Source organism: Nonomuraea sp. B208, assembly GCF_057536035.1.
The window spans coordinates 389,551-445,958 of the sequence record NZ_BAAJOU010000023.1 but is presented as its reverse complement, the minus strand read 5'-3'; the positions used below and the strand labels follow the sequence as shown (position 1 = coordinate 445,958).

The 56,408-nt window shown below is 72.9% G+C and carries 54 protein-coding genes and 1 riboswitch (2 of these 55 only partly in view); of the genes, 9 read left to right on the top strand and 45 right to left on the bottom strand.

The window, feature by feature from the left end; all coding sequences use genetic code 11:
• Nucleotides 1-2,040 carry the 3' portion of a transglutaminase TgpA family protein gene (locus tag AC27IY_RS25995; protein ID WP_487179422.1) on the top strand. It extends 429 nt beyond the left edge of the window, so the window shows 2,040 of its 2,469 coding nt (coding positions 430-2,469); its start codon lies beyond the left edge, outside the window; its stop codon occupies nt 2,038-2,040.
• Between the two features lie 94 nt (nt 2,041-2,134).
• Here AC27IY_RS25995 and AC27IY_RS25990 read toward each other — a convergent pair whose 3' ends face one another.
• The 9 genes from AC27IY_RS25990 to AC27IY_RS25950 all read right to left on the bottom strand — a co-directional run bounded on the left by AC27IY_RS25990 (nt 2,135) and on the right by AC27IY_RS25950 (nt 11,522).
• Nucleotides 2,135-2,542: a DUF3040 domain-containing protein gene (locus tag AC27IY_RS25990; RefSeq protein ID WP_487179421.1), complete on the bottom strand. Its 408-nt coding sequence runs from the start codon at nt 2,540-2,542 to the stop codon at nt 2,135-2,137.
• A gap of 228 nt (nt 2,543-2,770) precedes the next feature.
• Nucleotides 2,771-4,012 (bottom strand): DNA polymerase IV, encoded by a 1,242-nt coding sequence (gene dinB / locus AC27IY_RS25985; RefSeq protein ID WP_487179420.1) that lies wholly within the window; start codon nt 4,010-4,012, stop codon nt 2,771-2,773.
• Between the two features lie 54 nt (nt 4,013-4,066).
• Nucleotides 4,067-4,819, bottom strand: coding sequence for a methyltransferase domain-containing protein (locus AC27IY_RS25980; protein ID WP_423472358.1), 753 nt, complete (start codon nt 4,817-4,819; stop codon nt 4,067-4,069).
• A 275-nt stretch (nt 4,820-5,094) separates the two neighbouring features.
• Nucleotides 5,095-5,505, bottom strand: a complete 411-nt coding sequence (gene nusB, locus AC27IY_RS25975; RefSeq protein WP_364445505.1) for a transcription antitermination factor NusB — start codon at nt 5,503-5,505, stop codon at nt 5,095-5,097.
• Between the two features lies 1 nt (nt 5,506).
• Complete coding sequence (gene efp, locus AC27IY_RS25970) at nt 5,507-6,067, bottom strand: elongation factor P (protein WP_344214840.1); 561 nt, start codon at nt 6,065-6,067, stop codon at nt 5,507-5,509.
• Between the two features lie 26 nt (nt 6,068-6,093).
• Nucleotides 6,094-7,131: a M24 family metallopeptidase gene (locus AC27IY_RS25965; protein ID WP_487179419.1), complete on the bottom strand. Its 1,038-nt coding sequence runs from the start codon at nt 7,129-7,131 to the stop codon at nt 6,094-6,096.
• 46 nt (nt 7,132-7,177) lie between these two features.
• Complete coding sequence (locus tag AC27IY_RS25960; RefSeq protein ID WP_487179418.1) at nt 7,178-8,893, bottom strand: serine/threonine-protein kinase; 1,716 nt, start codon at nt 8,891-8,893, stop codon at nt 7,178-7,180.
• A gap of 96 nt (nt 8,894-8,989) precedes the next feature.
• Nucleotides 8,990-10,276 carry a dicarboxylate/amino acid:cation symporter gene (locus tag AC27IY_RS25955; protein ID WP_344214833.1) on the bottom strand — a complete coding sequence of 429 codons (1,287 nt, stop codon included), beginning with the start codon at nt 10,274-10,276 and terminating at the stop codon, nt 8,990-8,992.
• Between the two features lie 205 nt (nt 10,277-10,481).
• Entirely contained in the window at nt 10,482-11,522 is a 1,041-nt protein-coding gene (locus AC27IY_RS25950; RefSeq protein WP_344214831.1) for an LLM class F420-dependent oxidoreductase, read from the bottom strand.
• A gap of 92 nt (nt 11,523-11,614) precedes the next feature.
• Here AC27IY_RS25950 and AC27IY_RS25945 point away from each other — a divergent pair, with 92 nt between their 5' ends.
• The gene (locus tag AC27IY_RS25945; protein WP_344214829.1) at nt 11,615-12,502 is read left to right on the top strand and encodes an endonuclease/exonuclease/phosphatase family protein; all 888 of its coding nucleotides are present in this window, start codon (nt 11,615-11,617) and stop codon (nt 12,500-12,502) included.
• On the opposite strand, the gene AC27IY_RS25940 is transcribed toward AC27IY_RS25945, so the two are convergent.
• From AC27IY_RS25940 to pyrR, 32 genes are all read right to left on the bottom strand, one after another.
• Nucleotides 12,499-13,053, bottom strand: a complete 555-nt coding sequence (locus tag AC27IY_RS25940; protein WP_364446254.1) for a nucleotidyltransferase family protein — start codon at nt 13,051-13,053, stop codon at nt 12,499-12,501. The two genes, AC27IY_RS25945 and AC27IY_RS25940, sit on opposite strands and share 4 nt — an antisense overlap.
• Complete coding sequence (locus tag AC27IY_RS25935) at nt 13,053-14,144, bottom strand: XdhC family protein (RefSeq protein ID WP_423452749.1); 1,092 nt, start codon at nt 14,142-14,144, stop codon at nt 13,053-13,055. Before AC27IY_RS25935 ends, AC27IY_RS25940 begins: the two co-directional genes overlap by 1 nt.
• On the bottom strand, nt 14,137-15,240 hold the full coding sequence (locus AC27IY_RS25930) for a vWA domain-containing protein (RefSeq protein WP_423472362.1): 1,104 nt from the start codon (nt 15,238-15,240) through the stop codon (nt 14,137-14,139). The genes AC27IY_RS25935 and AC27IY_RS25930 overlap by 8 nt, the downstream gene beginning before the upstream one ends.
• Nucleotides 15,233-16,099, bottom strand: a complete 867-nt coding sequence (locus AC27IY_RS25925) for an AAA family ATPase (protein ID WP_344215064.1) — start codon at nt 16,097-16,099, stop codon at nt 15,233-15,235. The genes AC27IY_RS25930 and AC27IY_RS25925 overlap by 8 nt, the downstream gene beginning before the upstream one ends.
• Before the next feature lie 80 nt (nt 16,100-16,179).
• Entirely contained in the window at nt 16,180-16,638 is a 459-nt protein-coding gene (locus AC27IY_RS25920) for a PH domain-containing protein (RefSeq protein ID WP_344214823.1), read from the bottom strand.
• A gap of 97 nt (nt 16,639-16,735) precedes the next feature.
• The gene (ribH, locus tag AC27IY_RS25915; RefSeq protein ID WP_487179417.1) at nt 16,736-17,203 is read right to left on the bottom strand and encodes a 6,7-dimethyl-8-ribityllumazine synthase; all 468 of its coding nucleotides are present in this window, start codon (nt 17,201-17,203) and stop codon (nt 16,736-16,738) included.
• Nucleotides 17,200-18,426, bottom strand: coding sequence for a bifunctional 3,4-dihydroxy-2-butanone-4-phosphate synthase/GTP cyclohydrolase II (locus AC27IY_RS25910; RefSeq protein ID WP_371250265.1), 1,227 nt, complete (start codon nt 18,424-18,426; stop codon nt 17,200-17,202). The genes ribH and AC27IY_RS25910 overlap by 4 nt, the downstream gene beginning before the upstream one ends.
• A complete protein-coding gene (locus AC27IY_RS25905) occupies nt 18,423-19,091 on the bottom strand; it encodes a nicotinamide mononucleotide transporter family protein (RefSeq protein ID WP_423452751.1) in 669 nt (222 codons plus the stop codon). Before AC27IY_RS25905 ends, AC27IY_RS25910 begins: the two co-directional genes overlap by 4 nt.
• On the bottom strand, nt 19,088-19,678 hold the full coding sequence (locus AC27IY_RS25900) for a riboflavin synthase (protein WP_449944892.1): 591 nt from the start codon (nt 19,676-19,678) through the stop codon (nt 19,088-19,090). The genes AC27IY_RS25905 and AC27IY_RS25900 overlap by 4 nt, the downstream gene beginning before the upstream one ends.
• A gap of 3 nt (nt 19,679-19,681) precedes the next feature.
• Nucleotides 19,682-20,785: a bifunctional diaminohydroxyphosphoribosylaminopyrimidine deaminase/5-amino-6-(5-phosphoribosylamino)uracil reductase RibD gene (ribD, locus tag AC27IY_RS25895; protein WP_487179416.1), complete on the bottom strand. Its 1,104-nt coding sequence runs from the start codon at nt 20,783-20,785 to the stop codon at nt 19,682-19,684.
• 105 nt (nt 20,786-20,890) lie between these two features.
• Nucleotides 20,891-21,021, bottom strand: a riboswitch (FMN riboswitch).
• Nucleotides 21,022-21,086: 65 nt separating this feature from the next.
• A complete protein-coding gene (locus tag AC27IY_RS25890; protein ID WP_344214811.1) occupies nt 21,087-21,896 on the bottom strand; it encodes an oxygenase MpaB family protein in 810 nt (269 codons plus the stop codon).
• A gap of 201 nt (nt 21,897-22,097) precedes the next feature.
• Nucleotides 22,098-22,760: a ribulose-phosphate 3-epimerase gene (gene rpe / locus AC27IY_RS25885; RefSeq protein WP_344214809.1), complete on the bottom strand. Its 663-nt coding sequence runs from the start codon at nt 22,758-22,760 to the stop codon at nt 22,098-22,100.
• A gap of 46 nt (nt 22,761-22,806) precedes the next feature.
• Nucleotides 22,807-24,201 (bottom strand): RsmB/NOP family class I SAM-dependent RNA methyltransferase, encoded by a 1,395-nt coding sequence (locus AC27IY_RS25880; RefSeq protein ID WP_487179427.1) that lies wholly within the window; start codon nt 24,199-24,201, stop codon nt 22,807-22,809.
• A 191-nt stretch (nt 24,202-24,392) separates the two neighbouring features.
• Nucleotides 24,393-25,319: a methionyl-tRNA formyltransferase gene (gene fmt, locus AC27IY_RS25875; protein ID WP_371250268.1), complete on the bottom strand. Its 927-nt coding sequence runs from the start codon at nt 25,317-25,319 to the stop codon at nt 24,393-24,395.
• Between the two features lie 5 nt (nt 25,320-25,324).
• Entirely contained in the window at nt 25,325-25,873 is a 549-nt protein-coding gene (gene def, locus AC27IY_RS25870; protein WP_344214805.1) for a peptide deformylase, read from the bottom strand.
• Between the two features lie 28 nt (nt 25,874-25,901).
• Entirely contained in the window at nt 25,902-27,230 is a 1,329-nt protein-coding gene (locus AC27IY_RS25865; RefSeq protein WP_344214803.1) for a hypothetical protein, read from the bottom strand.
• Nucleotides 27,231-27,267: 37 nt separating this feature from the next.
• Entirely contained in the window at nt 27,268-28,737 is a 1,470-nt protein-coding gene (locus tag AC27IY_RS25860; RefSeq protein WP_487179415.1) for a hypothetical protein, read from the bottom strand.
• Between the two features lie 49 nt (nt 28,738-28,786).
• Complete coding sequence (locus AC27IY_RS25855; protein ID WP_487179414.1) at nt 28,787-31,525, bottom strand: primosomal protein N'; 2,739 nt, start codon at nt 31,523-31,525, stop codon at nt 28,787-28,789.
• Between the two features lie 175 nt (nt 31,526-31,700).
• On the bottom strand, nt 31,701-32,888 hold the full coding sequence (gene metK, locus AC27IY_RS25850; RefSeq protein WP_091076153.1) for a methionine adenosyltransferase: 1,188 nt from the start codon (nt 32,886-32,888) through the stop codon (nt 31,701-31,703).
• Nucleotides 32,889-33,031: 143 nt separating this feature from the next.
• Nucleotides 33,032-33,325 (bottom strand): hypothetical protein, encoded by a 294-nt coding sequence (locus AC27IY_RS25845; RefSeq protein WP_449944875.1) that lies wholly within the window; start codon nt 33,323-33,325, stop codon nt 33,032-33,034.
• Nucleotides 33,326-33,504: 179 nt separating this feature from the next.
• On the bottom strand, nt 33,505-34,722 hold the full coding sequence (coaBC, locus tag AC27IY_RS25840) for a bifunctional phosphopantothenoylcysteine decarboxylase/phosphopantothenate--cysteine ligase CoaBC (protein ID WP_487179413.1): 1,218 nt from the start codon (nt 34,720-34,722) through the stop codon (nt 33,505-33,507).
• Between the two features lie 8 nt (nt 34,723-34,730).
• Nucleotides 34,731-35,000, bottom strand: a complete 270-nt coding sequence (gene rpoZ / locus AC27IY_RS25835) for a DNA-directed RNA polymerase subunit omega (protein WP_020541700.1) — start codon at nt 34,998-35,000, stop codon at nt 34,731-34,733.
• A gap of 3 nt (nt 35,001-35,003) precedes the next feature.
• Nucleotides 35,004-35,591: a guanylate kinase gene (gene gmk, locus AC27IY_RS25830; RefSeq protein WP_423452757.1), complete on the bottom strand. Its 588-nt coding sequence runs from the start codon at nt 35,589-35,591 to the stop codon at nt 35,004-35,006.
• A 122-nt stretch (nt 35,592-35,713) separates the two neighbouring features.
• Nucleotides 35,714-36,037, bottom strand: coding sequence for an integration host factor, actinobacterial type (gene mihF / locus AC27IY_RS25825; RefSeq protein ID WP_020541698.1), 324 nt, complete (start codon nt 36,035-36,037; stop codon nt 35,714-35,716).
• A gap of 344 nt (nt 36,038-36,381) precedes the next feature.
• Nucleotides 36,382-37,074: an orotidine-5'-phosphate decarboxylase gene (gene pyrF, locus AC27IY_RS25820; protein ID WP_487179412.1), complete on the bottom strand. Its 693-nt coding sequence runs from the start codon at nt 37,072-37,074 to the stop codon at nt 36,382-36,384.
• A 105-nt stretch (nt 37,075-37,179) separates the two neighbouring features.
• On the bottom strand, nt 37,180-38,157 hold the full coding sequence (locus AC27IY_RS25815) for a dihydroorotate dehydrogenase (RefSeq protein WP_344214789.1): 978 nt from the start codon (nt 38,155-38,157) through the stop codon (nt 37,180-37,182).
• A complete protein-coding gene (locus AC27IY_RS25810; RefSeq protein WP_487179411.1) occupies nt 38,147-38,998 on the bottom strand; it encodes a dihydroorotate dehydrogenase electron transfer subunit in 852 nt (283 codons plus the stop codon). Before AC27IY_RS25810 ends, AC27IY_RS25815 begins: the two co-directional genes overlap by 11 nt.
• A 39-nt stretch (nt 38,999-39,037) precedes the next feature.
• Nucleotides 39,038-42,325 carry a carbamoyl-phosphate synthase large subunit gene (gene carB / locus AC27IY_RS25805; RefSeq protein ID WP_423452759.1) on the bottom strand — a complete coding sequence of 1,096 codons (3,288 nt, stop codon included), beginning with the start codon at nt 42,323-42,325 and terminating at the stop codon, nt 39,038-39,040.
• Nucleotides 42,312-43,421, bottom strand: coding sequence for a glutamine-hydrolyzing carbamoyl-phosphate synthase small subunit (carA, locus tag AC27IY_RS25800; protein WP_487179410.1), 1,110 nt, complete (start codon nt 43,419-43,421; stop codon nt 42,312-42,314). The genes carB and carA overlap by 14 nt, the downstream gene beginning before the upstream one ends.
• Complete coding sequence (locus AC27IY_RS25795) at nt 43,418-44,707, bottom strand: dihydroorotase (RefSeq protein WP_364445548.1); 1,290 nt, start codon at nt 44,705-44,707, stop codon at nt 43,418-43,420. The genes carA and AC27IY_RS25795 overlap by 4 nt, the downstream gene beginning before the upstream one ends.
• The gene (locus tag AC27IY_RS25790; RefSeq protein WP_423452761.1) at nt 44,704-45,621 is read right to left on the bottom strand and encodes an aspartate carbamoyltransferase catalytic subunit; all 918 of its coding nucleotides are present in this window, start codon (nt 45,619-45,621) and stop codon (nt 44,704-44,706) included. The genes AC27IY_RS25795 and AC27IY_RS25790 overlap by 4 nt, the downstream gene beginning before the upstream one ends.
• On the bottom strand, nt 45,618-46,202 hold the full coding sequence (pyrR, locus tag AC27IY_RS25785) for a bifunctional pyr operon transcriptional regulator/uracil phosphoribosyltransferase PyrR (RefSeq protein WP_487179426.1): 585 nt from the start codon (nt 46,200-46,202) through the stop codon (nt 45,618-45,620). Before pyrR ends, AC27IY_RS25790 begins: the two co-directional genes overlap by 4 nt.
• Nucleotides 46,203-46,361: 159 nt before the next feature.
• Here pyrR and AC27IY_RS25780 point away from each other — a divergent pair, with 159 nt between their 5' ends.
• The 5 genes from AC27IY_RS25780 to AC27IY_RS25760 all read left to right on the top strand — a co-directional run bounded on the left by AC27IY_RS25780 (nt 46,362) and on the right by AC27IY_RS25760 (nt 51,458).
• Nucleotides 46,362-47,606 (top strand): arginine deiminase, encoded by a 1,245-nt coding sequence (locus tag AC27IY_RS25780; protein ID WP_364445551.1) that lies wholly within the window; start codon nt 46,362-46,364, stop codon nt 47,604-47,606.
• 115 nt (nt 47,607-47,721) lie between these two features.
• A complete protein-coding gene (locus AC27IY_RS25775) occupies nt 47,722-49,146 on the top strand; it encodes an amino acid permease (protein WP_487179409.1) in 1,425 nt (474 codons plus the stop codon).
• Nucleotides 49,143-50,009 carry a universal stress protein gene (locus tag AC27IY_RS25770; RefSeq protein WP_487179408.1) on the top strand — a complete coding sequence of 289 codons (867 nt, stop codon included), beginning with the start codon at nt 49,143-49,145 and terminating at the stop codon, nt 50,007-50,009. The genes AC27IY_RS25775 and AC27IY_RS25770 overlap by 4 nt, the downstream gene beginning before the upstream one ends.
• Nucleotides 50,010-50,309: 300 nt before the next feature.
• The gene (gene bldD, locus AC27IY_RS25765; protein ID WP_026214021.1) at nt 50,310-50,804 is read left to right on the top strand and encodes a transcriptional regulator BldD; all 495 of its coding nucleotides are present in this window, start codon (nt 50,310-50,312) and stop codon (nt 50,802-50,804) included.
• Between the two features lie 294 nt (nt 50,805-51,098).
• The gene (locus AC27IY_RS25760; protein ID WP_344214775.1) at nt 51,099-51,458 is read left to right on the top strand and encodes a hypothetical protein; all 360 of its coding nucleotides are present in this window, start codon (nt 51,099-51,101) and stop codon (nt 51,456-51,458) included.
• A 904-nt stretch (nt 51,459-52,362) separates the two neighbouring features.
• Here the strand turns inward: AC27IY_RS25760 and AC27IY_RS25755 are convergent.
• The 3 genes from AC27IY_RS25755 to AC27IY_RS25745 form a co-directional block, all read right to left on the bottom strand.
• Entirely contained in the window at nt 52,363-52,809 is a 447-nt protein-coding gene (locus tag AC27IY_RS25755; protein ID WP_344214773.1) for an SAV_6107 family HEPN domain-containing protein, read from the bottom strand.
• 433 nt (nt 52,810-53,242) lie between these two features.
• Entirely contained in the window at nt 53,243-53,434 is a 192-nt protein-coding gene (locus tag AC27IY_RS25750) for a ferredoxin (protein WP_344214771.1), read from the bottom strand.
• An 11-nt stretch (nt 53,435-53,445) separates the two neighbouring features.
• Nucleotides 53,446-54,636, bottom strand: coding sequence for a cytochrome P450 (locus AC27IY_RS25745; protein WP_487179407.1), 1,191 nt, complete (start codon nt 54,634-54,636; stop codon nt 53,446-53,448).
• Between the two features lie 96 nt (nt 54,637-54,732).
• On the opposite strand from AC27IY_RS25745, the gene AC27IY_RS25740 reads away from it, so the two are divergent.
• Both AC27IY_RS25740 and AC27IY_RS25735 read left to right on the top strand, forming a co-directional pair.
• A complete protein-coding gene (locus AC27IY_RS25740) occupies nt 54,733-55,386 on the top strand; it encodes a TetR/AcrR family transcriptional regulator (protein WP_423472377.1) in 654 nt (217 codons plus the stop codon).
• A 23-nt stretch (nt 55,387-55,409) separates the two neighbouring features.
• Nucleotides 55,410-55,961, top strand: coding sequence for a hypothetical protein (locus tag AC27IY_RS25735; protein WP_487179406.1), 552 nt, complete (start codon nt 55,410-55,412; stop codon nt 55,959-55,961).
• Between the two features lie 7 nt (nt 55,962-55,968).
• Here the strand turns inward: AC27IY_RS25735 and AC27IY_RS25730 are convergent, their stop codons facing one another.
• A protein-coding gene (locus AC27IY_RS25730; protein WP_487179405.1) for a L,D-transpeptidase family protein crosses the window boundary here: on the bottom strand, nt 55,969-56,408 show its 3' portion. The gene runs 376 nt beyond the window's last position; only the last 440 of its 816 coding nucleotides appear in the window; its start codon lies off the right edge, out of view; its stop codon occupies nt 55,969-55,971.

Here is a 56,408-nt window from a genome sequence, read left to right as displayed (position 1 = left end):
CTGCCGCTGCTGGCGCTCGCGACGGTCCCGGCGACGATCCTGCCCGACCCGATCAGCTGGCCGGCGTTCATCATCGCCGCGTTCGGCTTCGTCGGGCTGCTCGTCGCGGACGGGCGGGAGCGGATCGGCCACTGGGGGCGGGCGGTGCTGGTGCGCAGGACCCGCATGGCGGCGACGCCGTCGCAGAAAGCCCCCGGACGGACCGGGGCTCCGGCCCGGCAGACGGAGCGGCAGACGGCGGCGGCCGACACGAGCGGGCTGCGGCTGTCGGGTAAGCGGATCGGGTTCGCCGCGATCGCGCTGGCCGTGCTGGTGCCCGCGCTGCTGCCGGCGATGGAGCCGGTGTCGTTCTTCCAGTTCGGCGTGGGCGGCAGCGGGACGGGCGGGCGCGGCAACTCCATCAGCATCCCCAACCCGATCGCCGGTCTGCGTGGCCAGCTCGAACTGCCCGAGCGGCGCATCGTCCTCACCTACGCCAGCAACGACAACCAGCCTCGCTACCTGCGGATCTACGCGCTCGACACGTTCGACGGCCAGCAGTTCGGCATGACCAAGCCGAAGGGCGCCGTCGCCAACCGCACCGACAACGGCCCGCTGCCCGAGCCGCCGGGACTGACCGGCAGGACCGACGTCACGAACGTGACCACCGACATCGAGATCAGCGACCAGGTCGCGGAGCTGATGTTCCTGCCGCTGCCGTACCCGCCGAGGGAGATCCAGGTGGACGGCGACTGGCGGGCCGACGTGGACACGCTGATGGTCTTCTCCACCCGGGACGAGGCGGCGGGGCTGGGGTACCGGGTGCTGACGTCGGAGCCGGCGCCGACCCGTGAGCTGCTGGAGTCGCTGCCGTTCGACCGGGACGCGGTGGACCCGCGCTTCCTCGCGCTGCCCGAGGACCTGCCGGCCGAGATCCGGGCGCTGCCGCGGCGCATCGTCGGTGAGGTGTCCTCGCCGTACGAGGCGGCGGTGAAGCTGCAGAAGTGGTTCACCGAGGACGGCGGTTTCACCTACAACCTGCGGACGCAGGGGCACAGCACCTCGGCGCTGGCCGACTTCCTGCTGCACAGCCGGACGGGCTACTGCGAGCAGTTCGCCGCGTCGATGGCGGTGCTGGCCCGGCTGATGGGCATCCCGGCGCGGGTGGCGATCGGCTACACCGGCGGGAGCGTCGTCGGGGGCCGGTGGCAGGTGGGGACCAACGACTCCCACTCGTGGCCGGAGCTGTACTTCGAGGGCGTGGGCTGGCTGCCGTTCGAGCCGACGCCCTCGGGCTCGCTGGGGCAGGGCAGCGCGCGGCCGCCGGCGTACTCGGTGCCGGCGCCTGAGTCCACCGGCGACTCCTCGACGCCGACGCCGGGCGCGACGAGCTCGGCGGGCAGCGACGAGATCGCCCCCGGCTCGCAGCAGAACCCGCGCGCGGTGGACCGGGAGAGCCAGCTCCTGGCGGGCGGCGCGCCGGCGCCGGAGGAGTCCTCGCCGGTGATCGGCAAGGTCGCCCTCGGGCTCGCCGGGCTGCTGCTCGTCCTGCTGATCCCCGCCGCCGCGCGGGTGGTCACCAGGCACCGCCGGGTACGGACGCTGGACCGGCAGCCGGCACAACCGTCGGACGGGGTGACGGCCAGGGCCGCCGCCGGGCGCGCCCCCTCGGTCACGGCGGCCTGGGCCGAGCTGGACGACGTCCTGTACGACTACGGCCTGGCCCGCCACGCCAGCGAGACCCCGCGGGCGCTGGCGCGGCGGCTGGTGCAGCAGTACGAGTTCGGCGCGGACGCCGCAGCGGCCCTGTCGGCCATCGCCTCGGCCGTCGAGCGGGTGCTGTTCGCCCGTGACCCGGGCCGCACCGGGCCGCTGCGCAAGGAGCTGCGCACGGTGCGCCAGGCCATCGCGGCCACGGTGTCGCGGCGGCGGCGGATCCGGGCGGTGCTGCTGCCGCCGTCCACGCTGCGGCGGCTGCGCGGCTTCGGCGAGCGGCTGCTGGACGGGTTCGACCTGCTGGAGACCATCAGGCTGCGCCGTACGGCGGAGAAGGGCTCCTGACCGGCCGCGCGGGCGGAACATGACAGAGCGTGCGGCCCCTCCCCGATCGGGGAGGGGCCGCACGCTCTTCTGTCCTACGTCCTCTGGTCCTACATCAGCGTTCGTCGTGCCGGCGGCGCCAGCGCTCCTCCATGCGCTCCATGAAGGTGCCCCGGTTGGTCCGGCGGGCGGGCCTGCCCGGCGCGGCCTGCCCGGGGGCGGCCGGCGGGACGTCGCCGAACCCGTTCATGCGTTTCCAGCTCGACAGGCCCCACAGACACGCGGCGAGCATGACCACGAAACCGCCGACGCCGAGGGGGATCAGAGCATTGCCGCTCACGACGACGCCGACCATCATGACGATGACGCCGAGGGCAAAGCCGATGGTGGCCTTGATGAGGCGACGCTTGTAGTGACGGCGCGGGTCACTGATCCTTACGGTGTTGGCCCACTTCGGGTCCTCGGCGTAGAGGGCCTGCTCGATCTGGTCGAGCAAGCGCTGCTCGTGCTCAGAGAGCGGCACGGCGCCTCCCAAGGACAGCCCCAGGACGGGGAAGACGGCAACGGACGACACGGGGTGTCCGAACCTCGCGGTCGGTTATCCCCAGAATACGAGGCTGTAGACGTAGGCGAAAGCAAACGTCCAACGCAGACCAAACCGGAGGTGACGTCATGGCTCCATTGTGGCCCATCTCGCCCCCCTCTCCCCAAAATTGTGACTCCGGCGCACCACGAAGTAGGGACATCGGCGTCATGTCTCTATTTCATCAAGCTTGCCACGTACGAGCGATGCTGGGACCACCGCATCGGGACCGAATCTTCGAATCGCCTTGTCCATCGCCTGCTCGGCCTCCCGCCACCCGGTCTCCCGCTCGCCGAGGCTGAGCTGCCTGGTGGCCTCCTCCGCCGGGCGCAGGTTCTCCATCCGCACCCCCACGAGCCGCAGCCGCACCAGCTCCAGGCCCGCGGCCTGGTAGAGCTCGCAGGCAGTGGCGTAAATCACCTGGGCCACGTCGGTCGGCTCGCGCAACGTGCGCGAGCGCGTGATCGTCGTGAAATCGGCTCGGCGAAGCTTCACACTTACAGTTCTTCCCACGTGGCCGCCCTTACGCATCCTCGCGGCGACCCGCTCCGACAGCCGCAGCAGCTCACGCCTGATGACGTCGGGGTCGTCGACGTCGGCGGCGAAGGTCTCCTCGTTGCCGATGCTCTTGTCGGGCACGTGCGCGGTCACCGGGCGCTCGTCGCGCCCCCAGGCCAGCGCCGCCAGATGGCCGCCCACCGCCTGCCCCAGCTCGCGCTGGAGCGTGCCGGGCGGCACCCTGGCGAGGTCTCCGACGGTGCGGATGCCGAGGCGGACCAGGGACTGCTCGGTGCGCTCACCGACGCCCCAGAGGGCCGACACGGGCAGCGGGTGGAGGAAGGCCACCACCTCGTCGGCCGGGACCACCAGCAGGCCGTCCGGCTTGCACTGCTTGGAGGCCAGCTTGGCGACGAATTTGCTGGCGGCCACGCCCACCGAGCACGTGATGCCGTAGCGCTCCAGGACCTGCTCCTTGATCATCGCGGCGATGGCGGCGGGCGGGCCGAGCCGCCGCCGGGCGCCGCCGACGTCGAGGAACGCCTCGTCGGAGGCGATCGGCTCGACCAGCGGGGTGATCGCGTGGAAGATCTCCATGACGCCCTTGGAGACCTCGGAGTATTTCCCGTGGCTGGGCGGGATGATCACGGCCTGCGGGCAGAGCCTGCGGGCCCGGCTCATCGGCATCGCGGAGTGCACGCCGTGCGCGCGGGCCTCGTAGGTGGCGCTCAGCACGACGCCGCGCCCGGCGGGCGAGCCCACGATGACCGGGCGGCCGCGCAGCTCGGGGCGTTCGAGCAGCTCGACGCTGGCGAAGAAGGCGTCCATGTCGACGTGGAGGATCGGGCAGCCGCTGTCATCGGCCCCGGTGCGCGGAGCGGGGCCGATGCCGGTGATCTGCTTGCGGGACACGCCGTCGATTCTATCCGAACACGAATTCGATACAGGGGACGCCCCGAGGGGCGTTCAGGCGCGGCGGCCCAGCACGTGCAGCTGGGCCGCGATGTCGCGCAGCACCGGATGCGCGGCGGCGGCCTGCTCCAGCGCCGCCAGCGACTCGGCCGCGCCGGGCTCGCCGTCCACCAGCCGGCTCGGCACCAGGTCGGCGAACACGCGCACGCCGTGGACCGGCCCGGCCGCGAACCCGGCGGCCTCCAGCAGCCCGTTCAGCGCCTCCGCAGTGAAGCGGCGGGGCGTGGGGTCGCGATCGCCCCAGGTGCCCTGCGGGTCGTCGAGCACCGCCCGCGCCTCGTCGAACTGGCCGGCGAGCGCGCGGTGGATCGCCGTGGCGACCGGGTTGGCGGCCAGCACGCTGACCGCGCCGCCCGGGCGCAGCACGCCCGCGACGGCGGCCAGCGCGCTGACGGGGTCCTCGACGTACTCCAGGACGCTGTGGCAGAGCACCAGATCGGCGCTGTCGCGCTGGAGCAGCTCGCCCAGGGCGTCGGCGTCGCCCTGCAGCGAACGCACGCCCACGCCCTTCTCCTTGGCCCGGCGCTCCAGCGCGGCCAGCGAGTCGGGGCTCGGGTCGACGACGGTGACGGAGTGGCCCAGCGCGGCGAGCGGAACGGCGAAGCCGCCGGTGCCCCCGCCCGCGTCGACGATGTCGAGCGCCTCGCGGCCGGTGGCCGCGGCCCGCTCGGCCAGGACCGACCGCAGCGCGTCCCAGACGACGGCGGTGCGCACCGCCGGGGTCCTCGTGACGCTTTCAGCACGCACCGTTGGGCTCGCCTCCCTCTCGCCCCGCGAGCTGCTGCTTCGCGGCGGGCTCCTTCGCGGACGCGCCCCAGCCTACGCCGTGCGGGGCATCGCCCGCTGCCCGGTACGGGGAAGGCGGCGCGAGGAGGGCGGGGACGAGCGGGCAAACGCAGAAGGGGCGCGTCGCGGCTGGTGACGCGCCACTTCTCCGTACGCGATCACGCCGCCCGCGCCCCCACGGCCGAGCGGTCGCTGTGCTTGGAGGCTACCCCGAAACGACCGGTTTCGACGGGTCTCTAAAGGGTGAGGCTTGGCTTGAGTTGCTTGAATCTGGCCAGCAGCCCGTTGACGAACTGAGGGGACTCGTCGGTGGACAGCTCACCCGCCAGGTGCACCCACTCGCTGATCACCACGCCCTCGGGGACGCCGGGCATCCACAGCAGCTCGTAGGTGCCGCCGCGCAGCAGGTTGCGGTCGACCGCGGGCATGCGGTCGAGGGTCCAGCCCTCGGCGTAGGTGGTGATGAGCTCGTCGATGCGCGGGCGGTGCCTGGCCACGCCCTCGACGATGGCCGAGGTGTATTCGTTGACCGGGGGCTCCTGCCGCTCCACGCGCTCGGCGAGGATCTTCAGCGGATCCTCGCCGCGGAGTTCGGACTCGAAGAGAATGTCGAGCGCACGCCTGCGCGCCTTGCCGCGTGCCGACACCTCAGGCCCGGCCGAGGTACTCGCCGGTGCGGGTGTCGACCTTCACCTTCTCGCCCGTCGTGATGAACAGCGGGACCTTGATCTCCGCGCCGGTCTCCAGCTTGGCGGGCTTGGTGCCGCCGGTGGAGCGGTCGCCCTGCAGGCCCGGCTCGGTCTCGGCGATGGTGAGCTCGGCCGCGGCGGGCAGGTCGACGTAGAGGGCGGCGCCCTCGTTGAAGGCGACCGTGGCCGTGGTGTTCTCCAGCATGTAGTTGGCGGCGGTGCCGACCGTGGCGGCGGACACGTTGACCATGTCGTAGGTCTCGGTGTCCATGAAGACGAAGTCGTCGCCGTCGCGGTAGGAGTACTGCATCTCGCGCTTGTCGACGTTGGCCACGTCGACCTTCACGCCGGCGTTGAAGGTCTTGTCGACGACCTTGCCGGAGAGGACGTTCTTCAGCTTGGTGCGCACGAACGCGCCGCCCTTGCCCGGCTTGACGTGCTGGAACTCGACAACGCTCCAGAGCTCACCGCCCTCGAGCTTCAGCACGATGCCGTTCTTGAGGTCGTTGGTCGTCGCCACTCGTTCTTCTCCCGCGTGCGGCCGCTCTAAAGGACGAGCAGCTCCTTGGTCGTCTTGGTGAAAAGCTCCGGCCCGCCCGCACGGGTCACGAGGGTGTCCTCGATCCGGACGCCGCCTCGGCCGGGGAGGTAGACCCCGGGCTCGACGGTGATCGGAACTCGATCCTCTAGTCTACCGGTACGCGAGGGGCCCAGGAACGGCTCCTCGTGGATCTCCAGGCCGACGCCGTGCCCGAGGCCGTGCCTGAAGTGCTCGCCGTGGCCCGCCTCCGCCACGATCGAGCGGGCCGCGCGGTCCACGTCACCGGCCGCCGCGCCGGGCGCGAGCGCGTGCCGGCCCGCACGCTGGGCTTCGGCCACCAGGTCGTAGAGCTCGCGCTGCCAGCCGGCGGGCGGCCCGAGGCTGACCGTACGGGTCATGTCGGCGTGATAGCCCTGGTAGCGGGCGCCGAAGTCCATCGTCACCAGGTCGCCGGCGCGCAGCTCCCTGCCGGTGGGGGCGTGGTGCGGGATCGCGCCGTTCTCGCCCGCGGCCACGATCGAGTCGAACGCGGGCTTGTCGGCGCCCAGCTCGATCATGCGGTTCTCCAGCAGCCGGGCGAGCTCGCGCTCGGTCATGCCGGGGACGATGCGGGCCGAGACGTCGGCGAACGCCTGGTCGGTGATCGCGCAGGCGGTGCGCAGCAGCTCCAGCTCGGCGTCGTCCTTGACCGCGCGCAGCTCCTCCACCACCGGGCCGAGCGGCACCAGCCCCTCGCCCAGGCGGCGGTAGGTGGCCACGGTCATGCTCGCCGCCTCGATGCCCGCGCCCGGCTCGGCCAGCCTGGCCGCCACGTCGGACGCCTCGACGACCGGGACGCCGAGGGTGCGGGCCTTGCCGATGTAACGGTTGTCGGTGGCGAGCAGCGCCGAGCCGTCGGCCCGGACCAGGACGGCCGCGTTCGAGCTGGCCAGGCCCGTCAGATAGCGGACGTTGACCGCGGAGGTGACGAGGAGCGCCGGCACCTCGCGGGCGGGGAGCAGCGCGGCGAGCCGCGCCAGGCGCGCCGCGTGGTCGAAGGTCATCCCGCCAATCTACGGCCGCTCCCCGGCCCTCGCGGCGCGCGACGGGTCAGCGGCCCGGTACGGCCCATTCGCGGATGAACTCGGCGAGCGGGCCGGTCGGCTCCATGTCGCCCTTCTGCTGGGCGCGCTCCAGGTCGCGGTAGACGTCGGCGACCTGCTTGAGTGCGGCCTCGCGGTGGCCGGCGGCGTACTTGCCCGCCGCCTTGCGCAGCTTGTCCTGGGCCTTGGAGGCGACGCGCGGGTTGATGCCGTTGGTGCCGACCTGGTGCGTCACGGCCTGGTCGAACGCGCTCAGCCACCGGTCGAAGCCGCCGGGCGGCTCCTGGCCGGGGCGGAGGGTGCCGCGGACGGGGGGCGTCTCGCGCAGCGCGCTGGGCAGCTCGCTGTCCGGCCCGAAGGTGATCACGTTGCCCGGCGACGGCTGGGCCGGCGGGCTGGAGGGCTCGCCGGTGGGCCAGTCGGACGTCGTGGTGGGTGTCTGTCCCGGCACGACGTCCGTGGTGGGCGCGTCGCTGGGGGTGGCCACCGCGACCGGGTCGCGGCCCTCGGGCTCGTCGCCGCCCGCGTTCGCCCAGAGGACCATGCCGACGGTCACCGCGACGATGGCGGCCACGGCCGCGCCGAGCTGGACGACGAGCCTGCGCCCGCCGCGCGCCGGCTGCCGCGGGCCCTCCATCGCGAGGTCGCCGGCCTGGTAGACGGCGGTGTCCCCGGCGCGGGCCGCCGGTGCGGCGCCGGGAACGTCGCCGCGCAGCATGGCGCCGGTCACGGGCATGCCGGCGGGGGCCGCCGGGGCGTCGGGGTTGGCGCGGGGGTGGGCGATGGTCACCAGCGCGCGGCGGATGGTCTCGCCGCCGGCCGGACGGCGCGCGGGATCCTCCGCGATCATGGCCAGCACCAGGCGGTCCAGCTCGGCGGGCACCCCGGCCCTGAACGCACTGGGCGGCACCGGCCCCGCGCCGGAGACGCCCGTAGCGGAGACGCCCGTGGCGGCGGCGCCCGTGGCGGCGGCGCCCGTAGCGGAGACGCCCGTAGCGGCGGCGCCCGTAGCGGGGGCGCCCGTAGCGGGGGCGTCCGTGGCGGGGGCGCCCTCCGTCCCGGGCGGCACCCGCCCCCCGCCGGCCCCGCGCCCGGCGGCGGCGTCCTCCGTGCCGGCGGCCTCGAAGGGGTGGCGTCCGGACAGCAGCTCGTAGCAGACGCAGCCGAGGGCGTACACGTCGCCGGCGGGTCGCGCCTCGTCCCCCGCGGCCCGCTCGGGGGCCAGGTAGCGGGGGTCGCCGCCGGGCGTGGCCGCGCCGCCGAGCCCGAACCCGACGACCTTGAGCACGCCGCTGCCGGCCCGCCGGAAGCTGTCGGGGTCGATCTCCCCGTGCACCACCCCGGCGCGGTGCGCGGCGTCCAGCCCGGCGGCCGCCTGCGCCACCAGGTCGCACGTCTCCACCACGCCGAGGGTGCCGCCCGCGGCCTCCCGCTCCTCGCCGAGGCTCATCCCCGTGAGGTGCTCCATCACCAGGAACGGCGCCCCGTCGTGCTCGCCGACGTCCAGGACCATGGCCACGTTCGGATGGATGACCTTGGCCACGGCCTGGGCGTGCTGCCTGAGCATCTCCGGGGTTCCCGCGCCCCGCAGCAGCTTCACGGCCACGACCCAGTCGGCGCGGGTGTCGTACCCGCGCCACACCTCGCCCACCGGTCCGGCGCCGATGCGCTCCTCAAGCCGGTACCGGTCGGCTATCAACGCCGGCGTCGTCGCGTCGGACATATCTCCGCCAAACACTCGAAAATCATGATTTCCGACCCACCATAGGCCCCCACGGCGCCGCGCGCCTCCGCGAGAGCGCGAGCGAGAGGGAGCGGGTCAGGCGGCGACCGGCTCCGGCGTCCGCCGTGTCCCGGACGGGGCGTCGTCGAGCGGCTGCGGCGGGGCGTTGAAGACCGCCGTGTCGAGACGGCCCTCCGAGCGGGCCACCAGCACCGGCACCACCATCTGGCCGGCGACGTTCGTGGCGGTGCGCATCATGTCGAGGATCGGGTCGATGGCCAGCAGCAGGCCGACGCCCTCCAGCGGCAGTCCCAGGGTGCTGAGCGTGAGCGTCAGCATGACGGTCGCGCCGGTGAGCCCGGCGGTGGCGGCCGAGCCGACGATCGAGACGAACGCGATCAGCAGGTAGTCGCCGAGGCCGAGCGGCACACCGAAGACCTGCGCCACGAAGATCGCGGCGAGCGCCGGGTAGACCGAGGCGCAGCCGTCCATCTTGGTGGTCGCGCCGAACGGCACCGCGAAGGAGGCGTAGTCGGGGTCCACGCCGTTGCGCTCGATCGTGACCCGCTGCGTCAGCGGCAGCGTGCCGACCGACGAGCGCGAGACGAACGCCAGCTCGATCGCGGGCCAGGCGTTGCGGAAGAAGCGCACGGGGCTGACCTTGCCCCAGACCGCCAGCAGCGTCGGGTAGACGGCCAGCAGCACCAGGAGGCAGCCGGCGTAGACCCCGGCGCTGAACTTGGCGAGCGGCGCGAGCAGGTCCCACCCGTACGTGGACACGGCCTTGCCGATGAGGCCCGCCGTGCCGATGGGCGCGAGCCTGATGACCCACCACAGCGCCTTCTGGACCAGCTCCAGCACCGAGCGGGCGAGCGCGAGGGCCGGTTCGGCCTTCTCCCCCGCCGCCAGGGCGGCCGCGCCGAGCACGGCGCCCAGGAAGACGATCTGGAGGACGTTGACCTCGGTGAAGGCGGTGACGACGTTGGTGGGGAGGATGCCGGTGACGAAGTCGAGCCAGGTGCCGGCGTGCTCGGGGGCCTTGGCGGCGCCGGTGTCGAGGCTGACACCGCGGCCGGGGTCGATGAGCAGGCCGAGCCCGATGGCGAGGGCCACCGCCACCGCGGCGGTGATCAGAAACCACATCAGGGTCTTGGCGGCGAGCCTGGCCGCGCCGTTGACGTTGCGCAGGTTGGCGACGCTGACCAGCACGGCGGTGAAGACCAGCGGCGGCACGGCGAGCTTGAGCAGCTGGACGAAGATCTGGCCGACCCTGTTCAGGGTCTCGGCCAGCCAGGTCACGTCCCAGATCCTGGCGGCGAAGCCCAGCGCGACGCCGGCGGCGAGGCCGGTGAGGAGCTGGAGCGAGAAAGAGAATCTCTTCACGGGAGGAAAGCTCCGGACTTGTGAGGTTATGGGTGGTCGCGGCGTCGTACGGTCAGCGACACAGCGACGTGTGCAACCGGCACAGGTCGACGTGCAGCCGCTCGACGAGCAGCACGAGCACCAGGGAGAACCTCACGGGGCCTGTCAACGCCGGTGAGATCCGGAGCATTCCTCACGGAAAGGGTGATTCACCCCACTTAACCGGTCAGCCGGCGATGTCCTTGATCTGCTCGATGAGCCGCACCCGCTCCTCGTGCGTACGCCCGAGCGGCGCCACGTTGAGCGTGGTGACCCCCGACTCCTTCAGCGCCTGCACCCGGTCGCGCACGAAGCCCTCGCTGCCGATCAGCGACTGCTTCTCCAGCAGCTCGGTGGGCACCTTGGCGGCGGCCTCGTCCTTCTTGCCCGCGAGGTAGAGGTCCTGGATCTCCTCGGCCTCCTTCTCGTAGCCGTAGCGCCTGGCCAGGTCGTTGTAGAAGTTCTTGCCCTTGGCGCCCATGCCGCCGATGTAGAGGGCCGCCATCGGCCGCCCGAACTCCAGCAGCCCGGACACGTCGTCGCCGATCGCGAGGGACGCCTGCGCGATCACGTCCAGCTCGCCCAGCTCGGGGTCGCGCTTGGCCTTGCCGGCGGCCAGGGCCTCGCCCCAGACCTCGCCGGCCTTCTCCGGCACGTAGAAGATCGGCTCCCAGCCCTCGGCCAGCTCGGCGGCCAGCTCGACGTTCTTCGGCCCGATGGCGGCGACCACGATGGGGATGCGGGGACGCACCGGGTGGTTGATGATCTTCAGGGCCTTGCCCAGGCCGGTGCCCTGGCCGGGCGGGAGCGGCACCTGGTAGTGGCGGCCCTGGTGCTCCACGCGCTCGCGCCGCCACACCTGGCGGCAGATCTCGATGACCTCCCGCGTACGCGCCAGCGGCGCGGTGTACGGCACCCCGTGGAACCCCTCGATCACCTGCGGCCCCGACGCGCCGATGCCGAGCGTGAAACGCCCGTCGGAGACGAAGTCGAGCCCGGCGGCGGTCATGGCCAGGAGCGTCGGCGTGCGCGAGTAGATCGGCAGGATGCCGGAGGCGATCTGCAGCCGCTCGGTCTTGGCCGCGATGTAGCCCATCTGGCTGACCGCGTCGAAGCTGTAGGCCTCGGCCACGAACACGATGTCCAGTCCGGCCTTCTCGTAGTCCGCCAGCTCGGCGACGGTCTCCTTGAAGCCGCCCGAGTAGTTGATTGCCATACCGATGCGCATGCCGGGCTCCCCTAGAACCGAATGATGTTCCGTTTCGACGCGAACAGGCTATCGCGTCGGCTCTCCGGCGGGGAGCGACTAGCCTGGGACGGGTGCTGAGTCGCGTTGTCGTGGTGCTGTCTGCGGTCGTGGCCGCGGCTCTGGCGGGTCATCGGCTGATCCCCTCGCTCGGCGGGTTCACCCCCGTCCTGGAGAGCCTGCTGCCCTGGATCGGGCTGGCCGTGCCGGTGCTGCTGCTCGCCGCCGCGCTGGCGCGTTCCACCGTGGCCGCCGCGGCCGCGCTGGTGCCGGGGGTGGTGTGGGCGGCGATGTTCGGCTCGACGCTCCTGCGCACGCCGCCCGGCGGGGCCAGCGACCTGTCCGTGGGCACGGTCAACGTCGGCGTGCGCAACGACGCCTCCGGCGAGGCCGTCCGCGCCATCGCCAAGGACCTCGACCTGCTGGCCGCCCAGGAGCTGACGCCCGGCGGCCCGGCCGCCAAGCAGCTCAACAAGATGTTCAAGTACCACTACCCGGTCAGCACGGTCGGCCTGTGGAGCCGCTACCCGCTCAGCCGCACCGAGCCGCTGGACGTCGGCCTGGGCTGGCCGCGCGCCCTGCGCGCCGTCGCCGAGACCCCCAAGGGCAAGGTCACCGTCTACGTCATGCACCTCGCCTCGGCCCGGCCCGGCCACACCGCCTCGCGCGACGCCTCGCTGGCCCGCGCCCGCGCGCTGGTCGACGCCGATCCGAGCAAGCGCATCCTGCTGCTCGGCGACCTCAACACCGCCACCACCGACCGCAACCTGCGCGGTCTCACCCCGCCGCTCACCGACGCGCAGAGCGTCGCGGGCGACGGGTTCGGCTTCACCTGGCCGGCCGAGTTCCCGGTCACCCGGCCCGACCACATCCTGTTCAAGGGGATGGAGGCCACCGAGGCGGGCGTGGCACCGGCGACCGGCAGCGACCACCGCGCGGCGATCGCCTCGTTCCGCTTCTAGCCCTGGCTGCGCAGGGCGGCGAGGTCCCCCGGCGTGTCGATGTCGGCGGGGTCGCCGTGGTCGTCGCACGGCACCTCGGTGACCAGCTCGGGATGGGCCTTGATGAACGCGCGGGCCCCGACGTCCCCCACCGCGCGCTCGGCCACCTCGGCGAAGTGCTCGCGGGCGACGAGCACCGGGTTCCTGCGCCGGCCCCCGTACGTCGCGACGGCCAGCCCGGCGCGCGCCTCGATCAGCGCGCGCACCGCGCCCGGCCGGATCAGCGGCTGGTCGACCAGCGCGATCACCACGGCCTCCGCCTCCTCGGGCAGCGCGGCCAGACCGGCCCGCAGCGACGAGCCCATGCCGGAGGCCCAGCCGGGGTTGCGCACCGCGACCGCCCCGCGCACCTGCGCGTCGGCCGCGCCCAGCACCACCACGACCGGGCGGCAGCCGCCCTCCGCCAGCAGCCGTACGCCCCGGTCGAGCAGGCGTTCGCCGTCGTACTCGACGAGCGCCTTCGGCGTGCCGAGCCGTTCGCCGCGCCCGGCCGCGAGCAGCAGTCCCGCGATCACGGCGACTCGTGGTGGATGCGGCCGCGCGTGGTGGACAGCGGGCGGCCGGTGCCGCCCCAGCGGAGCTGGATCAGCTCGGCGGCGATCGACACGGCGGTCTCCTCGGGGGTGCGCGCGCCGAGGTCCAGGCCGATGGGCGAGCGCAGCCGGGCCAGTTCCTCCTCGGTGAGCCCGGCCTCGCGCAGCCGGGCCAGGCGGTCCTCGTGCGTACGGCGCGAGCCCATCGCCCCGACGTACCCGGCGCCGGTGCGCAGCGCCACCTCCAGCAGCGGCACGTCGAACTTCGGGTCGTGGGTGAGCACGCAGATGACCGTGCGCTCGTCCACCTCCACCGTGGCGAGGTAGTCGTGCGGCCACTTGACCACGACCTCGTCGGCGTCGGGGAAGCGCTTCGGCGTGGCGAAGACCGGCCGGGCGTCGCAGACCGTGACGTGGTAGCCGAGGAACTTGCCGACCCGCGCCACCGCCGCCGCGAAGTCGATCGCCCCGAACACCAGCATGCGCGGCGGCGGCGCGAACGCGTGCACGAACACCGCGAGGTCGTCCAGCCGCCGCTCCCCCTCGCCGCCGTAGCGGCGGATGCCGGTCGCGCCCTGGGCGAGCATGCCGCGGGCGTCGTCGTCCACGGCCTCGTCGAGCCGGCGCACCCCGAGGGTGCCCGAGGCGCGGTCCGGCCAGATGATCCGACGTGCCCCGATCCGTCCCGGGCCGGAGACGACGGTGGCGACGGCGACCGGCTCGTGCGCCTCGATCGACGCGGCCACCTCGCCGAGCTGGGGGAAGGTCTCGATCGAGATGGGCTCGACGAGGATGTCGATGATGCCGCCGCAGGTGAGCCCGACGGCGAAGGCGTCGTCGTCGGTGACCCCGTAGCGCTGGAGCACCGGCGTGTCGATCTCGCCGGCCAGCTCGAACACCGCGCCCTCGACGCAGCCGCCGGACACGCTGCCCACGACCTCGTCGCCGCGCACCGCCATCGCCGCGCCCGGCGGTCGCGGCGCGCTGCTGAACGTGCTGACCACGGTGGCCAGCCCGAACTTGAGCCCCGACCGGTACCAGCGCATGATCTCCGGCAGCACGTCACGCATGGGCGAGCCTTTCGCTGAGTTGCTCGAAGGCGGCCAGGCTGTGCCCGGCCACCAGGTCGTCGATGTACGGCAGTGCGGCCCGCATCCCGCCCGTGAGCGGCTGGTAGTCCTCATACCCCTTGTGCGGGTTGACCCAGATGACGCGGTACGCCTGCCGCGAGAGCCTGGCCATCTGGGCGGCGAGCAGGCCGGGGTCGCCGCGTTCCCAGCCGTCGGAGGCGATCACCACGATCGCGCCCCGCGCGCTGAACCGGGTCAGGTACTCGCGCAGCTCCTCCCCCAGCCGGGTGCCGCCGCTCCAGTCGGGGATGGCTTTCGACGCCTCGTTCAGCGCGGTGCCGGGGTCGCGGTGGCGCAGCTCGGCGGTGAGCGGGGTGAGGCGGGTGCCGACGGAGTAGACCCTGGTGGCCCGCGGCTCGCTCCTGACCAGGGCGTGGGCGAAACGCAGCAGGGTCTCGGCGTAGGGGGCCATGGAGCCGCTGACGTCCACGAACAGCACCACCGCGCGGGGCCGGGTGGCGTGCGCGCGGTGGCGGAGCCCGGCCACCTCGCCCTTGCGCAGCGCCTCCCTGATCGTCCTGCGCCGGTCGAGCGCGCCGCGGCGGGCGCGTTCGAAGCGGCGCGAGCGCCGCCGGGCCCGCCGGTCGCGCAGCAGGGCCAGCAGGCGGTGCACCTCGGCCCGCTCGGCCTCGGTGAGCCTCGCCACGTCCCGGTGGCGCAGGATCTCGGCGCGGCTCGCGGTCGCGGGGGCCGCCGTCGCCTCGCCGCCGCCCTCCTCTTCCCCGCCCGGGTCCTCGCGCGCCGCCAGGTGCCGGGTGACGCTCGTGACGGCCGTACGGGCGAGCGTCGCGCGCCGCCCGGCGAAGTAGGCGGCGAAGCAGCGGTCGTAGCGGGGCAGGTCGTCCGGCGTCGCGCACAGCGTGAGCCGCCCGGCCCAGTAGACGGCGGCGCGGTCGGTCACGTCGAGGTGGGCGAGCGCGGCCAGCAGGCTCTGGGTGCGGTCGTGGTCGGCGGCCACCCCGGCCGCCCGCAGCGTCCTGGCGAAGCCCGTCATGACGGCGACCAGCCCGTCCCCGGGCGCGACCGGGTCAGTCATGGGACAGCAGCCCGTTGCCGAGGACGCTCACCACGTCCTCCCGGTACTTCAGCGCCGCCCCCAGCGTGGCGGCGGCAAGCCCCGGGTCCAGCTCCTTCGCGCCCAGCGTCAGCAGCGCCTCCGTCCAGTCCAGCGTCTCGGCCACGCCGGGCGGCTTGACCAGGTCGGCCCGGCGCAGCCGCTCGGCCGCCCGCGCCACCTGCAGCGCCAGGGTCTCGGTGCACTGCGGCAGGCGGCGCAGCAGGATGGCCACCTCGCGGTCGTAGGACGGGTGCTCCAGCCAGTGGTAGAGACAGCGCCGCTTGAGCGCGTCGTGGACCTCACGGGTGCGGTTGGAGGTCACCACGACCACCGGCGGCGTCTCCGCCCTGATCGTGCCCAGCTCGGGGATCGAGATCGTGAAGTCCGACAGGACCTCCAGCAGGAACGCCTCGAACTCGTCGTCGGCCCGGTCGATCTCGTCCACCAGCAGCACGCTGGGCTGCGTCTCGACGGCCTTCAGCAGCGGGCGGGCGATGAGGAAGCGCCGGTCGTAGATCTCGCCCTCCAGCCGGGCGACGTCGGTGACCCCGGCCGCCTCGGCGGCCTTGAGATGCAGGAGCTGGCGGGCGAAGTCCCAGTCGTAGAGCGCCTGGGCGGCGTCCAGGCCCTCGTAGCACTGGAGCCGGATGAGCGGTGCCCGCAGCAGCGTGGCGAGGGTCTTGGCCAGCTCGGTCTTGCCGACGCCCGCCTCCCCCTCCAGGAACAGCGGCCGTCCCATGCGCAGCGCGAGGAAGGCGGCCGTCGCGAGCCCCTCGTCGGCCAGGTAGGCGTGCCGATCGAGCAGCTCGATGAGCTTTTCCGGCGACTGGATGTCCATCGTCCTGATTGTCCGGCGCAGCACGCCTTCAGGCTACGTCGCCACCCCGCCCGGCGATAAGACGCCGGCCCGACTTGAGGTCAGGGCCGCTCCGGCGCCTCCCCGCGCTCGTGGATGAGCGCCGTCAGCTCGGCGACGGCCTGCGCGGCGCGCTCCTTCTCCGAGCCCTGGATGCCCATCGCGCCGATCGTGCTGCCGTCGGAGAAGTCGACGCGCGGCCACGGCTCGCCCGGCGTCATCGACACCTCCAGGACCTCCGGCCAGGAGTAGCGGTGGGTGCGTACGGCGTTGACGAGGGTCACGCCCTGCTCGTCGGCGTCCACCCGCACCCGGCCCAGCAGGTGCAGCACGTACGCCACCGCCACGCCGAACGCGACGATCGCGATGCGGTCGGGCAGCTTGAACGGCTCGGAGATGAAGATCGCCATGATCACCGCGCCCGCCACGACCAGCGCGGCGAAGCCGTAGGCGACCATGCGCGGGACGCGCGGGCGCCAGGTGACGGGCAGGGACGGCGGCGGGACGGCGGGCTCGGACACGAGGAGAACCTACCGCAGCTCAGGGCAGGTCCCGCAGGAGGAGTCGCCGGTTCGGCCCCATGTCGGGACCGGGCCGCTCCCCCTGCGGGCGCGCGGCTCAGGAAAGATCGCGCAGGAGGAGCGCGGTCTCCAGTGCGGCGACCGCCGACTCGTACCCCTTGTCCTCCTTGCTGCCCGGCAGCCCCGACCGGTCGAGCGCCTGGTCCAGGGTCTCGCAGGTGAGCACGCCGTTGCCGACCGGCGTGCGCTCGTCCAGCGAGACCCGGGTCAGACCGGCGGTCACCGAGTCGCAGACGTAGTCGAAGTGGGCGGTCTCGCCGCGGATGACCGCGCCGAGCGCCACCACGGCGTCGCAGCGGCGGGCCAGCGCCTGGGCGACCACCGGGATCTCCAGTGATCCCGGCACCCGCACCACGGTGGCCCGCGCGCCGCTGTCGTCGCACGCCGCCACGGCCCGCGCCACGAGCTGGTCGGTGATCTTGGCGTGCCAGCTGGCGGCCACCACCCCCACCGTCAGCCCCGCCGCGTCCGGCGCCGCGGCCTGGGGGCGTCCTTCCCCGCTCATGATGCCTCCGAGATGTCGTGGCCGAGGCGATCGCGCTTGGCCTTCAGGTACCGCTCGTTGTAAGGGTTCATGGCCACGGGCATGGGCTCGCGGCCGAGGACCTTGATGCCGTAGCCGTCCATGCCCTTGAGCTTGGACGGGTTGTTGGTGAGCAGCCGCACCGACTTCACGCCGAGGTCGGCGAGGATCTGCCCGGCGTTGGAGAACTCCCGCGCGTCCACCGGCAGCCCGAGCTCCAGGTTGGCGTCCACGGTGTCGGAGCCGTTGTCCTGCAGGCTGTACGCCTTGAGCTTGGCCAGCAGCCCGATCCCCCTGCCCTCGTGCCCGCGCAGGTAGACGACGACGCCGCGGCCCTCCTGGGCGATGGCCGACATCGCGCTGTCGAGCTGCACGCCGCAGTCGCAGCGCAGCGAGCCGAACACGTCGCCGGTCAGGCACTCGGAGTGGGCGCGGACCAGGACGTTCTCGCCGTCGCCCAGCTCGCCGTAGACCAGCGCCATGTGCTCGCCGCCGTCGAGGGCGCTGGCGTAGCCGTAGCCGCGCCACATGCCGTACACGTTCGGCAGGCGCGTCTCGGCGACCCGGGTGACCATGCTCTCGACCCGCCGCCGGTGGTCCACGAGCTGCTCGATGGAGACCAGCGCGAGGCCGTGCCGGTCGGCGAAGCGCCGCAGCTCGGGCAGGCGGGCCATGCTGCCGTCGTCGTTGACGACCTCGGCCAGCGCCCCGGCCCCGGACAGGCCGGCGAGCCTGGCCAAGTCCACGGCGGCCTCGGTGTGGCCGCGCCGGGCCAGCACGCCGCCCTCGTGGTAGCGCAGCGGGAAGACGTGCCCGGGGCGGACCAGCTCGTTGGGCTCGGTCGCGGAGTCGGCGAGCGTGCGGATGGTACGCGCCCGGTCGGCCGCGGAGATGCCGGTGGTGACGCCGTCACGGGCGTCCACGGTGATCGTGTACGCCGTGCGCATGCGCTCCTTGTTGTGGAACACCATGAGCGGCAGCCCGAGCCGGTCGAGCTCCCTGCCCTCCATGGCCACGCAGATCATGCCGCTGGTGTGCCGGATCGTGAACGTGCACAGCTCGGGCGTCGCCTTGGCCGCGGCGAAGATGAGGTCGCCCTCGTTCTCGCGGTTCTCGTCGTCCACGACCACGACCGGCTTGCCGTTGCGGATGTCCTCGATGGCGCGTTCGATCGGGTCGAGCTCGATCTTCTTCTCCTCCCTCACTGGGCCACCGCCACCTGCGGCGCGGCGCCCGTGCCCGCGCGGTACTCGCGCAGCCATTTGACGAACCCGACGACGACCAGCACGAAGAACACCCCGTACACCCATCCGGAGACGACCAGCCCCGAGCTGAAGGCGAGCGGCACCCCGACGAGGTCGACGGCCACCCACACGATCCAGAAGTCGACCAGCGCCCGCCCCTGCGCCCAGGTGGCGATCGCGCTGCCGACGAAGATGTAGGCGTCGGCGGCCACCAGGAACCCGCCCTCGGGCAGCGGCACCTGCGCGCCCCACGACAGCTTCGTCACCCAGAACAGCAGCCCGACCAGCGCGGTCCCCGCCAGCAGCGCGCCGACCAGCACCAGCCGCTCCCACAGGGCGGCCGGCCTGATCGGGAGCTGCTTGCCGCCCTGGGTGCCGCGCCGCCACGCCCACCAGCCGTACAGCGCCAGGATGCCGAACATGGCCTGCTTCAGCGCGTTGCCGGTAATGTGCGCGTTGATCGAGGCGATGAACAGCAGCACCGAGCCGGCGAACTGCACCGGCCAGGTCCACATCGACTTGCGCATGGCCAGCAGCACCGTGGACAGCGCGGCGATGTTGCCGATCAGGTCCGTCCAGAGCACGTGTGTGCCGAATACCGTGAATCCGGCGTCCGCCCAGTTCACTGCCTGACCACCAGCCTTTCCACATACTTCGCGATCACGTCGACCTCGATGTTCACCAGGTCGCCCACCTGGCGTTCGCCCATGGTGGTGAGCCGCAGCGTGGTCGGGATGAGGCTCACGCCGAAGCCGTCGTCGTCAACCGTGGTGACCGTCAGGCTGATTCCGTCGATCGCGATGGAGCCCTTCTCGGCGACGTACCGGCTCAGCGGCTCCGGGAGGGAGAAACGCAGGTCGTCCCAGTTCTCGCCGGGGGCGCGGGACAGCAGCACGGCGGTGCCGTCCACGTGGCCCTGCACGATGTGGCCGCCGAGGCGCTGGTCGGCGCGTACGGCCCGCTCCAGGTTGACCGCGGACCCGGCGGACAGCGCGCCGAGGGAGGTGCGGTCGAGGGACTCCCGCATCACGTCCACGGTGAAGACGCCGTCCGCGGCCTCGACCACCGTCAGGCACACGCCGTTGACGGCGATGGAGTCGCCGTCGCGGGCGTCGGAGGTGACCAGCGGGCCGCGTACGGACAGCCGGGCGCCGCCGCCGGCGTGTTCGATGGCGACGACCTCGCCCTTTTCCTCAATGATTCCGGTGAACATCGATCACTGCTCCCTGCTGGGTTGCGCGACGGGCCGGGCGATCAGCCGAACATCTGGCCCTATGGGGGAAATCTCGTCAAAGGTCAGGCGATGGATGGCGTCGATCGTGCCCACCCCGGCCGTGCCGAGCGCGGCGCGGCCGGAGCCGAGCAGCGCCGGGGCCACGTACGCGACCACCCGGTCGGTCAGCCCTCCGCGCAGGAACGATCCCGCGAGCGCGGGCCCGCCTTCGAGGAAGACGCCGACGACCTCGCGGGCGGCCAGCTCGGTCAGCAGGGCGCGCAGGTCGAGGCCGCTCCCGTGGCGGGGCAGGCGCAGGATGTCGGCCTTGAGCCGGCCGGTGTCGGCGTCGTCGGCCACGGCGAGGAGGGTGGGGGCCTGGTCATCCAGCACGCGGGCTTCGGGGGGCGTACGGGCCTCGGTGTCGACCACGACCCGCAGCGGCGGCCTGCGCCGGGCGGACGGGCCCTCGGGGCGGGCGGTGAGCCGGGGGTCGTCGGCGAGCACGGTGCCGACGCCCGCGATGATCGCGTCGGCGGCGGCCCGCATCCGGTGCACGTCGGCCCGCGCCTCGGGCGAGGTGATCCACTGGCTGGTGCCGTCCTCGGCGGCCGAGCGGCCGTCGAGCGTGGCGGCGAACTTCCAGGTCACGTGGGAGCGGCCGAGCCGCGCGTAGGTGAGCCACTCCTCGTTGACCCGTTCGGCCTCGGCCGCCAGCATGCCCGTGGTCACCTCGACCCCGGCGGCCCGCAACCGCGCCGCGCCGCCCGCCGCCTTGGGGTTGGGGTCGGCCACCGCGACCACGACCCGCGCGATCCCGGCGTCGAGCAGCGCCCGGCTGCACGGCCCCGTCCGCCCGGTGTGGTCGCAGGGCTCCAGCGTCACGTACGCCGTGCCGCCCCGGGCCCGCTCCCCCGCCTGGGCGAGCGCGCCGATCTCGGCGTGCGGCCCGCCCGCGTACGCGTGGAAGCCCTCTCCGGCGACCGCGCCGTCCGCGTCCAGCACGACGCATCCGACGACCGGGTTGGGGCTGGTGGTGCCGTGACCGCGCGCGGCCAGCGCGACGGCGCGCGCCATGGGGGCGGCGTCCTGCTCGGGTAGCTCCACCCGGGGTCTCCTACTCGCCAGTAGCTTCAAGCCACGGCGGGCCCCGGGGGACTCGATGGTGCACGACATGCACCACAGCAGGCGTCCGGCGGTATGCCGGACACCTCGCGCGCTGCCTCCCATCCGGACTTTAACCGTCGGTCCCGGAATTTCACCGGGTCAACCGGCCGATGGCATCGGCCGGGTCGCGGACTGTAACCGCCGGTTCGGAGTTTCACCGACCCCGGAGCACGCTAGCTCTGTTCTCCCATCAGTGTGCCATGTCCGAAACGCCGAGCGCGACCGCCCCCTGCGCGGGGATTCAGGCGGCCGTCATCCGGCGCGCGCGGCGGGCCACCGGCGCGTACCTGACCTGCGGGGGCACCAGCCCGAGCCCGGTGTGCAGGGTACGCAGGGTCGCGGTCGCCCACAGGTCGCCGACGGGGGTGGCGGGCAGGCCGTACAGCCGCCGGGCCCAGCGCGGCAGCGTGGCGAAGGCCAGCAGCGTGAGCGCCGGCAGGGCGGGCTTGAGCGGGGTCAGCAGGAGCGGCAGCGGCGCGTTGAGCGACAGGCGCAGCGGATGGGCCGCCTCCGGGACGAAACGCAGCCCCGGCCGTTCGGCCCGGATGTAGTCCTCCAGCTCGGCGACCGAGCCCGGCACGTCCTCGGCCTTGAGCCCGACCACCTCGGCGGCCCGCCGCCACTCGGCCACGAACGTGTCGGCTTCGGCGTCGCTCAGCCGTACGCCGGCCCGCCGGGCTACCGACAGGTAGGAGTCGACCTCGCCGACGTGCACCCAGCGCAGGGCGTCGGGGTCGTCGAGGCGGTAGGTCTCTCCGGTGTCGGGGTCGTGGGCGGTGAGGCTGGCGTGGATCTTGCGTACCCGGCGGCCCGCCCGCTCGACCTCCTCCGTGGTGCCGTACGTGCGGACCCGGACGAACTCCGTGGTGCGCTGGAAGCGCGCCCAGGACTCGGCCGGGTCCATGAGCGCGGAGTTCTGCAGCACGCCGCGCATCGCCCGCGGGTGCAGGCCCTGCATCAGCAGGGCGCGGAAGCCGCCGACGAGCAGGATGGGCTCGCCCATCACCCGCCAGGTGACCGAGCCGGGGCCGAAGATGCCATGGTCACTCATAAGTGGATAATTACCCAGGTTGGGTGACATCTATGTGTCGATTGTGGCCCCGTCAGGTGTCAATCCCGGCCGAGCACGGAAACCGGCACGCCGGCGGCTCAGCCCTGGGCGCGGGTGCTGAGCCGTGGGCGCTGGATGCTCAGCCCTAGGCGCGGGTGCTCAGCCGTGGATGCGGAATGGTCAGCCCTGGGCGCGGGATGGTCAGCCCTGGGCGCGGGTGGCGGCCGCGCGCAGCTCGTCGATGGCCGCGCCCGGGTCGGAGGCGCCGTAGACGGCGCTGCCCGCCACGAACACGTCCGCCCCCGCCTCCGCGCACCGCCCGATCGTCTCGGCGTCCACGCCGCCGTCGACCTGCACCCAGATCCGGCCGCCGTGCCGCCGCACCAGCTCACGCGCCCGGCGGACCTTCGGCAGCACCATGTCGAGGAACTTCTGCCCGCCGAAACCCGGCTCCACGGTCATCAGCAGCAGCATGTCGAGCTCGGGCAGCAGGTCTTCGTACGGCTCGACCGCCGTGGCCGGGTTGAGCGCGAGCCCCGCCCGCGCCCCCTGCGCGCGGATCTCGCGCAGCGTGCGGACAGGCGCCTTGGCGGCCTCGGCGTGGATGGTGACGCTGCCCGCGCCCGCCTCGGCGTATTGAGGCGCCCAGCGGTCGGGGTCGGCGATCATGAGGTGGCAGTCGAGCGGCGTCGCGGTCGCCTTGCGCAGCGCCTCGACGACGGGCAGCCCGAGGGTCAGGTTGGGCACGAAGTGGTAGTCCATGACGTCGACGTGCAGCCAGTCGGCGTTGGGCACGGCGGCGGCCTCGTCGGCGAGCCTGGCGAAGTCGGCGGCGAGGATGCTGGGCGAGATCTGTACGGCCATGATTTCGCCCAGTCTAGTGAACGGCGGGAGACGTGCCCCCGCCGCGTCACGTACGGCGCTTGCGGACGAGCGCCAGGAACATCGCGTCGGTGCCGTGGCGGTGCGGCCAGAACTGCGCGTGCGGGCCGTCGCCGAGGCCGTCGACCTCGGGCAGGTAGGCGCGCGCGTCGAGCTGCTCAGCGTCGTCGCGGCGGGCGAGCACGTCGCCCACCACGACCCTGGTCTCGGCCAGGTGCGGCGAGCAGGTGACGTACGCGACGACCCCGCCGGGCCGGACCGCGTCGAGGGCGGCGCCGAGCAGCCGGCGCTGCAGCCGGCCCAGCTCGGCGATGGCCGACGGGTCGCGGCGCCACCGGGCCTCCGGCCGCCGCCGCAGCGCGCCGAGCCCGGTGCAGGGCGCGTCCAGCATGACCCGGTCGAACACCCCGGGACGCCAGGCGGGCTCGGTGCCGTCGGCGGTGATCACGTCCGCGTGCCGGGTGGTCTGCCACACCAGCCGCGCGCGATGGAACTGGACGTCGGCCGCCAGCAACCGCGCCCCGCCGGGGAACCCGGCCGGGCCGTCGGCGGCCGTGTCGCCGTGGGTGGCGATGGCGTCGAGCAACCCGGCCTTGCCTCCGGGCCCGGCGCACATGTCGAGCCACCGCTCCCCGCCGCCGCCCGGACCGCCCGCCGGCGCGTCGCCGTCGTCGAGCGGGACGCGGGTGAGGGCGAGCGCCACGAGCTGGCTCGCCTCGTCCTGGACGGCCGCACGGGTGCCCGCCACGGCCTCGATCTGCCCGGGATCGCCCTCACCCAGATAGGCCGCGTACGGCGAGTAGCGGCCCGGCGTGGCCCCGGCCTCCTCCAGCTCCTTGACCGAGCTGCGCCCCGGCCGGGCGACCAGGGTCACCAGGGGACGGACGTTGTCTGCGGCGAGCAGGTCGGTCAGCTCGGCGTCGCCGCCGAGCGCGTCGCGGAAGGCCGAGACGATCCAGCGCGGGTGCGCGTGGGCGACGGCGAGGTGGCCGACCGGGTCGGTGCCGGCGTCGGGCGCGACGATGGGCACCCACTCCTCGATCGTCCTGGACGCGATCTTGCGCAGCACGGCGTTGGCGAACTTGGCGGGGCCGGGGCCGACGCGCAGGCGTACGAGGTCGACGGTGGTGCCGACGGCGGCGTGCGGCGGGACCCGCATGCGCAGGAGCTGGTGGGCGCCGAGCCGCAGGGCGTCGCGCACGTCGGGATCGGGCGCGCGGTCGCTGCACATCTCGATGATCGCGTCGTACGTGCCGAGCCCGCGCAGCGTCCCGTAGGCCAGCTCGGTGGCGAGGGCGGCGTCACGGCCCCTGATGCCGCGCTCGCGCAGAATGCGCGGCAGGAGCAGGTTGGCGTAGGAGTCACGCTCGTCCACGGCCCTGATGACGTCGAACGCGGCGATCCTGGCCTCATCCCGAGGCACCCGCCGCCCCCCACGCCCGCCCTGCGCCCGCCCCTGCCCACCGCGAACCTGGCCGTCGCGAGTCTGCCCGCCCTGGGCCTGCCCGCCACGCGCCTGCCCACCCCGGGTCTGGCCGTCGCGGGACTGGCCGCCGGCGCGGTTCTTCGCGCCGCCGCGGGGCCGGTCGCGGCCCCCGTCGTTGTGCTGACCGCTCACGCGAAGATCTCTTTGCCCTCCGGGCGGACTCCCCGAGCCCACTCCACGGCCCCCATGACCCGCTTGCCCTGGGGCTGCACCTCGCCCAGCTCGACCGCGTCCGTGGCGGTGCCGACGAGCACGCGGGACTTGCCCGCGGCGACCTCGCCCGGAGCCAGCCGCTCCCCGGGGACCGGCCGCACCGGCCCGAGCTTGATCCGCGTGCCGCGGAACTCGGTCCACGCGCCGGGGCCGGGCGTGCAGGCCCGGATCAGGCGATCGACGTGCATGGCCGGCTTGTCCCAGGCGACCCGCGCGTCGGCGACGTTGAGCTTGGGTGCGATGGTGACGCCGTCGGCCGGCTGCGGCCGGGCCTCCAGCGTGCCGTCCTCGACCCCGTCGAGCGTGGCGGCCAGCAGCCCCGCCCCGGACACCGAAAGCCGCTCCAGCAGCGCCCCGCTGGTGTCGTCGCGGCGGACCTCCTCGGTGACGACCCCGTAGACGGGCCCGGCGTCGAGCTCCTTGACGATCTGGAACGTGGTCGCGCCGGTGATCTCGTCACCGTGCAGGACCGCGTGCTGGACGGGCGCGGCGCCGCGCCACGCGGGCAGGATCGAGAAGTGCAGGTTGATCCAGCCGTGCCGGGGGACGTCGAGCGCGGACTGGGGCAGCAGCGCGCCGTAGGCCACCACGGGGCAGCAGTCGGGCCCGATCTCCCGCAGCCGGTCGAGGAACGCGGGATCGCCGGCCTTCTGCGGGCGCAGCACCTCGATGCCCGCCTCCTCGGCGAGCTCGGCCACCGGCGAGGGGTGGACCTTGCGCCCGCGCCCGGACTGGGCGTCGGGCCGGGTGACGACGGCCACCACCTCGTGCCGGGGCGAGTCGATCAGGGTGCGCAGCGACGGCAGAGCCGTCTCGGGCGTGCCCGCGAAGACCAGACGCATGCTTGTCAGAGTGCCTTTCCGCCGGTCGCGTGCGGCGAGAACTTGACGACGGGCGCGGCGAGCCCGCTCCACTCGGCCTCGCGGACCGCCTTCATGGCGAGCTTGCGCTGCTTGGGATCCATGCGGTCGATGAACAGGATGCCGTCGAGGTGGTCGGTCTCGTGCTGGAAGCATCGTGCCATGAGGTCGGTGCCCTCCAGCGTGACCGGCTCGCCGTGCATGTTGAAGCCCTTGGCCACGGCGCGCACGGCCCGCGGCGTCGGGAACGACAGCCCGGGGAAGGACAGGCAGCCCTCCTCGCCCTCCTCGTCCAGCTCGGACGACAGGTCGAGGTCGGGGTTGATCAGGTGGCCGAGCTGGTCGTCGACGTAGTAGGTGAACACCCGCAGGCCGACGCCGATCTGCGGGGCCGCGAGGCCCGCGCCCGGCGCGTCCATCATCGTGTCGGTGAGGTCTTTGACCAGCTTGCGGAGCTCCTTGTCGAAATCGACGACCGGGGCCGCCGGGGTGCGCAGCACCGGGTCTCCGAACAGCCGGATCGACTGGATCGCCAAAGGGGTCACTCCGTTTCGTCGCGAGGGATCAGCCCAGTTTAGTGTGCTGGAGCGAGCGGGCCTTCATCGCGGCTTTGCGGGCGGCCTTGGCCACCGACTCGTCGTCGTGGCGGCCGGCCAGCAGGTCGAGCACGGCGATGGTGTCGGGGTGGCCGACGGCGGGCATCTCGGCGACGAGCTTGACGAGGTCTTCCGGCGGGTCGAGCCGCGCCGCGGCGGGCCCGGACAGGTGCAGCAGGGCCGCCAGGGAGTCGACCGCGAGCCAGGTGTGGTCCTCGGGGCCGAGCGCCGGGGCCGGCAGGTCACGGATGTGCAGCCAGGAGGCGGCGTAGCGGCGCAGGAGGGGCTCGTCGAGCGCCTCGCGCACGGGGGCCTCGGCCTCGGGACCCAGCTCCTCCAGGATCGCGCCCACCGCGCCGCGCTGCCCGGCGGTGCCGGAGGCGGCGATCGCGACGAGGTCGCGCGCGGCCGACTCGGGCGAGCGCCGCTCCAGCCACCCGGCGACGGCGCTCTGCGTGGCCGTGCCCTTGACCAGCGCCTCGACCAGCTCGGCCGCCGACAGGTCGGCGAAGACCTCCACCTCCTCCGCGGTCGGCGCGTCGTGCCCCTCACGCAGCAGGTCGCGGCGGACGGCCCACACCCCGAGCGGGGTGAGCGCGGTGCGCCCCGCGGGGGTCTGCTCGACCAGCCCGCAGTACGTGAGCAGCGACAGCGCCTCCAGCAGCTCGGCCGGCAGCGCGGCGGCCAGCCTGCGCATCTCGGCGGCACCGGGGGCGCAGGCGACCTCGTGGGACTGGAGGATGCCGCGGGCGAGGTTGGCGGTGGCGACGCCGGAGCGTACGGAGTAGATGGTGGCGAGCATCTCGGCCAGGTGGCCGTCCACCACGGCCGAGCCGGTCAGGCCCTCGTCGGCGCGGTCGAGGACGTCCATGACCACGCCGTCCCAGAACTCCAGCGTGGCCTCGACCGTGAGCTGCATCGACAGCGGCCCCCGCGCGGCCCGTCCGGCCGTGATGCGCAGCAGGCCGGTGTTGACGGCGACGATCCAGACCAGGCGCAGCCGGGCGGCGCTCAGGCCGAACCGGGCGGCGGCGGCCGCCGCGTCGGACTCGCCGAGGTGCCCGTCGGGGCCGACGGCGCGCTCGCCCGTCCACGCGGTGAGCCTGATGGCGTCGGCCACGAGCGGCACCGCGGGGACGGCCCGGGCCAGCTCGGCGTCGGACGCCAGCAGGACCGGCGGGAAGGTCAGCGCTTCGTGCTCCTCGGCGGGAGCCGCCTCGGCCTGCCGTGGGGGCACGGCAGCCTGCTCATCGATCAGCTTGCGCAGCTCGGCGAGGTCGAAGACGTTGTTGGCCACTCACGAAACTTACTGCACGGCAGTCACATGAGCGTACTCAACGGATCGTCCGGGAGCGGGCCTTGAAGGCCGCCTTGCGGGCGGCCTTGGCGACCGTGCCGTCGGGGATCGAGCGTCCCAGCAGCTCCAGGACCTCGACGACGTCAGGGTGGTCGACCCGCCACATCTCCTCGATCATATGCGCCGGCGGACCGGACGCCGCCATGTTCTCGGCGAAGATCTCCGGGTCCTCCTCGGCGGCCGGCATGGCGAGGGCGAGCATGTCCACGCTGACCCACAGCAGCTCGTCCTGGGTGAGCTGCGGCGCGGGCAGGCGGCGGGCGGCCAGCCAGTGGATGACGTGGGGGCGCAGCTCTGCGTCGTCGAGATGGTCGCGTACCTGGGGCTCGGCCTCGGCGCCGAGCCGGTCGACGATGGTGACGGCGATGCCGCGGGCCACGGCGGGCGCGCCGGAGGCGGCGGCCAGCAGCTCGCCGGCCGCCTCGCCGGGGGTGCGGCCGCTCAGCCAGCGGTCGATGTCGCCCTCGGCGAGCTCGGCGGGCACTCCTTCGAGCAGCCCCTGAATGAGTCCGAACGCGTCGGCCTCGGCCAGGTCGGGGGCGAGCGGGGCGTCGAGGCCGAGCGCGAGGTAGTGCTCACGCAGGCCCCAGACGGCCAGCGGGGTGAGCTCAGCCTCGCCGTCCTCCACCCGGAGCAGGCCGCACCAGGACAGCCGGTCGAGCACGGCGTCCAGGTCGACCTCACCGTCGCAGGACAGGTCGTCGAGGTAGTCGCCGATCACGCCGACCGGCACCCGCACCTGGAGGCGGTAGAGCATGTCGAACAGGTCGTAGAGGCCCTCGTCCAGCTCGGCGGAGCCGGTGACCGAGCCGCGCGGGTCGCGTTCGAGAACGCCGGTGACGACGTCGGCCCACTCGCGCAGCGGCTCGCCGGCCCCCGGCAGTGGCCGCTCGCGCAGCATCGGGACGTCGCCCAGGGCGGCGGTCAGCTCCTCGGGCGGGGCGAGGCGGGCCGCGGGCAGCGGGGTGCAGCCGGGGCAGTCGCAGGGCGCCTCGCCGAGGTCGGGCACCTCGCCGGAGGGGATGGCGATCGACTGCTCCAGCGACTCGGGGCCGATGGAGCTGAACAGGCTCTTGGCCATGCCGAAGTTGGCGGTGTCGGCGAGCGCGTCGGACAGGCGGGGCTCGATGTCCGCGATGCGCTCGCGCATGCGGGCCGCCCGTTCCTCGGGAACGGCGCCCGTCTCGGTGAGGTAGGCGACCAGGGTGCGGGCTGCGGCGATGGTCTCCGGAGCGCTCTCCGGAGGCGCGATGACCTTGCGCGGATAGATGGACAGGAGCAGCTCGTCGAAGGTCTCGGGAGTGAAATCACCTGGTTCGTTGACGTTGAGGTAGTCGCTGGCGTAGTCGCAGAGCAGGCGGACCTCGTCCGCGTCCACCTCGACTTCCCGCGCGCGCCCCCAGGCGCGCAGGTCGTCGATGGCTTGGTTCACCCATTCGATCGACACAGGGGCACGCTAACGGCTGGTCTCCGGATGAGCGAATCGGGGAAACGGTCTAAATCAGGTCGAGTGGGTCGACACTCACCCTCACGACATCCGGCGTCTTACGCGCCGCGCGTACCCCGCTGGCCCCCTTGAGCGCTGCCGCCAGCGCCGCACCACCGGTTCTGCGTACCCGGATCATGGCCCGCTCCTGGCCCTCGTCGTCGACCGGCACGGGGCCGAGCACCTGCGCCTCGGCGGGCAGGTGGGCCTCGTCGATCATCTGCCGGACGGCGGCCGCCGGGCCGGTGAGCGTGGCCATCCGGACGGCCGGCGGGAAGCCCAGCTCGGCCCGGTCGGCCAGCTCGCGCTCGGCGTGCGTGATCGGGTCCCAGCGCACCAGAGCCTGTACGGCGGGCAGCGCGGCGTCGGCCAGCACCACCAGCTCCGCGCCGGGGCGCAGCAGGGCGGCGGCGTTCATCCAGCGGCGTACGGCCTCCTCGCCGGCCCGCAGGTCGGCCCGGCCGAGCAGCGCCCAGCCGTCGAGCAGGACCGCGGCGGCGTACCCTCCCTCGGCCACCGGCTCGGCCCCCGGCGTGGCGACGACCAGCGCGCGGGAGGCGGGCACGGTCGCCAGCACCCCGTCCCGCCCGGACGTGCGCACGGGCACCGACGGGAAGGCCCGGCCCAGCTCCTCGGCCGTACGGCGGGCGCCGATGACCACGGCCCGCAGGTGCGGGCTGCCGCACGACGGGCAGCGCCACGCGGCGTCCACCCGGCCGCACCAGCGGCAGTAGGGCGCGGCATGTCCGCCACGCAGGGCCAGGGGCCCGTGACACGACGCGGCCGGCGTCCCCGCCGGTTCCAGCGGCAGCGCGGCACTGACGCCCTCACCCACGCCATGGCGGGGCTGATCATCAGACCCCGGAGGACCCTGACGACCCGGATCGCCGGAGACCTCCCCGACGCGCGCCGGATCCGCCTGCGAACGGGAGGGGCCGCCCGGCAGGTGAAGCACTTCCTGTCCACCGCCGGTCGGGCCCGGCGACACGCGGGACGAACCATCCGGGAAGTGACGCGCCTCCTGGCCGTCACCGGCCAGACCGGCCGACACGCGGGACGTACTACCCGGAAGGTGACGCACCTCCTGCCCACCAGCGGCGAGCCCCGACGACACGCGGGACGGGCCGCCTGGGAGTCGGCCCAGGTCCTGTCCTCCGCCCGCGCGCCCACGCGACGAACCGCCCGCCTCTCCCCCGCCTCCCGAGAAGCCCGACGACGGACCGGAGAGGGGGACGGCCGAGGGCGCGTCCGCCCCGGGCGGGGCGAGGAGGGTGCGGGTGGGCGGGAGCACGCACCGGGCGGGCGTACGGCAGTGCCGGCAGGCCAGGGCGGGCAGATAGCCGCGCCTCGGCACCTGGACCAGCACCGGGCCGCCGCCGTCCAGCCCGTGCCGCAGGGCCCGCCAGGCGAGGCTGGGCAGGCGGGCCTGCCGGGCTGCCTGGTCCTTGGCCAGCTCGGCGTCCTCGCCCGCGGGCCGTACGCGCGGTGCGAGGCTCCTGATCGTGGTCCTGGCCGCCACGATGGGACGGGCCCAGCGCCCGGCGATGAGCTGGGTGGCCTCGGCGGTACGGGCGTAGCCGCCGATCAGCATGGCCGCCCCGGTGCGGTGCGCGCGCAGGCCCAGCACCTCCCGCGCGTGCGGGTAGGGGGCCAGCCGCTCGGCGTGCAGGTCGTCGCCGTCGTCCCAGATCGCCACCAGCCCCAGCTCCGCGACCGGGGCGAACATGGCGGCGCGGGTGCCGACCACGGCACGCACCTGGCCGCGCAGCACCTTCAGCCAGCGGCGGTACCGTTCGGCGGGGCCGAGGTCGGCGGTGAGCGCCACGTGCCTGCCCGGCCCGAGCACGCGGGCGAGCTCGGCGTCGGCCAGCGCCACGTCCTTGCCGTCGGGGACCACGACGACCGCTCCCCTGCCGCCGTCCAGCGTCGCCCGTACAGCCTCGGCCATCGGGCGGGCCCAGCCGAGAGCGCCGGGCAGCGCGGACCAGACGGCCCTGGGGGCTCTGCCGTGGCGAAGCGCATCCAGGAAGGACGGCCCCATCGGATAAGCGTCCCAGGCACTCTCCCCGCCCCGGACACCTCCCGCCTCCCCGCCGTCTCCCAAGTACCCCGAAGTCCCGGCACCTCCCAGAGCCCCCGCACCTCCCGAATCCCCCGGAGCCCCGGCACCTCCCGCAGCCTCGGCGCCTCCCGGAGTCCCGGCCCCTCCCGGCGCCCCGGCGCCTTCGCCGTCCTGGACACTCCCCGCGCCCTCGCCCTGGACGTCCGTCCCATCGGGAGCGTCCGGCCGCGTGGAACGGTCCGGCTTCGGGGTCTCGGACTCGGCCTTGGCGTGGCGGGGCGGGATGGCGAGGCGGAGCACGTCGGTGAAGGTGCCCGCGTAGCGGTCGGCGACCGCCCTGGCCAGCCCGGCGATCTCGGGGGTCAGCACCCGCTCGGGGGACACCACGCGTTCGAGCGGCATGAGCCGCCCCTCATGGTCGCTCTCGTCCACCCGCTCCAGCAGGAACCCGTCGACCAGCTTGCCGGCGAACCGCACCCGCACCCGCACCCCGGGCTCGGCCGTCTCGTGCAGGGCGGCGGGCACCAGGTAGTCGAAGGGGCGATCGAGGTGGGGCAGCGGGCTGTCCACGGCGACCCGGGCCACGGGCCGCTCGGGCGCGGGGACCACGGCGCCCTTGGTGTCCTTCGACGAGGCCGCGGGCCGCACGGCGTCGAGCGGCAGGAGGGCGTCGTCGGAGTCGGTCACGCATAACGTCTACCAGACCCGCCGCGCCCGCCCGTACCTCCTCCGATGAGGAGCGTCCGGCGAGGGGCAGGCGAATGCCCGGATCGCACCGAGTGGTGCCATCCGGGCTCGCGCAGGCGACGTCTCAGGAGGCGCCGCCCCTCAGGGCGGCCCTCCCGGCGTCACCGGAGATCGGTCAGAGACCGGCGGCCGTGCGGAGCGCCTCGGCGCGGTCGGTGGACTCCCAGGAGAAGCCCTCGCGCCCGAAGTGCCCGTAGGCGGCGGTCTCGGAGTAGATGGGCCGCAGCAGGTCGAGGTCGCGGATGATCGCCGCCGGGCGCAGGTCGAACACCTGGAGCACGGCGCCCTGGATCTGCTCCACCGGCAGCTTCTCGGTGCCGAAGCACTCGACGAACAGGCCGACCGGCTGCGCCTTGCCGATCGCGTAGGCCACCTGCACCTCGCAGCGGTCGGCGAGCCCGGCCGCGACGACGTTCTTGGCGACCCAGCGCATGGCGTAGGCGGCCGAGCGGTCGACCTTGGACGGGTCCTTGCCGGAGAACGCGCCGCCGCCGTGGCGGGCCATGCCGCCGTAGGTGTCGATGATGATCTTGCGGCCGGTCAGGCCGGCGTCGCCCATGGGGCCGCCGATCTCGAAGCGCCCGGTCGGGTTGACCAGCAGCCGGTAGCCCTCGACCTCGATCTCGAGGTCGGCGAGCACCGGGTCGACCACGTGCTCCTTGATGTCGGGCGTCAGCATCTCCTTGAGGTCGATCTCGGCCGCGTGCTGCGTGGAGACGACCACGGTGTCGAGGCGGACCGGCGTGTCGCCGTCGTACTCGATGGTGACCTGGGTCTTGCCGTCGGGGCGCAGGTAAGGGACGGTGCCGTTCTTGCGGACCTGCGACAGCCGCTGGGAGAGCCGGTGGGCCAGCGTGATCGGCAGCGGCATCAGCTCGGGGGTCTCGCGGCAGGCGTAGCCGAACATGAGGCCCTGGTCGCCCGCGCCCTGGCGGTCGAGCTCGTCGCCGTCACCGTCGACGCGGTGCTCGTAGGCGTCGTCGACGCCCTGCGCGATGTCCGGCGACTGGGCGCCGATGGACACCGACACGCCGCACGAGGCGCCGTCGAAACCCTTGTGGGAGGCGTCGTAGCCGATCTCGAGGATCTTCTCGCGGATGACGCCGGGGATGTCGACGTAGGTCTCGGTCGTGACCTCGCCTGCGACGTGGACCTGGCCAGTGGTGATCAGTGTCTCGACGGCGACCCGGCTCTTGGGGTCGTCCTTGAGCATGGCGTCGAGAATCGCGTCACTGATCTGGTCGGCGATCTTGTCCGGGTGGCCCTCGGTGACCGACTCGGAGGTGAACAGGCGACGTGACAACTCAGTGGCTCCTCAATGCAGCGGCTGCTGACGTATCGACGGCCCGGGACATCGGGACGCGCGCCGGGGCCTCGCCGAAGTCTAGCCCTACCGGGTGCCGGGTCGCGAAACCATGCCCCATCCGTACGCTCGCGTCGCGCGGGTCACAGGTCCGGCAGCGGATCGTGGGGCAGCGTCTCGGGGGCGAACACCTCCGCGTCGGCGGCCGCCACGACCGCGGCGTACTCCTCGTCGAAGGCGAACACCATCGAGCCCAGCTCCAGAACCGGTCCCGGCAGGACGGGGCCGAGGCGGGTCATGCGCGGGAACTCGGCGTACACGCCGATCGGGCGGTCGGTCCTCAGCGTACGGGTGGCGAGCACCGCGATGGACGCCTCCGTGACGACGACGAGGAAGTGTCCCGTGCTCGCGGGCCCCACCGCGGACGCGGGGAACACGTAATGGATGTCCCCCTGCCCCCCGAGCAACGTCCGGCACCGATCCCTGACAGCAGAACCCAGCGGCATTCCGTCCCCCTCCGCCCCAAGTATCCGCAGGCAGGGTGGAATGTCGCAACAGGTGATCGGGTAATCGATCTAACACGCTTTGTACGTTTTCGCCGCTTTTGTGACACAGGTCACGGGAGTCGCTCTGCCACCAGGTCCCAGACGGCGTCGGCCACGTCCTCCTTGGGCCCGAGCGGCACCTCCACCGGCTCTCCGCCGGCGACCAGCACGGTGGCCGCGTTGTCGGGGGTGCCGAAGGCCCGGCCCTCCCCCACCTGGTTGACCACCAGCAGGTCGCAGCCCTTGCGGGCGAGCTTGGCCTGCCCGTTGGCGAGCACGTCGTGCGTCTCGGCGGCGAACCCGACGATGACCGCGGGCCCGGCCGCCACGGGGTTTCCCCCGGCCTCGCGGGCCGCGCGGCGCAGCTCGCCCAGCTCGGCGAGGATGTCGGGGTTCTTGGTGAGGCGGATGGGCTCAGGCTCGCCGTCCGTCTTCTTGATCTTGATGTCGTGCCGGTCCGCGGGCCGGAAGTCGGCCACCGCGGCGGCCATGACGACGACGTCGGCCCCCTCCGACGCGGCCAGCACCGCCTCGCGCAGCTGGGCCGCCGACTCCACCCGGACGACCGTGGCCCCGGCCGGGTCGGGCAGCGCGACGTTGGCGGCCACCAGCGTGACCTCCGCGCCGCGCGCCGCCGCCGTGCGGGCCAGGGCGTAGCCCTGCAGCCCGGTCGAGCGGTTGCCGAGGAACCTGACGGGGTCGATGGCCTCGCGGGTGCCGCCCGCGGACACCACGACCCGGCGCCCGGCCAGGTCGCGCGGCCTGCCGCGCAGCACGCGCAGGCAGACCTGGAAGATCTCGGCGGGGTCGGGCAGCCGCCCGGGGCCGGTGTCGGCTCCGGTGAGCCGCCCGACGGCCGGATCGAGGACGATCGCGCCGCGCTCGCGCAGCGTGGCGACGTTGGCACGGGTGGCGGGGTGCTGCCACATCTCGGTGTGCATCGCGGGCGCGAAGACGACCGGGCACGTCGCGGTGAGCAACGTGTTGGTGAGCAGGTCGCCGGCCAGCCCGTGCGCCGCCTTGGCGAGCAGGTCGGCGGTCGCCGGCGCCACCACGACGAGATCGGCGCTCTTGCCGATCCGCACGTGGGGCACCTGATGGACGTCGTCCCACACCTCGGCCGACACGGGGTTGCCCGACAGGGCGGCCCAGGTGGGCGCGCCCACGAAATTCAGGGCCTCGCGGGTCGGGACGACCCGCACCTCGTGACCGGACTCGGTGAACAGCCGCACCAGCTCGCACGCCTTGTAAGCGGCGATGCCGCCGCTGACGCCCAGGACGACCTTCATCGAAAGGGTCAGGCCGCGCCCTCGATGGGCTCGGCGGTCAGCAGCCCCTCGGAGACCTCGCGCAGCGCGATGGACAGCGGCTTCTCCTGGGCGTGCGTCTCGACCAGCGGCCCGACGTATTCCAGCAGGCCCTCGCCGAGCTGCGAGTAGTAGGCGTTGATCTGGCGAGCGCGCTTGGCGCCCATGATCACCAGGGAGTATTTGCTGTCGACGATGTCGAGCAGCGCGTCGATCGGCGGGTTGGTGATGCCCTCCGCGGCCGCAACGGTGCCTGCCACGATTCAGACCTCTCGTTTGGTGGTAGTCGTGACCCCCTGAGGGTCAGTCATCAAGGCTATCAGCCGGTCGCACACGTCCTGGACGCTCGTGTTGACCAAGGTCAGGTCGAACTCCGGCTCGGCGGCCATCTCGACGCGCCCGGCCGCCAGCCGGCGCGCGATGACGTCCTCCGGCTCGGTGCCGCGCCCGCGCAGCCGCTTCTCCAGCTCCTCCCAGGTGGGCGGGGCCAGGAACACCAGCAGGGCCTCCGGCATGGTGCGGCGCACCTGCCTGGCGCCCTCCAGGTCGATCTCCAGCAGGGTGGGGACGCCCTCGGCGAGCTTCTTCAGCACCGGCTCGCGCGGCGTGCCGTAGCGGTTGCCCGCGAACTCCGCCCACTCCAGCAGCTCGCCCGACTCCACCAGCCGGTCGAACTCCTCGCCGTCGGCGAAGAAGTAGTGGACCCCGTTGACCTCGCCGGGCCTGGGACTCCTGGTGGTCACCGAGACCGACAGCCACACCTCGGGGTGTGCCCGCCGGAGCTCGGCGACGACCGTGGACTTGCCGACGCCCGACGGCCCCGACAGGACCGTCAGGCGTCGTTCGTTCATGGGCAGGAATCCGACCTCCGCCCCCGGCCCGACCGCCTCGTGGGCACGTGCACCGCCGGACCAGGACCTGTCGGTCACTTTCCTACCCCCTGTTGAACCCGCGTTTCCGTGTGGAACCGAGATTAGCTCTCGTTGCCACCGAACTCGCGCTCGAGGGAGGCCCTCTGGTTCGCGCCGAGGCCCCGTACGCGACGGGACTCGGCGATGGCAAGCCGCTCCATGAGCTGCTTGGCGCGGACCTTGCCCACGCCGGGGAGTGATTCCAACAGAGCCGACACCTTCATCTTGCCGATGACGTCGTCGGTCTGCCCATCCTTGAGCACCTCAGCCAGAGAAACCGCGCCATGCTTGAGCCGGTTCTTGACCTCGGCACGCTCTTTACGGGCCTTGGCAGCCTTCTCCAGGGCTGCGGCGCGCTGCTCAGGGGTCAGGGGAGGAAGAGCCACGCCGGGTCACCTCGAATTTCTGTCGATGTACTCGGACGGGAAGGGAAACTAGCTGGTCATCGCCCCCTAAGCAACGCCAAGAGCAGTTTCTCTCCTCACAAAATCCACTTCATCACTGTGGGTGACAGTAAAATCACACAGTGCTGATCAAATCGCCCTCACATCCGCGTACGGACGTCCGATCCCGCCGCTGTCGCGAAACGCAGCGGTGATCGTGTCCCCGCGCCGGGCCGATGTCCGAAACCCCGTCCCCACCAGGCCCGAAACCTGCTTTGATCTTGGGATGGCACCCCGCTATGATCTTGCCGGACAGGCCGCACCGGCCCGTGCCCCGGTGTGTCCCGTCAGGACGCGCGCCGCAGCGAGGCGGCGATCGCGGCGGCGGCCGCGCCCGGGTCCGGGGAGCCGGTGATGGGCCGGCCGATGACGAGCAGGTCCGCACCGTCGGCGAGAGCCTGTTCCGGCGTCGCCACCCGTGCCTGGTCCTGCACGTCCGCGCCGGCCAGCCGTACGCCGGGCGTGATGAGGGTGATGCCGTCCCCCACCTCGCGCCGCACGGCCGACACCTCGTGCGGCGAGCACACCAGCGCGGTGGCCCCCGCCTCCACCGACAGTGCGGCGAGGCGGCGCACCGCGTCGCCGGCCGGGCCGCGGAGCCCGATGCGCTCCATGTCGGCCTCGTCCAGCGAGGTCAGCACGGTGACCGCGGCGATCGCCGTGTGCGGCGCTGCCTCGACCGCGGCGCGGATCATCGCCGGGCCGCCGCCCGCGTGCACGGTCAGGATGGCCGGCCGCAGGCGGGCGACCGCGCGGGCGGCGCCGGAGACGGTGTTGGGGATGTCGTGCAGCTTCAGGTCGAGGAAGACCCGCACGCCGCTGGCGCCGCGCACGGAGGCGATCACGTCGGGGCCGTAGCGCAGGTAGAGCTCCAGGCCCACCTTGACCGTGCTGACGTGCGGAGTCACCAGCGACGCCCAGCGCGCGGCGGTCTCCAGGTCAGGGGCGTCGAGTGCGACGGCGATCGGTGCGGGGGTCAAGTCGTGCTCTCCTCGGTCGTTCGGTCGTGGTTCGGGTGCGTCGTGGTTGAGGTGCGTCGTGGTTCAGGTGCGTCGTGGTTGAGATGCGTAGTGGGCCGGGGCGTGTCACGGCGCGCTCTCCCCGGTGTCGACGAGCAGGTGCCTGGGTGCGCTCCCCGGCGGGCGGTGGGCCAGCCCGACGGCGTCGGCGAGCCGCTGGAACCCGCGGGCCCGCAGGAGGTCCTCAAGCTCGCGCTCGATGCGCAGGCAGGCGTAGGGGTCGTGGAACAGCGCGGTGCCCACGCCGACCACGCAGGCGCCCGCCAGGACGAGCTGGAAGGCGTCCCTGCCGCTCATGACGCCCCCGATGCCGATGAGCGGCACCCCGGGCAGCGCGGCGTGCACCTGCCACACGCAGCGTACGGCGAGCGGCAGGATGGCCGGCCCCGACAGCCCGCCGGTGACGGCGGCCAATGACGGGCGCAGGGCCTCGGTGTCGATGGCCATGCCGAGCGGATTGTTGATCATGGAAAGCGCGTCGGCGCCGGCGTCCACGCAGGCCCGCGCCACGGACACGATGTCGGCCACGTCGGGGGCGAGCTTGGCCACGACCGGCACGTCGTAGCGCATGATCGAGCGTACGGAGGCGATGACCTCGGCGGCGGCGCTGCCCTCGCGGGCGAAGATCCGGCCGCGGTCCTCGATGTTGGGGCAGGAGAGGTTGACCTCCAGCGCGGTGACGCCGGGCGCGTCGGCGAGCCTGCGGGCCAGCTCGGAGTATTCGGCGACGGTGCCGCCGCCGATGGAGACGATGGTCTTGATGCCGCGCTGGGCCAGCCAGGGCAGCTCGCGCTCCAGGAACGCCTCGATGCCCGGCCCCTGCAGCCCGACCGCGTTGAGCATGCCCGAGGGCGTCTCGGCCATGCGGGGCGTCGGGCGGCCGGCGCGCGGCGCCATGGTGATGGAGCGGGTGGTGAGGGCGCCGAGCCGGTGCAGGTCGAAGAACTGGGCGAGCTCCCGCCCGGAGGAGGCGCACCCGGCGGCCGTGGTGATCGGGTTGGCGAGCTCCACGTGCGCCAGGAACGTACGCATATCAACTGACATGTCGTGCACCGCCTCCGGGGGCGCCGAGCGCGTCGAACGGGATCGTTCCCACGTCCTCGAACCGCACCCGCTCCCCCCGGAACACCGGCCCCTCCGCGCACGCCCGGACCATCCTGGTCGCCCCGTCCTCCCCGATGACCGGGATCACGCACGTCATGCACACCCCGATGCCGCAGGCCATCCGCTCCTCGACGGCCACCTGCACCGGGATGTCGAACTCCATGCCCACTGCGGTCACCGCCCGCAGCGTCTCCATCGGCCCGCAGGCGTAGACCGCGTCGGCCCGGGTGTCGGCGATCACCGAGGGCAGCGCGTCGGTGACCTTGCCGCGCAGCCCCAGCGAGCCGTCCTCGGTGGTCAGCGTCGTCGTCTCGGCGATGCGGCGGGCCCGCATGGCGCCGAAGACCCGCTCGGCCCCCGCGCCGCCCAGCACGAAGTCGACCCGGCAGCCGCGCGCCAGCAGCGCGTCGGCCAGCGGGAACAGCACGGCCGAGCCGTACTCGGCGCCCACCAGCACGCAGTGCGCCGGGTCACGGGGCAGCGGGAAGGGACGGCCGAGCGGCCCGACCAGATCGAGCGTGTCGCGGGCGCGCCGCTCGGCCAGCCAGGCCGTGCCCCGGCCGCGTACGGTGAAGACCAGCTCGACCGTGCCGCCGTAGTCGGACTTGACGTCGTGGACGGAGAACGCGCGGCGCGTCACCATCGAGGTGTGCGTCCCGCCCACGGCCACGGAGACGAAGTGACCGGGGCGGAAGCGCTCGGCGATGCCGGGCGCGACCACCGTCAGCGCATGGTAGGCGTCGACCCGGCGCGTCGTCAGCACCGTGCCCGTCACCTGCACCGGTGTGCCGGCCAGTCGTCCTCACCTCCCCTGCGGGGCTCAGCCCCGCAGCGCCTGCCCGTGCTCCTGGAGCGACCGTACGCCCACGTCGCCGCGGACGATCGCCTGGATGCCCGCCGCCGCGGCCGCGAGCCCCGCGACGGTCGTGATGCACGGGATGCCCCGCAGCACCGCGGCGGTGCGGATCTCGTAGCCGTCGAGACGCGGCCCCGACTGGCCCGGGCTGCCGAAGGGCGTGTTGACGATGAGGTCGACCTCGCCGTCGAGGATGGCGCGCACGCTCGTCGGCTCACCTCCCGGGCCAGGCCCCTCACTGTGCTTGCGCACGATCTTGGCATGGACGCCGTTGCGGCGCAGCACCTCGGCGGTGCCCTCGGTGGCGAGGATCTCGAAGCCGAGATCCGCCAGAGCCTTCACAGGGAAGATCATCGCACGCTTGTCGCGGTTGGCCACGGACACGAACGCGCGTCCCTTGGTCGGAAGCTCGCCGTACGCGGCCGCCTGCGACTTGGCGAAGGCGATGCCGAAGAACGCGTCGATGCCCATGACCTCGCCCGTGGAGCGCATCTCGGGCCCGAGCACGATGTCGACGCCGCGGAAGCGGTTGAACGGCAGCACCGCCTCCTTGACCGCGATCGCGGCGTCGAGCGGCAGCGTGCCGCCGTCGCCCTCGGCCGGCAGCATGCCCTCGGCGCGCAGCGAGGCGATCGACGCGCCCAGCATCACCCTGGCCGCCGCCTTGGCCAGCGGCACGGCCGTGGCCTTGGACACGAACGGCACGGTGCGCGAGGCCCGCGGGTTGGCCTCCAGGACGTAGAGGACGCCGGCCGACATCGCGTACTGGACGTTGAGCAGCCCACGCACGCCCACGCCCCGCGCGATGGCCTCGGTGGCCGCGCGGATGCGCTTGATGTCGTGGCCGCCGAGCGTGATGGGCGGCAGGGCGCACGCCGAGTCGCCGGAGTGGATGCCGGCTTCCTCGATGTGCTCCATGACGCCGCCGAGGTAGAGCTCCTCGCCGTCGTAGAGCGCGTCCACGTCGATCTCGATGGCCTCGTCGAGGAACTTGTCGACGAGCACCGGGTGACCGCCCTCCTGGGCCGCCATGTAGGTGCTCAGCGTCTGCTCGTCGTAGACGATGGCCATGCCGGCCCCGCCCAGCACGTACGAGGGCCGCACCAGCACCGGGTAGCCGATCTCGTCGGCGATCTCCTTGGCCTCGGCCACCGTGAGCGCGGTGCCGTGCTTCGGCGCCGGCAGCCCGGCCTCGGCCAGCACCCGCCCGAACGCGCCGCGCTCCTCGGCGAGGTGGATGGACTCCGGCGAGGTGCCGACGACGGGCACGCCGGCGTCCTTGAGCGCCTGCGCGAGCCCGAGCGGCGTCTGCCCGCCGAGCTGCACGATCACGCCCACGACGGGCCCGGTCTGCTGCTCGGCGTGGACCACCTCCAGGACGTCCTCCAGGGTGAGCGGCTCGAAGTAGAGCCGGTCGGAGGTGTCGTAGTCGGTGGAGACGGTCTCGGGGTTGCAGTTGACCATTACGGTCTCGAACCCGGCCCGCGACAGCTCGAACGAGGCGTGCACGCAGGCGTAGTCGAACTCGATGCCCTGGCCGATGCGGTTGGGCCCGGAGCCGAGGATGATGACCTTGCGCCGCTCGCCGTAGGGGACCTCGCTCTCCTCGTCGTACGTCGAGTAGAGGTAGGGCGTCTTGGCGGCGAACTCGGCGGCGCAGGTGTCGACGGTGTTGTAGACCGGCCGCAGCGCGAGGGCGTGGCGCAGGTCGCGCACCCGCGCCTCGTCGATGCCGCGGATCTCGCCGAGCTGAGCGTCGCTGAAGCCGTGGCGCTTGGCGCGGCCCAGCACCTCGGCGGTCAGCTCGGGCGCCGCGGCGACGGCCGCGGCCTCCTCGTCGAGCAGGAAGAGCTGGTCGATGAACCACGGGTCGACGCTCGTGGCTTCGAACAGCTCCTCGGGCGTGGCGCCGGCCCTGATCGCCTGCTGCATGGTGCGCAGGCGGCCGTCGTGCGGGGTGCGGCAGGCGGCCAGCAGCTCGTCCTTGTCGCCGGGCTCGCCCGCCCAGGTGAAGGCGGAGTCCTTCTTCTCCAGGGAACGCAGCGCCTTCTGCAGCGCCTCGGGGAAGGAGCGGCCGATGGCCATCGCCTCGCCCACGGACTTCATGTGCGTGGTGAGCGTGGGGTCGGCGCCGCGGAACTTCTCGAAGGCGAAGCGCGGCACCTTGACCACGATGTAGTCCAGGGTCGGCTCGAAGGAGGCCGGGGTCTCCTTCGTGATGTCGTTGGGGATCTCGTCGAGGGTGTAGCCGATGGCCAGCTTGGCCGCGATCTTGGCGATCGGGAAGCCGGTGGCCTTGGAGGCGAGCGCGGACGAGCGCGACACGCGCGGGTTCATCTCGATGACGATCATGCGGCCGGTGCGCGGGTCCACCGCGAACTGGATGTTGCAGCCGCCGGTGTCGACGCCGACCTCGCGGATGACCGCGATCGCGACGTCGCGCATGTTCTGGTATTCGCGGTCGGTCAGGGTCAGCGCGGGCGCGACGGTGACGCTGTCGCCGGTGTGGACGCCCATCGGGTCGATGTTCTCGATGGAGCACACGATGACGACGTTGTCGGCCTTGTCGCGCATGACCTCCAGCTCGTACTCCTTCCAGCCGAGGATGGACTCCTCCAGGAGCACCTCGGTGGTCGGCGAGGCGTCGAGGCCCGCGCCGGCGATGCGGCGCAGGTCGTCCTCGGTGTAGGCGAAGCCGGAGCCGGCGCCGCCCATCGTGAACGAGGGCCGCACCACCAGCGGGTAGCCGAGCTCGGCCGCGCCGGCCAGCACCTCGTCCATGGTGTGGCAGATGACCGAGCGGGCGGACTCGGCGTTGAGCCCGTGCTCACGGGCGACCTTGGCGACGATCTCCTTGAACCGCTCGCGGTTCTCGCCCGCCTGGATGGCGTCGAAGTCGGCGCCGATCAGCTCGACGCCGTACGTCTCCAGCACGCCCGACTCGTGCAGCGCGACCGCCGTGTTGAGCGCGGTCTGGCCGCCGAGAGTGGGCAGCAGCGCGTCCGGCCGCTCCTTGGCGATGATCTTCTCGACGAACTCCGGGGTGATCGGCTCGACGTAGGTGGCGTCGGCGAACTCGGGGTCGGTCATGATCGTGGCCGGGTTGCTGTTGACCAGGATGACGCGGAAGCCCTCGGCCCGCAGCACCCGGCACGCCTGGGTGCCCGAGTAGTCGAACTCGCACGCCTGGCCGATCACGATCGGCCCCGAGCCGATCACCAGGACCGACCTGATGTCCTCACGCTTGGGCACGGCTCATGACCTCGCAGAACTCGTCGAAAAGGTAGGCGGCGTCGTGCGGCCCCGCCGCGGCCTCCGGATGGTATTGGACGCTGAAGGCGCTGCCGTCGAGCAGGCGCAGCCCCTCCACGCAGCGGTCGTTGAGGTTGACGTGGCTGACCTCGGCCTGACCGTAGGGAGTGTCGAAGGGCCCGTCGAGCGGCGCGTCCACCGCGAACCCGTGGTTGTGCGCGGAGATCTCCACCTTGCCGGTGCGTACGTCCTGGACCGGCTGGTTGACGCCCCGGTGGCCGTAGCGCAGCTTGTAGGTGGACAGCCCGAGCGCCCGGCCGAAGATCTGGTTGCCGAAGCAGATGCCGAAGAACGGCACCTTCGCCTCCAGCACCCGGCGCAGCGTGGTGACGTCCACGGTGGCGGGGTCTCCGGGGCCGTTGGACAGGAACACCCCGTCCGGCTCGACGGCCATGACCTGCTCGAAGGTGGCGTCGGCGGGCAGCACGTGCACCTCGCAGCCGCGCTCGGCCATGCGCTGCGGGGTCATGCCCTTGATGCCGAGGTCGACGGCGGCGACGGTGAACCGTTTGGCGCCGATCGCGGGCACGATGTACGGCTCGGTCGTGGCGACCTCGCCGGCGAGGGCGGCGCCCTCCATGCGCGGCGCCTGCCTGACCCGCTCGGCCAGCTCCTCGACCGGCGCGGCGGGGGCGGTGAAGATGCCCGCCCGCATGGCGCCGCGCTCGCGCAGGTGGCGGGTCAGGGCGCGGGTGCCGGGGATGGCGATGCCGACGACGCCCTGCTCCTTGAGGTAGTCGTCCAGTGAGCGGTTGGCCCGCCAGCTGGAGACGACCCGCGACGGCTCGCGCACGACGTAGCCGGCGACCCAGACGCGGCGGGACTCGGGGTCCTCGTCGTTGACGCCGGTGTTGCCGATGTGCGGCGCCGTCATGGCGACGATCTGGCGGTGGTAGGAGGGGTCGGTGAGGGTCTCCTGGTAGCCGGTCATGCCGGTGTTGAAGACCATCTCGCCGAACGTCTCGCCTTCGGCTCCGTAGGCGGTTCCGTGGAAGACGCGGCCGTCTTCCAGTACGAGCACGGCGGGCGTGTTCAAACCAGCTTCCCTTCGAGTACGGTCGGCCTGCCCCGCAGGAACGTGGCCACCACCCTGCCGGGCAGCGTCATGCCCTCGTAGGGGGTGTTCCTGCTCTTGGACGCGAAGGCGGAGGGATCCACCTCGGTCCGCGCGGACGGGTCGTACAGCGTGATGTTGGCCGGAGCGCCTTCCTCCAGCGGCTGCCCCTGCCCGGAGAGCCGCCCGATGCGCGCCGGCACGGCGCTCATGCGCTGGGCGACGCCCGCCCAGTCGAGCAGCCCGGTCTCCACCATGGCCTCCTGGACGACGCTGAGCGCCGTCTCCAGGCCGACCATGCCCATGGCCGCCGCCGACCACTCGGTCTCCTTGTCCTCGACCGGGTGGGGCGCGTGGTCGGTGGCGACGATGTCGATCGTGCCGTCGGCCAGCGCGGCGCGCAGCGCCTCGACGTCGGCGCGGGTGCGCAGCGGCGGGTTGACCTTGTAGATGGGGTTGTAGGCGCCCACCGGGGAGTCCTCGACGAGGTCGTCGGTGAGCAGCAGGTGGTGGGGGGTCACCTCGGCGGTGACGTCCCAGCCCTTGGACTTGGCCCAGCGGATGATCTCGACCGAGCCGGCCGTGGAGACGTGGCAGACGTGCAGGCGGGAGCCGACGTGCGCGGCCAGCAGGCAGTCGCGGGCGATGATCGCCTCCTCGGCGACCGCGGGCCAGCCGGTCAGGCCGAGCCGGCCGGAGACGACGCCCTCGTTCATCTGGGCGCCCTGGGTCAGGCGCGGCTCCTGGGCGTGCTGGGCGACGACGCCGTCGAACGCCTTGACGTACTCCAGGGCGCGGCGCATGAGGACCGCGTCGTCCACGCAGCGGCCGTCGTCGGAGAAGACCCGCACCCGGGCCGCCGAGTCGGCCATCGCGCCGAGCTCGGCGAGCTGGCGGCCCTCCAGGCCGACGGTGACGGCCCCGACCGGGTGCACGTCGCAGTGGCCGAACTCGCGGCCGAGCCGCCACACCTGCTCGACCACGCCGGCGGTGTCGGCGACGGGCGAGGTGTTGGCCATGGCGTGCACGGCGGTGTAGCCGCCGCGGGCGGCCGAGCGGGTGCCGGTCTGCACGGTCTCGGCGTCCTCGCGGCCGGGCTCGCGCAGGTGGGTGTGCAGGTCGACCAGGCCGGGCAGCGCGACGGCGCCCCCGCCGTCGATCTCCTCGCCGCCGCTCAGCCCCTGGCCGATCTCGGCGATGACGCCCTGGTCGATCCTGATGTCGGCGGGCTCGCCGCCGAGGATCCTGACGTTCTTGACGACGATCATGCGGTCTCTCCCCCGAGGAGCAGGTAAAGGACGGCCATCCGGATGGTCACGCCGTTGGCGACCTGCTCCACGATGGTGGACCGGGCCGAGTCGGCCACCTCGGCGGCGATCTCCATGCCCCGGTTCATCGGGCCGGGGTGCATGACGATGGCCTCGTCCGGCATCTTGGCGAAGCGGTCGCGGTCGAGCCCGTAGCGGCGGGAGTATTCGCGCTCGCTCGGGAAGTACGCGGCGTTCATCCGCTCCTTCTGCACCCGCAGCATCATGACCACGTCGGACTTGGGCAGCACGGCGTCGAGGTCGTAGGAGACCTCGCACGGCCAGTCGCCGACCGAGACCGGCAGCAGCGTGGGCGGCGCGACCAGGGTGACCTCGGCGCCGAGCGTGTGCAGCAGCAGCACGTTGGAGCGGGCGACCCGGCTGTGCAGGATGTCGCCCACGACGGTGATCCTGCGGCCCTCGAGGCCGCCGAGGCGGCGGCGCATCGAGAAGGCGTCGAGCAGCGCCTGCGTGGGGTGCTCGTGGGTGCCGTCGCCGGCGTTGACGACGCTGCCGTGCACCCAGTTGGCCAGGCGGTGCGGCGCGCCGGAGGAGCCGTGGCGGATGACTACCGCGTCGGCGCCCATGGCCTCCAGGGTGAGCGCCGTGTCCTTGAGCGACTCGCCCTTGGACACGCTCGACCCCTTGGCCGAGAAGTTGATGACGTCGGCGGACAGCCGCTTGGCCGCCGCCTCGAACGAGATGCGGGTCCGGGTGGAGTCCTCGAAGAACAGGTTGACCACGGTGCGGCCGCGCAGCGTCGGCAGCTTCTTGATGGAACGTTCCGAGACCCTCGCCAGCTCCTCGGCGGTGTCGAGGATGAGCAGGGCGTCGTCCTTGGACAGGTCGCCCGCGGAGATGAGGTGGCGGTTCACCTGGTTTCCTCCTTCGCCGGCAGGCCCTTCATCAGCAGCACCGCGTCGCGCCCGTCGGTCTCCTGCAGGTAGACCCTGACCTTCTCGCTCTTGGCCGTCGGGAGGTTCTTGCCGACGTAGTCGGCGCGGATGGGCAGCTCGCGGTGGCCGCGGTCGACCAGCGTGGCGAGCTGGACGGCGGTGGGGCGGCCGAGGTCGTTGAGCGCGTCGAGCGCGGCCCGGACGGTGCGGCCGGAGTAGAGGACGTCGTCGACCAGGACGACGATCTTGCCGTCGACGCCGTCGGGCGGCAGCTCGGTGCGGCCGAGCGGACGGGCGGGCCGGAGCCGCAGGTCGTCGCGGTACATGGTGACGTCGACGGAGCCGACGGGGATCTTGACGCCCTCGAACTGCTCGATGCGGTCGCCGAGGCGGCGGGCCAGGGTGGCGCCGCGGGTGGGGATGCCGAGAAGGACGACGCCGTCGCCGCCCTTGGTGCGTTCGAGGATCTCGTGCGCGATGCGGGTCAGCGCCCGGTGGACATCGGGGGCCTCAAGGACCGCCCGCGCATCGGCCCGCGGCTCGGGCCGGGGGTCGGACATGACGAAACTCACCGCCTTTCCCGCCTCACGGGACGGGTCATTAAAGGGTGTTGGCCGTGACACACAGTACCAGGGGCGACCAGGTACGACGTGAGCGCCCCGTGGTGCGCCGGGCGTGGCGCGGCGTGAGATCCGCCACCGCACGGGGATACCGCAAGGATGACCTTTCACGTCGATTCTGAGGTCGGGCGGCTCCGGCAGGTCCTCCTGCACAGACCCGACCTCGCACTCAAACGGCTCACCCCCGCCAACAAGGACGCGTTCCTGTTCGACGACGTGCTGTGGGTGCAGCGCGCCATCGAGGAGCACGAGGAGTTCCAGCAGGTGCTGCGCTCGCGGGGCGTGGTCATCCACATGCTCGACGACCTGCTGCGGGAGACGGTCGAGATCCCGGAGGCCCGCAAGCACATCCTCGACGCCGTCGTGGACGAGCGCTGGCTCGGGCCGGTGGCCATCGACGACATCCGCAACACCCTGGACGGCATGGACTCCGCCACGCTCCAGCTCTACCTGACCGGCGGCATCACCAAGGGCGAGCTGGCCGAGCTGGGGTGCGCGCCGCAGTCGGTGACCTTCCACGCCATGGGCGAGCACGACTTCATCCTGCCGCCGCTGCCGAACCACCTGTTCACCCGCGACCCGTCCTGCTGGGTGTACGACGGCGTGGCCATCAACGCGATGCGCAGGAAGGCCCGCATGCGCGAGACGGTCAACATGGAGGCCGTCTACATGTTCCACCCGATGTTCGCCGCCGGCTTCGACCGGCCCGAGCAGGGCGGCTTCCACTGCTGGACGCCGGGGCACGCGGCCGCGCCCGCCACCATGGAGGGCGGCGACGTGCTGGTGCTCGGCCGCGGCGCGGTCCTGGTCGGGATGAGCGAGCGCACCAGGCCGCAGGCGGTGGAGATGCTGGCGCGGCGGCTGTTCCGCGCCGGCGCGGCGAACCGGATCGTGGCCGTGGACCTGCCGAAGGCGCGGGCGTTCATGCATCTCGACACCGTGATGACGATGCTCGACGAGGGGGTGTTCACCCAGTACGCGGGCCTCGGGATGCTGCCGGCGTACACGATCGAGCCCGGCCGCACCGCCAAGGAGCTCAGGTTCACCGACCACCCGCCCGAGGACATGCACAAGGCCATCGCGCACGCGCTGGACCTGCCGGAGATCACGGTGCTGAGCGCGGCGCAGGACGTGCGGGCGGCGGCCCGCGAGCAGTGGGACGACGGCTGCAACGGCCTGGCGCTGGAGCCCGGCGTGGTCGTCGCCTACGAGCGCAACACCACGACGAACGCCTACCTGCGCGACCACGGCATCGAGGTGATCACCATCAGGGGCAGCGAGCTGGGACGGGGCCGCGGCGGGCCGCGCTGCATGAGCTGCCCGCTCGAACGCGACGGCATCTAAGGGGCCGGCTGGGTCCTCGCGCATACTCGCCCGGCCGTCGGGCACGATCCGGTCACGCCGGCGCGGACGACGCCGCAGGCCGGCAGTGCTTTCGCGGGGGCAGGGGGTGGGGCGGATGACGCCGGTCGGGCGGCTCTTCCGCACCAAGCCCACGGAGCGGATCGTGGCCGAGGGCGGCCACGGCGAGGGCGGCGAGCTGCGGCGGACGATGTCGCTGTGGCAGCTCACGCTGTTCAGCGTGGGCGCGACGCTCGGCACGGGCATCTTCGTCATCCTCGGGCAGGCGGTGCCCAAGGCGGGCCCGGCCGTGGTGCTGTCGTTCGTGCTGGCGGCGTTCACGGCGCTGCTGTCGGCCCTGTCGTACGCGGAGCTGGCCGGGACGATCCCGGTGTCCGGGTCGTCGTACTCGTACGCGTACGCGACGATGGGCGAGCTGGTGGCCTGGGTGTGCGGCTGGTGCCTGATGCTGGAGTACGCCGTGTCCGTGGCGGCCGTGGCCGTCGGGTGGGGCGACTACCTCAACGCGTTCCTGCGCTCGCTGGCCGGTTTCGAGCTGCCGGCGGCGATCACCCGCTCCCCCGGCCAGGACGGCGGCGTGGTCAACCTGCCCGCGATCCTCATCGTGGCGCTGGCGACCTGGCTGCTGCTGCACGGGGCGTCGGAGAGCGCGCGGGCCAACGTCGTCTTCGTGCTGATCAAGGTGGCGGTGCTGCTGTTCTTCTGCGCGGTGGCGTTCACGGCCTTCCAGGCGGGCAACATGACGCCGTTCGCGCCGCTGGGGGTGGCGGGGGTGACCGCGGCGGCCTCGCAGGTGTTCTTCTCCTACATCGGCTTCGACGCGGCCTCCACGGCCGGTGAGGAGGCGCGCAATCCGCGGCGCGACCTGCCGCTGGCCATCATCCTGTCGCTGGCCGTCGTGACCGCCGTGTACGTGCTGGTGGCGGTGGCCTCCGTGGGCGCCAGGCCGTGGACGGAGTTCGGCCGCAACAGCTCGGAGGCGAGCCTGTCGGCCATCGCGGACCTCTCCGTCGGGGCGACCTGGCCGGGGCTGATCATCTCGTTCGGCGCGGTCGTGGCCATCGCCAGCGTCGTGCTGACCGTTCTCTACGGGCAGACCCGCATCCTGTTCGCGATGTCGCGCGACGGGCTCGTCCCGCGCGTGTTCCAACGGGTGGATCCGCGGCGGCAGGTGCCGGTCGCCAACACCCTCATCGTGGCCGGGTTCGTGTCGGTGCTGGCCGGACTGGTGCCTCTGGGGCAGCTCGCCGAGGCCACCAGCATCGGCACGCTGTTCGCCTTCGCGCTGGTCAACGTGGGCGTGGTGGTGCTTCGGCGGCGCCGGCCCGACCTGCCGCGCGGCTTTCGCGTCCCGTTCTTCCCCCTCACGCCGGTGCTGGGGGCCGTCATGTGCGTGCTGGTGATGGCGGGGCTGGCCGGGGTGACCTGGGCGGCGTTCGGGCTGTGGATGGCGGCCGGGCTGGCCTGCTACTTCCTGTACGGCTTCCGCCGGTCGCGGCTGAACACCGAGGTGGGGCCATGAGACTGGGCGAACTGCTCGCGGGGTACGTGCCGGGGCCGCGCGGCCGGGACGGGCTGGCGCTGGCGCTGCTGCTGCGGCGGCGGGCCGGCGCCCGCCTGACGGTGGCGTACGTCCGCCCGCCCGTCTGGTCGCCCCCGGGCCCGGCGCGGGCGGAGGACAGCGCCTGGCGGGCGTACCTGGCCGAGCAGGCCGACGCCGCGCTCGCCGAGGCCCGCGAGCTGGCGGGCGACGAGGCCGGGTACGTCGTCCACGCCGGCCGGCACAGCGGGCGCGGGCTGGTCGAGCTGGCGCGCAGGCGCTCGGCCGACGTCGTGGTGATCGGCCCGGCCCCGGGCGGCGCCAGGGGGCGCATCTCCGTCGGCAGCACCGCCGACCAGCTCCTGCACGCCTCGTCCGTGCCCGTCCTGCTCGCCCCGCGCGGGTACGGCGACGAGCCGCCGCCCGCCTTCGACCGGCTCACCCTCGCCTACCGGCGCGGCCCCGGCTGCGACGCGGCGGTCAAGGACGCCGCCCGCACGGCGGTGGCGCTCGGCCTGCCGCTGCGGCTGGTGACGCTGGTCGTCGGTCCCGCCCGCCGGGTCAGGGCCGAGGAGGACATGCTGGCGCGGCTGCGTGAGCAGGCCGCGGCCGATTTGCGCGCGGCGGCCCGCGGCCAGGCCCGGCGGCTGCGCGTGGAGGTCGAGGTGCTGGAGGGGCGGACGGTCGCGCAGGCGCTCGGCGCGGCCTCGTGGCTGCCCGGCGAGATGATCATATGCGCTTCGAGTGACACCGGGCCACTTCGGCGGGTGTTCCTCGGGGACACCTCGCTGAAGATCGTACGGGCCTCGACCCGCCCTGTCATGATTCTCACGCGGCAGCCCTGACATGGGCGCACGCATGGGCATTCTGTGACAAAGTAGTGTTACCTCTGGGACATGAGGGGCGTTTGCGGCGATCCATACCGGACCGGATTCGGCATCTTTTTTCCAATCAGCTTGACCTTCGGCGTCCACCCCTTTACCGTCACTGTGCGTAACCACACCTCGCGGCCTTCTGGGGTAAACCCAGAGCCATGGCTACCGATGGTGCCGAGCCTGGCACCAGACCCCCCGGTGGCTGGGGCATATGCCGCAAGGGAGCACAATCTACTGAGAGCGATACATACGAGAGCCGGGGGCCACACGATGCCGTCTGAGTACGCAAAGTCGCTGGGTGCACGACTTCGCGCCATCCGCACCCAGCAGGGCCTGTCCCTGCATGGAGTCGAGGAGAAGTCGCGTGGCAGGTGGAAAGCCGTGGTCGTGGGCTCGTACGAGCGTGGCGACCGCGCGGTCACGGTGCAGAAGCTTGCCGAGCTTGCCGACTTCTACGGGGTGCCCGTCTCGGAGCTGCTGCCGGGTGGGGCCGCGCCCAGCCCGCTGGGGCCGACACCCAAGCTTGTGATCGACCTGGAGCGGCTGGCGACGCTGCCGAAGGAGAAGGCCGGGGCGCTGGCGCGCTATGCCGCCACCATCCAGAGCCAGCGTGGCGACTACAACGGCAAGGTGCTGTCCATCCGCCAGGAGGACCTGCGCTCCCTCGCCGTGATTTATGACAAGTCGCCGAGCGAGCTGACCGAGGAGCTCATCAGCTGGGGCGTCCTCGACGCGGAGGCCCGCAGGGCCGTCGAGTCCTTCTGACCCCGCGCGGTCGTCCCGCCCCATCGGGGCCGGCCCCCGGACCCGGACGGGCCGACCGCCCGGCCGTTTGACCCTTTTTTCAAGGAGCCCGCCACGCCCGGCGGGCTCCTTCGCTTTTTCCGCCCCTTCTCCGGCCCCTGGGTAAAGACTTCTGGACGCGGAGTGTAATCGCGTGGATACTCTTCGTGTCAGGCCCTCTAGCCCTCGTGACCGCACTCCGCAAAGCACCGGATACGCCGGCGTGTCTCGTGCTGCCCGGATCGCGTCCACCGGGGTTCGCAAGAAGGAGAACGAATGCAGTCCAAGAAGCTCCTGACCCTCCCCCTCGCCCTCCTCGCGGCGGGCGCGTGCGTGACCACCGTGGCCGTGGCCAGCACCTCGACCGCCTCCGCCACCGCGACCCGCGCGTCGGCGCTGCCCGCGGGCTACCAGCTCGTCACGCTGCCCAACGCCAACGTCCCCAACTTCCAGCGCCGCACGCTGTACTGCCCCGGCAGCAAGAGGGTTCTCGGCGGCGGCGCCGAGGCCCGCGGCAACGGAGCGATCCTGGTCGGCTCGTTCCCCACCGACGACGGGCGCGGTTGGATCGGCATCGGCCGCCAGATCGGCTACAACGACGTCGGCATCAGCGTCTTCGCGATCTGCGCCGACTGACAGGAGTGACGTAGCCGAGCGCTTCCCGCCAGGGCCCGATTCCGACCGGCCTCGGCCGGAAGCGCTCACCATTTCAGCCCACATCCCGGCCTCGGACACCGGTCAGCTCGCGAGCGCCGTACGCGAAAGCGGAGGCGGGGCGGGCGTCCTGGGCACACAGAAAGCGGCCGCCGAGCCACTGACAGGCCGGCGGTCGAACCACGCGGACAGGTCGCGCACACAGGTCGCTAGTGACGACCGGCGATCGGGGCCAACGTCGCGCCGGTGGTCAGGCCGCGCTCACGGGCCAGCAGCCGGACCGGTGACCAGGCCGCGCCGATAGGCCGACGGCCGAGCCGGTGATCGGGCCACGCGGATAGACCGACGGTCAAATCGTTCTTACGAGCCGGCAGACAGGCCGGCGGTTGGGCCAGCGGACAGGCCAACGGTCGGGTCGGCGGCCAAGCGCACTGACGGGCCGACGGTCAGATCGCCCCGACGGGTCGGCGGCCAAGCCGGCGGGCTGGCGGACAGGCCATCAGTCTTGTCGGCGGGCAGGCCGTCCTACTGGGCCGATGTCACATCGCCCTGACGAACCGGCGATCAGGCCGGCGGGCAGGCCAGCAGTCGGGTCGGCGGGCAGGCCGTGTTGACGGGCCGACGGTCAGATCGCCCCGACGGGTCGGCGGCCAAGTCGGCGGGCTGGCGGACAGGCCATCAGTCTTGTCGGCGGGCAGGCCGTCCTACTGGGCCGATGTCACATCGCCCTGACGAACCGGCGATCAGGCCGGCGGACAGGCCAGCAGTCGGGTCGGCGGGCAGGCCGTGTTGACGGGCCGATGGTCAGATCGCCCCGACGGGCCGGCGGTCAGGTCGTCCCAGGTGTCCCCTCGTCGCCGTCAACGTCGGCGGCGGAGTCAGGTAGTCAGCCGGCGAGGGGGACGTTCAGTGGTAGTTGGGGCTGGACGGGAACCCCCAGCAGATCTTCGACGGTGGACACGAACGTGTCGGCCTCGGCCAGGATCTCGTCGGCGTCGGCCGCGCTGATCCGGCTGGTCATGCCCGCCTCCGCGGCGGCCCGCTTGGCGGCGGTCACCGAGAAGTAGGCGGCCCACTCGGTCAGGTGCGGCTCCGCCTCGGGCAGCAGGTCCCACGCGCTGCGCAGCTTGCGCCTGCGAGTCTCGCCGGGACGGGGGCGGGCGGCGAGCATCGCCGCGGCCGCTCTCAGGGCCGCCAGGTGCGCGGCCACGTATCGGGTCGCCGGGGTGCGAGCGGCGCTCGCCTCCGCCAGGCTGGAACGTGCGTCGGCCAGGTGTGCCCGGACCGCGGGCGACAGCCGGGGCCCGGGCGTGTCTCTCGGCCTTGGTGCCATCTTGCGCGCCTCCTCGAAATCGTGGGCGGCTGCCGGCATCTCCACCGGTGATGTCAACACTCTCAGACGCCACCGACATTTCCGCCGGGCCGGCCGGACGAGGAGCTTCCCCTCTCCCCGTCCGGCCAGGACACGCCCGTTCGTCTCCGCCGACGACGAGGACGTGACCTTCGCCCGTGGAGCCTGGCCGCGGGTCGCGCTTGGGGAAGCGATCAGCCCGCGACCAGGTCCTCGTGACGCTGAGCCGCGAGCCTCACCGTCACTAGGTCGAACATAATTTCGATCACCCTCCGATGTCAACCGGTTCCACGAACACAGGTTCGATGACCTTGAAGGAAAGCAGCTGGAAAGCAGGAAAGCCGCCGACGCGACGGCGTGTCGCGACGGCGGCGGCCACTGCTCGCAGCCCCTCCCGGCGGGAGGAGGGCGGCAGTCAGGTGGCGGAGATGGCGCCCGAGGGGCACAGGTTGACGGCCCGCCGTACGGCGTCCTCCTTGTCAGCCGGCACCTCGCGCCGCAGGACCAGCACCGTGCCCTCGTCCTCGCTCTGGTCGAACAACTCCGGAGCCGTCAGCGCGCACATGCCGGCACCGATGCACACGGTCGTGTCTGCCTTGATTTCCATGGTGATGACCTCTACCAGGTGACAGGGAGGCGGTGCACTCCATAGATGCTCATGTCCGAGCGCATCGGCACCTCCTCCGGCGTTACGGCCAAGCGTAGGCCAGGCAGGCGGCGCAGCAGCGCAGGGTAGGCGATGCGCATCTCCGTACGCGCGAGCTGCTGTCCGAGGCACTGGTGGATGCCGTGGCCGAAGCTGAGATGGCCCGTCGCGGGCCGGGTGACGTCGAGGGTGTCGCCGCCGGGGAAGCGCTCCGGGTCGCGGTTGGCGGCGGCGAGGCTGAGCGCGACCGTCTCCCCCGCCCTGATGAGGACGCCCTCGATCTCGACGTCCTCGACGGCGCTCCTCAGCGGTCCCAGGTGGACGATCGTGAGGAAGCGCAGCAGCTCCTCGACGGCGGTCTCGGCGATCGAGGGGTCGTCGCGGAGCGCGGCGAGCTGCGCGGGGTTGGTGAGCAGCGCGTACGTCCCGAGCCCGAGCATGTTGGCGGTGGTCTCGTGGCCCGCGACGAGCAGCAGGAACCCGACCCCGGTGAGCTCCTCGTCGGTCAGCTCGCCGCCCTCGATGAGCCCGCTCAGCAGGTCGTCGTCCGGCTTGTCGCGCTTGCGCCCGATGAGGTCGTGCAGGTAGCCCATGGTGCTGCCCACGGCGGCCAGCGCGTCCTCGACCTTGGTCTCCAGGTTGAACAGCACCCTGGCGTCCTCCTGGAAGCGGGCGCGGTCCTCGTACGGGACGCCGAGCAGCTCGCAGATCACCAGCGAGGGGATGGGCAGCGCGAACGACTCCACCAGGTCGGCGGGCGGCCCCGCGGCCTCCATGGCGTCCAGGTGCTCCTCGGTGATCTCCGCGATGCGCGGCTCCAGCGCCTTCATCCTGCGTACGGTGAACTGCCCGGTCAGCAGCCGGCGGAAGCGCGTGTGCTCGGGCGGGTCGGTACGCAGGAACATGCCCGGCGGCACCTGGAAGTCCTGCCGCTTGGCCAGCTCCATCCTGCCGGGGAGCGGCGGGTGCATCCCCTCCGGCCGGTTGGAGAAGCGCGGGTCGGCCAGCACCGCGCGGGCGGCGGCGTAGCCCGTGACGAGCCAGCCCAGATGGCCGTCGGCGAAGGTCAGGCGGTGCAGGGGTGCCTGCCGCCGTAGCTCGCCGAGCTCGTCGGGTGGGTCCAGCGGGCGCCGCCGGGCCATGGGAAGGGTCAGATCGGACATGCCTCGGCTCCTCTCCGAAACGTACTCCCAGAAAACCTCAGCCATTGCAAAATTGCAATGAATGAAAGAGAACTTCGCATGCAGTAAAGTTCGGACATGGCGGGACTTCGGGAGCGCAAGAAGCAGCGCACGCGCCGGGCGCTGATCGACGCGGCGCTCCGGTTGTTCGCGCGCAAGGGCTACGCCGACACGACGCTCGCGGAGATCGCCGCCGCGGCGGAGGTCTCCACCCGCACGTTCTTCAGCTACTTCAGCGGCAAGGACGACCTGGTCTTCCACGACGGCGAGGAGCGCATGGAGCGCGCGCTGGAGCTGCTGGCCGGCCGCCGCCCCGGCGAGACGGCCGCGGCGCTGCTGCTGCGGCTCGTCGAGGCCGGGTTCGGGTGGACGCTGGAGGACGAGGCGCCGACGTTCGAGGAGGCCGAGCTGCGGATGCGGCTCATCATGGACGAGCCCGCCCTGCGGGCGCGGGCGCTGCTGCTCATGTACGACACCCAGCTCAAGCTGGCCGCGGCCCTCCGTCAGGCGTGCCCGGACGAGCTGGACGAGGTCGAGGCGGCCGCCGCCGTGGGCGCGCTGTTCGGGGCGGTCAAGCTGGCCGTGATGGCGCACGTCGGGCACGAACGGTCGCTGAAGGACCTCCAGACGACCGGCATGCGCGCGGCCGAGCTGGCGCTGGAAGGGCTGCGCTCCATCGAGGCCCGGGCCGCCGGCCGGATCCCGGTCGAGCCGCCGGGGATGGCAAGCTGAGACCGGTCGAGCAAGGGGGGCGCATGACGGGCGGCCGGGGGCGGCGGATCGGGGTGGCGCTGCTGGTGTCGGGGCCGGTGCTGGTGGCGGCGTACGCGCTGGCCGGGCGGACGGCTGTCCATCAGGCCGCTGAAGCGCAGGCGCGCGGCCCCCGATGGGAGGGCGGCCGGATCGACGCCGACGGCCTGACCTCGCTCGGCGTGGACGCCTGGCGCGTGGTGGCGCTGACCGCCCTGGTCGTGGGGGTGGCCGCGCTGGCCTACCTGGTCATCGGGCCGCTGCTGGGGCGCGGCGGGCGGGGGCGGACGTTCCTGCTCGTGCTGTCGGGCTTCTTGATCGTGCCGTACGCGCTGGGCTGCGTGGTGGCGTTCGTCAACCCGCCGCGGATCCTGGGCGGTCTCTACCAGGCGGCGGACTTCGTGGCCGGTCTGCCCGCCTGGCAGCCGGCCACGGCCTTCCTGCTGCCCGCTGCGGGGCTCGCGCAGGCCGCAGGGCTGGCGCTGACGGCCCGCCGCAGGCCCGCCGAGGCCCCGCGGACACCGCTCCGGGAGGAGGAGCCCCGTCCCGCGTCCTGAGGCCCGCTCACAGCCCTCTGAAGCGGCCTCGTACGTGCACCGGCACGCCCTTGCCCAGCATGCCGGGCAGCGCCTCGGCCACGTTCATCGGCAGGCGGACGCAGCCGTGCGAGGCCGGGGCGAGCGGCACCGAGAGCGCGCCGTGGAAGGCGATGCCGCCGTTGAAGAAGATCGGGTTGTACAACTCGCCGAGGTAGGACCGGTGCCAGCCGCTCGCGCGCCAGGTGGTGCGGTAGTCGCCGGTGGGGGTGGTGGCCGAGCCGCAGAAGCGCTGCTCCTTGCCCTGCCACACGGCGGTCTCGCAGTACGGCACGCCGCTGCCGGAGGAGATGTGCGTGATCAGCTCGGGCCTGCCGCCGACGTACAGCACCATGATCTGCTTGCTCAGGTTGACCTCGGCGCGGGTCGCCCGGCCGCGCGGCACCAGGACCTTGGGGGCCCTGGGGC

Bases quoted from the DNA above. Each gene is read 5' to 3' on its own strand.
- bldD (WP_026214021.1), top strand. From the start codon at position 50,310: ATGCCGTCTGAGTACGCAAAGTCGCTGGGTGCACGACTTCGCGCCATC.
- AC27IY_RS25770 (WP_487179408.1), top strand. From the start codon at position 49,143: ATGAGACTGGGCGAACTGCTCGCGGGGTACGTGCCGGGGCCGCGCGGC.
- AC27IY_RS25760 (WP_344214775.1), top strand. From the start codon at position 51,099: ATGCAGTCCAAGAAGCTCCTGACCCTCCCCCTCGCCCTCCTCGCGGCG.
- AC27IY_RS25815 (WP_344214789.1), bottom strand. From the start codon at position 38,157: ATGTCAGTTGATATGCGTACGTTCCTGGCGCACGTGGAGCTCGCCAAC.
- AC27IY_RS25930 (WP_423472362.1), bottom strand. From the start codon at position 15,240: ATGACTGACCCGGTCGCGCCCGGGGACGGGCTGGTCGCCGTCATGACG.
- AC27IY_RS25750 (WP_344214771.1), bottom strand. From the start codon at position 53,434: ATGGAAATCAAGGCAGACACGACCGTGTGCATCGGTGCCGGCATGTGC.
- AC27IY_RS25890 (WP_344214811.1), bottom strand. From the start codon at position 21,896: ATGAGTGACCATGGCATCTTCGGCCCCGGCTCGGTCACCTGGCGGGTG.
- AC27IY_RS25745 (WP_487179407.1), bottom strand. From the start codon at position 54,636: ATGTCCGATCTGACCCTTCCCATGGCCCGGCGGCGCCCGCTGGACCCA.
- fmt (WP_371250268.1), bottom strand. From the start codon at position 25,319: ATGCGTCTGGTCTTCGCGGGCACGCCCGAGACGGCTCTGCCGTCGCTG.
- pyrR (WP_487179426.1), bottom strand. From the start codon at position 46,202: ATGTCCGACCCCCGGCCCGAGCCGCGGGCCGATGCGCGGGCGGTCCTT.
- AC27IY_RS25965 (WP_487179419.1), bottom strand. From the start codon at position 7,131: ATGACCTTCGACCACGCGGCGCGCCTGGCGCGGCTCGCCGCGCTGCTC.
- AC27IY_RS25925 (WP_344215064.1), bottom strand. From the start codon at position 16,099: ATGGACATCCAGTCGCCGGAAAAGCTCATCGAGCTGCTCGATCGGCAC.
- AC27IY_RS25795 (WP_364445548.1), bottom strand. From the start codon at position 44,707: ATGATCGTCGTCAAGAACGTCAGGATCCTCGGCGGCGAGCCCGCCGAC.
- AC27IY_RS25900 (WP_449944892.1), bottom strand. From the start codon at position 19,678: ATGTTCACCGGAATCATTGAGGAAAAGGGCGAGGTCGTCGCCATCGAA.
- gmk (WP_423452757.1), bottom strand. From the start codon at position 35,591: ATGAACGAACGACGCCTGACGGTCCTGTCGGGGCCGTCGGGCGTCGGC.
- AC27IY_RS25780 (WP_364445551.1), top strand. From the start codon at position 46,362: ATGACCTTTCACGTCGATTCTGAGGTCGGGCGGCTCCGGCAGGTCCTC.
- coaBC (WP_487179413.1), bottom strand. From the start codon at position 34,722: ATGAAGGTCGTCCTGGGCGTCAGCGGCGGCATCGCCGCTTACAAGGCG.
- AC27IY_RS25935 (WP_423452749.1), bottom strand. From the start codon at position 14,144: ATGCGTGACGTGCTGCCGGAGATCATGCGCTGGTACCGGTCGGGGCTC.
- AC27IY_RS25735 (WP_487179406.1), top strand. From the start codon at position 55,410: ATGACGGGCGGCCGGGGGCGGCGGATCGGGGTGGCGCTGCTGGTGTCG.
- AC27IY_RS25960 (WP_487179418.1), bottom strand. From the start codon at position 8,893: ATGTCCGACGCGACGACGCCGGCGTTGATAGCCGACCGGTACCGGCTT.
- AC27IY_RS25740 (WP_423472377.1), top strand. From the start codon at position 54,733: ATGGCGGGACTTCGGGAGCGCAAGAAGCAGCGCACGCGCCGGGCGCTG.
- AC27IY_RS25950 (WP_344214831.1), bottom strand. From the start codon at position 11,522: ATGCGCATCGGTATGGCAATCAACTACTCGGGCGGCTTCAAGGAGACC.
- AC27IY_RS25775 (WP_487179409.1), top strand. From the start codon at position 47,722: ATGACGCCGGTCGGGCGGCTCTTCCGCACCAAGCCCACGGAGCGGATC.
- rpe (WP_344214809.1), bottom strand. From the start codon at position 22,760: ATGGCCGTACAGATCTCGCCCAGCATCCTCGCCGCCGACTTCGCCAGG.
- AC27IY_RS25755 (WP_344214773.1), bottom strand. From the start codon at position 52,809: ATGGCACCAAGGCCGAGAGACACGCCCGGGCCCCGGCTGTCGCCCGCG.
- ribH (WP_487179417.1), bottom strand. From the start codon at position 17,203: ATGAGCGGGGAAGGACGCCCCCAGGCCGCGGCGCCGGACGCGGCGGGG.